Annotated in this window: 54 protein-coding genes (1 of these 54 running past the window's edge); 2 read left to right on the top strand and 52 right to left on the bottom strand. The window is 39.2% G+C overall.

Annotated features, from left to right (window positions below; all coding sequences use genetic code 11):
- Window positions 1–32 precede the first annotated feature (32 nt).
- The 34 genes from dnaJ to FC65_RS00170 form a co-directional block, all read right to left on the bottom strand.
- A complete protein-coding gene (gene dnaJ, locus FC65_RS00005) occupies window positions 33–1,157 on the bottom strand; it encodes a molecular chaperone DnaJ (protein WP_056971030.1) in 1,125 nt (374 codons plus the stop codon).
- A 113-nt stretch (window positions 1,158–1,270) separates the two neighbouring features.
- Window positions 1,271–3,130, bottom strand: a complete 1,860-nt coding sequence (gene dnaK / locus FC65_RS00010) for a molecular chaperone DnaK (protein ID WP_056971031.1) — start codon at window positions 3,128–3,130, stop codon at window positions 1,271–1,273.
- 52 nt (window positions 3,131–3,182) lie between these two features.
- Window positions 3,183–3,776 (bottom strand): nucleotide exchange factor GrpE, encoded by a 594-nt coding sequence (gene grpE / locus FC65_RS00015; protein WP_010496164.1) that lies wholly within the window; start codon window positions 3,774–3,776, stop codon window positions 3,183–3,185.
- 17 nt (window positions 3,777–3,793) lie between these two features.
- Entirely contained in the window at window positions 3,794–4,828 is a 1,035-nt protein-coding gene (hrcA, locus tag FC65_RS00020) for a heat-inducible transcriptional repressor HrcA (protein WP_056971032.1), read from the bottom strand.
- 109 nt (window positions 4,829–4,937) lie between these two features.
- Window positions 4,938–5,918 carry a riboflavin biosynthesis protein RibF gene (ribF, locus tag FC65_RS00025; RefSeq protein ID WP_056971033.1) on the bottom strand — a complete coding sequence of 327 codons (981 nt, stop codon included), beginning with the start codon at window positions 5,916–5,918 and terminating at the stop codon, window positions 4,938–4,940.
- 13 nt (window positions 5,919–5,931) lie between these two features.
- A complete protein-coding gene (truB, locus tag FC65_RS00030; RefSeq protein ID WP_010496170.1) occupies window positions 5,932–6,852 on the bottom strand; it encodes a tRNA pseudouridine(55) synthase TruB in 921 nt (306 codons plus the stop codon).
- Window positions 6,853–7,041: 189 nt separating this feature from the next.
- Window positions 7,042–7,398, bottom strand: a complete 357-nt coding sequence (gene rbfA, locus FC65_RS00035; protein ID WP_056971034.1) for a 30S ribosome-binding factor RbfA — start codon at window positions 7,396–7,398, stop codon at window positions 7,042–7,044.
- Window positions 7,399–7,451: 53 nt separating this feature from the next.
- A complete protein-coding gene (gene infB / locus FC65_RS00040; protein WP_056971035.1) occupies window positions 7,452–9,773 on the bottom strand; it encodes a translation initiation factor IF-2 in 2,322 nt (773 codons plus the stop codon).
- 76 nt (window positions 9,774–9,849) lie between these two features.
- The gene (locus tag FC65_RS00045) at window positions 9,850–10,155 is read right to left on the bottom strand and encodes a YlxQ-related RNA-binding protein (RefSeq protein WP_056971036.1); all 306 of its coding nucleotides are present in this window, start codon (window positions 10,153–10,155) and stop codon (window positions 9,850–9,852) included.
- Window positions 10,145–10,441: an RNase P modulator RnpM gene (gene rnpM, locus FC65_RS00050; RefSeq protein WP_010496177.1), complete on the bottom strand. Its 297-nt coding sequence runs from the start codon at window positions 10,439–10,441 to the stop codon at window positions 10,145–10,147. The genes FC65_RS00045 and rnpM overlap by 11 nt, the downstream gene beginning before the upstream one ends.
- An 18-nt stretch (window positions 10,442–10,459) precedes the next feature.
- A complete protein-coding gene (gene nusA, locus FC65_RS00055; protein ID WP_056971037.1) occupies window positions 10,460–11,653 on the bottom strand; it encodes a transcription termination factor NusA in 1,194 nt (397 codons plus the stop codon).
- 28 nt (window positions 11,654–11,681) lie between these two features.
- Window positions 11,682–12,161 (bottom strand): ribosome maturation factor RimP, encoded by a 480-nt coding sequence (gene rimP / locus FC65_RS00060; RefSeq protein WP_056971038.1) that lies wholly within the window; start codon window positions 12,159–12,161, stop codon window positions 11,682–11,684.
- Window positions 12,162–12,351: 190 nt separating this feature from the next.
- A complete protein-coding gene (locus FC65_RS00065) occupies window positions 12,352–16,683 on the bottom strand; it encodes a PolC-type DNA polymerase III (protein WP_382405772.1) in 4,332 nt (1,443 codons plus the stop codon).
- Window positions 16,684–16,815: 132 nt separating this feature from the next.
- On the bottom strand, window positions 16,816–18,528 hold the full coding sequence (locus tag FC65_RS00070; protein ID WP_010496181.1) for a proline--tRNA ligase: 1,713 nt from the start codon (window positions 18,526–18,528) through the stop codon (window positions 16,816–16,818).
- Window positions 18,529–18,567: 39 nt separating this feature from the next.
- Window positions 18,568–19,839 (bottom strand): RIP metalloprotease RseP, encoded by a 1,272-nt coding sequence (gene rseP / locus FC65_RS00075; RefSeq protein WP_010496182.1) that lies wholly within the window; start codon window positions 19,837–19,839, stop codon window positions 18,568–18,570.
- 36 nt (window positions 19,840–19,875) lie between these two features.
- Entirely contained in the window at window positions 19,876–20,667 is a 792-nt protein-coding gene (locus tag FC65_RS00080) for a phosphatidate cytidylyltransferase (protein ID WP_056971040.1), read from the bottom strand.
- Window positions 20,664–21,464 (bottom strand): isoprenyl transferase, encoded by an 801-nt coding sequence (locus FC65_RS00085; protein WP_056971041.1) that lies wholly within the window; start codon window positions 21,462–21,464, stop codon window positions 20,664–20,666. The genes FC65_RS00080 and FC65_RS00085 overlap by 4 nt, the downstream gene beginning before the upstream one ends.
- A 136-nt stretch (window positions 21,465–21,600) precedes the next feature.
- On the bottom strand, window positions 21,601–22,164 hold the full coding sequence (frr, locus tag FC65_RS00090) for a ribosome recycling factor (RefSeq protein ID WP_010496191.1): 564 nt from the start codon (window positions 22,162–22,164) through the stop codon (window positions 21,601–21,603).
- Window positions 22,165–22,167: 3 nt separating this feature from the next.
- Window positions 22,168–22,887 carry a UMP kinase gene (gene pyrH, locus FC65_RS00095; protein WP_056971042.1) on the bottom strand — a complete coding sequence of 240 codons (720 nt, stop codon included), beginning with the start codon at window positions 22,885–22,887 and terminating at the stop codon, window positions 22,168–22,170.
- A gap of 208 nt (window positions 22,888–23,095) precedes the next feature.
- Window positions 23,096–23,452 carry a 50S ribosomal protein L19 gene (rplS, locus tag FC65_RS00100; RefSeq protein ID WP_010496195.1) on the bottom strand — a complete coding sequence of 119 codons (357 nt, stop codon included), beginning with the start codon at window positions 23,450–23,452 and terminating at the stop codon, window positions 23,096–23,098.
- Between the two features lie 148 nt (window positions 23,453–23,600).
- Window positions 23,601–24,335 (bottom strand): tRNA (guanosine(37)-N1)-methyltransferase TrmD, encoded by a 735-nt coding sequence (trmD, locus tag FC65_RS00105; protein WP_056971043.1) that lies wholly within the window; start codon window positions 24,333–24,335, stop codon window positions 23,601–23,603.
- On the bottom strand, window positions 24,332–24,847 hold the full coding sequence (gene rimM, locus FC65_RS00110; protein ID WP_010496199.1) for a ribosome maturation factor RimM: 516 nt from the start codon (window positions 24,845–24,847) through the stop codon (window positions 24,332–24,334). Before rimM ends, trmD begins: the two co-directional genes overlap by 4 nt.
- Window positions 24,848–24,922: 75 nt before the next feature.
- Window positions 24,923–25,171, bottom strand: a complete 249-nt coding sequence (locus FC65_RS00115) for a KH domain-containing protein (protein WP_010496201.1) — start codon at window positions 25,169–25,171, stop codon at window positions 24,923–24,925.
- 10 nt (window positions 25,172–25,181) lie between these two features.
- Window positions 25,182–25,457, bottom strand: coding sequence for a 30S ribosomal protein S16 (gene rpsP, locus FC65_RS00120; RefSeq protein WP_010496203.1), 276 nt, complete (start codon window positions 25,455–25,457; stop codon window positions 25,182–25,184).
- A gap of 132 nt (window positions 25,458–25,589) precedes the next feature.
- Entirely contained in the window at window positions 25,590–27,023 is a 1,434-nt protein-coding gene (gene ffh, locus FC65_RS00125) for a signal recognition particle protein (protein WP_056971044.1), read from the bottom strand.
- Window positions 27,024–27,037: 14 nt separating this feature from the next.
- Window positions 27,038–27,382, bottom strand: coding sequence for a putative DNA-binding protein (locus tag FC65_RS00130; RefSeq protein WP_010496206.1), 345 nt, complete (start codon window positions 27,380–27,382; stop codon window positions 27,038–27,040).
- Between the two features lie 10 nt (window positions 27,383–27,392).
- Window positions 27,393–28,679, bottom strand: a complete 1,287-nt coding sequence (gene ftsY / locus FC65_RS00135; protein ID WP_056971045.1) for a signal recognition particle-docking protein FtsY — start codon at window positions 28,677–28,679, stop codon at window positions 27,393–27,395.
- A 50-nt stretch (window positions 28,680–28,729) separates the two neighbouring features.
- Entirely contained in the window at window positions 28,730–32,275 is a 3,546-nt protein-coding gene (smc, locus tag FC65_RS00140; RefSeq protein ID WP_056971046.1) for a chromosome segregation protein SMC, read from the bottom strand.
- An 18-nt stretch (window positions 32,276–32,293) separates the two neighbouring features.
- A complete protein-coding gene (rnc, locus tag FC65_RS00145) occupies window positions 32,294–32,998 on the bottom strand; it encodes a ribonuclease III (protein ID WP_010496210.1) in 705 nt (234 codons plus the stop codon).
- A gap of 204 nt (window positions 32,999–33,202) precedes the next feature.
- The gene (gene acpP, locus FC65_RS00150; RefSeq protein WP_056971047.1) at window positions 33,203–33,448 is read right to left on the bottom strand and encodes an acyl carrier protein; all 246 of its coding nucleotides are present in this window, start codon (window positions 33,446–33,448) and stop codon (window positions 33,203–33,205) included.
- A 126-nt stretch (window positions 33,449–33,574) separates the two neighbouring features.
- Complete coding sequence (gene plsX, locus FC65_RS00155) at window positions 33,575–34,612, bottom strand: phosphate acyltransferase PlsX (protein WP_056971049.1); 1,038 nt, start codon at window positions 34,610–34,612, stop codon at window positions 33,575–33,577.
- 93 nt (window positions 34,613–34,705) lie between these two features.
- Window positions 34,706–36,751 (bottom strand): ATP-dependent DNA helicase RecG, encoded by a 2,046-nt coding sequence (gene recG / locus FC65_RS00160; protein WP_056971050.1) that lies wholly within the window; start codon window positions 36,749–36,751, stop codon window positions 34,706–34,708.
- Window positions 36,752–36,898: 147 nt separating this feature from the next.
- A complete protein-coding gene (locus tag FC65_RS00165; protein WP_056971051.1) occupies window positions 36,899–38,593 on the bottom strand; it encodes a DAK2 domain-containing protein in 1,695 nt (564 codons plus the stop codon).
- A 24-nt stretch (window positions 38,594–38,617) separates the two neighbouring features.
- The gene (locus FC65_RS00170; protein ID WP_056971053.1) at window positions 38,618–38,980 is read right to left on the bottom strand and encodes an Asp23/Gls24 family envelope stress response protein; all 363 of its coding nucleotides are present in this window, start codon (window positions 38,978–38,980) and stop codon (window positions 38,618–38,620) included.
- A gap of 358 nt (window positions 38,981–39,338) precedes the next feature.
- Here FC65_RS00170 and rpmB point away from each other — a divergent pair, with 358 nt between their 5' ends.
- Window positions 39,339–39,524: a 50S ribosomal protein L28 gene (rpmB, locus tag FC65_RS00175; protein WP_010496223.1), complete on the top strand. Its 186-nt coding sequence runs from the start codon at window positions 39,339–39,341 to the stop codon at window positions 39,522–39,524.
- Window positions 39,525–39,673: 149 nt separating this feature from the next.
- On the opposite strand, the gene FC65_RS00180 is transcribed toward rpmB, so the two are convergent.
- The 11 genes from FC65_RS00180 to gmk all read right to left on the bottom strand — a co-directional run bounded on the left by FC65_RS00180 (window position 39,674) and on the right by gmk (window position 51,678).
- On the bottom strand, window positions 39,674–40,330 hold the full coding sequence (locus FC65_RS00180; protein WP_056971054.1) for a thiamine diphosphokinase: 657 nt from the start codon (window positions 40,328–40,330) through the stop codon (window positions 39,674–39,676).
- Window positions 40,327–40,986, bottom strand: a complete 660-nt coding sequence (rpe, locus tag FC65_RS00185; RefSeq protein WP_010496227.1) for a ribulose-phosphate 3-epimerase — start codon at window positions 40,984–40,986, stop codon at window positions 40,327–40,329. The genes FC65_RS00180 and rpe overlap by 4 nt, the downstream gene beginning before the upstream one ends.
- Before the next feature lie 77 nt (window positions 40,987–41,063).
- Complete coding sequence (gene rsgA, locus FC65_RS00190; protein ID WP_056971056.1) at window positions 41,064–41,948, bottom strand: ribosome small subunit-dependent GTPase A; 885 nt, start codon at window positions 41,946–41,948, stop codon at window positions 41,064–41,066.
- Between the two features lie 82 nt (window positions 41,949–42,030).
- Window positions 42,031–44,013, bottom strand: coding sequence for a Stk1 family PASTA domain-containing Ser/Thr kinase (gene pknB / locus FC65_RS00195; protein ID WP_056971058.1), 1,983 nt, complete (start codon window positions 44,011–44,013; stop codon window positions 42,031–42,033).
- Window positions 44,013–44,756, bottom strand: coding sequence for a Stp1/IreP family PP2C-type Ser/Thr phosphatase (locus FC65_RS00200; RefSeq protein WP_056971060.1), 744 nt, complete (start codon window positions 44,754–44,756; stop codon window positions 44,013–44,015). Before FC65_RS00200 ends, pknB begins: the two co-directional genes overlap by 1 nt.
- A gap of 10 nt (window positions 44,757–44,766) precedes the next feature.
- Complete coding sequence (rsmB, locus tag FC65_RS00205; RefSeq protein ID WP_056971061.1) at window positions 44,767–46,113, bottom strand: 16S rRNA (cytosine(967)-C(5))-methyltransferase RsmB; 1,347 nt, start codon at window positions 46,111–46,113, stop codon at window positions 44,767–44,769.
- Window positions 46,103–47,059, bottom strand: coding sequence for a methionyl-tRNA formyltransferase (gene fmt / locus FC65_RS00210; protein WP_010496246.1), 957 nt, complete (start codon window positions 47,057–47,059; stop codon window positions 46,103–46,105). The genes rsmB and fmt overlap by 11 nt, the downstream gene beginning before the upstream one ends.
- Window positions 47,060–47,096: 37 nt before the next feature.
- A complete protein-coding gene (gene priA, locus FC65_RS00215; protein ID WP_268872463.1) occupies window positions 47,097–49,514 on the bottom strand; it encodes a primosomal protein N' in 2,418 nt (805 codons plus the stop codon).
- 20 nt (window positions 49,515–49,534) lie between these two features.
- Window positions 49,535–50,719 (bottom strand): bifunctional phosphopantothenoylcysteine decarboxylase/phosphopantothenate--cysteine ligase CoaBC, encoded by a 1,185-nt coding sequence (gene coaBC / locus FC65_RS00220; RefSeq protein ID WP_056971063.1) that lies wholly within the window; start codon window positions 50,717–50,719, stop codon window positions 49,535–49,537.
- Window positions 50,720–50,854: 135 nt separating this feature from the next.
- On the bottom strand, window positions 50,855–51,061 hold the full coding sequence (gene rpoZ, locus FC65_RS00225) for a DNA-directed RNA polymerase subunit omega (RefSeq protein ID WP_010496254.1): 207 nt from the start codon (window positions 51,059–51,061) through the stop codon (window positions 50,855–50,857).
- Complete coding sequence (gene gmk / locus FC65_RS00230; protein ID WP_056971066.1) at window positions 51,058–51,678, bottom strand: guanylate kinase; 621 nt, start codon at window positions 51,676–51,678, stop codon at window positions 51,058–51,060. The genes rpoZ and gmk overlap by 4 nt, the downstream gene beginning before the upstream one ends.
- A 327-nt stretch (window positions 51,679–52,005) precedes the next feature.
- Here gmk and FC65_RS11730 point away from each other — a divergent pair, with 327 nt between their 5' ends.
- A complete protein-coding gene (locus FC65_RS11730; protein WP_156408548.1) occupies window positions 52,006–52,170 on the top strand; it encodes a hypothetical protein in 165 nt (54 codons plus the stop codon).
- A gap of 170 nt (window positions 52,171–52,340) precedes the next feature.
- Here the strand turns inward: FC65_RS11730 and glnA are convergent, their stop codons facing one another.
- The 7 genes from glnA to FC65_RS00265 form a co-directional block, all read right to left on the bottom strand.
- The gene (gene glnA, locus FC65_RS00235; RefSeq protein ID WP_056971068.1) at window positions 52,341–53,684 is read right to left on the bottom strand and encodes a type I glutamate--ammonia ligase; all 1,344 of its coding nucleotides are present in this window, start codon (window positions 53,682–53,684) and stop codon (window positions 52,341–52,343) included.
- A 23-nt stretch (window positions 53,685–53,707) separates the two neighbouring features.
- Window positions 53,708–54,097 carry a MerR family transcriptional regulator gene (locus FC65_RS00240; RefSeq protein ID WP_056971070.1) on the bottom strand — a complete coding sequence of 130 codons (390 nt, stop codon included), beginning with the start codon at window positions 54,095–54,097 and terminating at the stop codon, window positions 53,708–53,710.
- 209 nt (window positions 54,098–54,306) lie between these two features.
- On the bottom strand, window positions 54,307–55,230 hold the full coding sequence (miaA, locus tag FC65_RS00245; RefSeq protein ID WP_010496266.1) for a tRNA (adenosine(37)-N6)-dimethylallyltransferase MiaA: 924 nt from the start codon (window positions 55,228–55,230) through the stop codon (window positions 54,307–54,309).
- 111 nt (window positions 55,231–55,341) lie between these two features.
- The gene (locus tag FC65_RS00250) at window positions 55,342–55,728 is read right to left on the bottom strand and encodes a rhodanese-like domain-containing protein (RefSeq protein ID WP_035631068.1); all 387 of its coding nucleotides are present in this window, start codon (window positions 55,726–55,728) and stop codon (window positions 55,342–55,344) included.
- Window positions 55,729–55,794: 66 nt separating this feature from the next.
- Window positions 55,795–56,754, bottom strand: coding sequence for an ROK family glucokinase (locus FC65_RS00255; protein ID WP_010496268.1), 960 nt, complete (start codon window positions 56,752–56,754; stop codon window positions 55,795–55,797).
- A 16-nt stretch (window positions 56,755–56,770) separates the two neighbouring features.
- Window positions 56,771–56,989, bottom strand: coding sequence for a YqgQ family protein (locus FC65_RS00260; protein ID WP_010496269.1), 219 nt, complete (start codon window positions 56,987–56,989; stop codon window positions 56,771–56,773).
- A gap of 30 nt (window positions 56,990–57,019) precedes the next feature.
- Window positions 57,020–57,671, bottom strand: the 3' portion of a protein-coding gene (locus tag FC65_RS00265) for a rhomboid family intramembrane serine protease (protein ID WP_010496270.1). Its footprint extends 2 nt past the window's final position; the window shows 652 of its 654 coding nt (coding positions 3–654); only part of the start codon is in view: it crosses the right edge, with 1 base visible at window position 57,671; the stop codon is at window positions 57,020–57,022.

The following is a 57,671-nucleotide window of genomic DNA, read 5'->3' on the forward strand; positions in this document are numbered from 1 at the left end:
ATCAACACTATTTGACAAAGTCCCAGAAAAAATTATTTTTTAAACCTATCGAAAAATGATCCATCGCCCGATGGTTTTTCTCCTGAAGCAGCTGCAAGATCATGCAATGCTTCCTTTTGCTTTTTATTAAGTCTTTGTGGAGTAACGACCTTCACAGTGACACGTTCATCACCATTGCCCTTACCTCTTAAACGAGGAGCTCCCTTACCACGCAAACGGAAAGTAGTATTAGTTTGTGTTCCGGCAGGTATCGTTAGTTTGACCTTGCCATGCACAGTTTTGACTTCAATTTCATCACCAAGTGCTGCTTGTACAAAAGAAATATCCTGATCTAAATAGATCTCTGCTCCATCACGTTTATAGATCTTGCTTGGCGCAACGGTAAAGATAATATATAGATCCCCATATGGTCCGCCATTTTGACCAGCTTCACCTTGGCCTTGCAAACGCATTTGATTGCCATCTTCAACCCCTGCAGGAACCGTGACTTCGACTGCATGATTTTCTTGCACTCTACCGGTGCCATGACAAGTATCACATTTTTCCTTGATTTCTTTACCAGTACCGTTACACTTATCACATTGTTGCTGTGTCATTACACGTCCGAGTGGTGTTTGACGCTGAACCTGAATAAACCCACGGCCACCACATTTAGAACAAGTCTCCGGCGATGTGCCCGGTTTAGCACCGTTCCCGCCGCAAGTCTTACACTGTGCCTCACGCGTATAATCAACAGTCGTTTTCTTACCAAAAATAGCTTCCTCAAAAGTGAGATGCATCTCATATTGCAAGTCGCGTCCCTGACGAGGACCATTTTGATTTCGTTCACGGCCGCCGCCACCAAAGAATGAACCAAAAATATCGTCAAATCCACCAAAATCACCAAAACCGCCTTGGTCAAAGCCGCCGAAGCCGCCACCACCAAAACCGCCTTGTTGGTCAGTTGAGCCAAATTGATCATATTGAGCTTTCTTTTTCTCATCACCCAAAATATCATAGGCTTCGTTAACTTCTTTAAATTTTTCCTCTGCGCCCGGTTCATGATTTAGATCCGGGTGATACTTCTTAGATAATTTCCGGTATGCTTTCTTTATTTCATCAGCAGAAGCATCCTTGGAAACTCCAAGAACTTCATATGGATCTTTTTGCTCAGCCATATCCGTCCTCCAAATTAATTCATCTTACGTCCCTTTAGCTTATCACATCTATATCCAAATAAAAAGCCAAAGTCCACTAACGGACTTCGACCTTTTAAATTACAGCTAACTAATTAGTTCTTGTCGTCCGGATCGACTTCTTTAAAATCACCGTTTACGGTACCGTCATCATTGGAACCATTGTTATCTGATGACGAATTATCAGCAGCACCGTCTTGAGCTTTTTGGGCATCCTGAGCTTGTTGATAAAGTTTAACTGACATATCCTGGACTAATTTAGTTAAGTCATCTTTCTTAGTCTTCATGTCGTCAACATTATTTGCTTCTTGAGCCTTCTTCAACTCATCACGAGCATCTTTGATCTTTTGAACTTCGTCTTCACCGACAGCTTTGTTGTCTTTGACTTCATCCAAAGTCTTATCCGTCTGGAAGATCAGTTGATCGACTTCATTTTTCAAGTCAACTTCTTCTTTACGCTTCTTGTCGTTCTCTTCGTTTTCTTTAGCTTCATTGACCATACGATCAATTTCTTCATCAGAAAGGCCGGAAGAACTCTTGATAGTGATCTTTTGTTCTTTATTTGTGCCAAGGTCCTTAGCAGAAACATTAACAATACCGTTCTTATCAATATCAAATGAAACCTGGATCTGTGGAACACCACGAGGAGCAGCAGGAATATCTGTCAATTGGAAACGACCTAATGTCTTATTATCTGCAGCCATTGGACGTTCACCTTGTAAAACATGAATATCTACAGCTGGTTGGTTATCTGCAGCCGTTGAAAATGTCTGTGACTTCGATGTTGGGATCGTAGTATTACGATCGATCAACTTAGTGAAGACACCGCCCATTGTTTCAATACCTAATGAAAGTGGTGTAACATCAAGTAAAACAACATCCTTAACATCACCAGTGATCACACCGGCTTGAATAGCAGCACCTAAAGCGACAGCTTCGTCAGGGTTAACCGATTCGTTTGGTTGATGACCAGTTTCTTTTTCAACTAATTCCTTAACAGCAGGGATACGTGTTGAACCGCCGACCAAAATAACTTCATCAATATCACCAGTCGACAAATCAGCATCAGATAGGGCATTTCGAACAGGAATACGTGTTCTTTCAACCAAATCAGCTGTTAATTCATTAAACTTAGCACGTGTCAATGTTGTTTCCAAATGCAAAGGCCCTGCTTGTCCAGCAGTAATAAATGGCAAAGAAATTTGGGCTGAAGAAATACCAGAAAGGTCTTTTTTAGCTTTTTCAGCAGCATCCTTTAAACGTTGCATTGCCATCTTGTCCTTAGAAAGGTCGATCCCATTTTCTTGTTTAAAGTTATCAACTAACCAGTTGATGATCTTATTATCGAAATCATCACCACCAAGGTGTGTATCACCATTAGTAGAAAGTACTTGGAATACCCCATCACCTAATTCAAGGATAGAAACATCAAATGTACCACCACCAAGGTCATAAACCATGATCTTTTCGTCTTTGCCAGTTTTATCTAAACCATAAGCTAAAGCCGCAGCAGTAGGTTCGTTAACAATTCTTTCAACTTTCAGACCAGCAATTTTACCAGCGTCTTTAGTTGCTTGACGTTGTGAATCATTAAAGTATGCAGGAACAGTAATAACTGCTTGAGAAACTGATTCACCCAAATATGATTCTGCATAATTTTTAATGTGTTGTAAAATCATAGCAGAAATTTCTTGTGGAGTATATTCCTTGCCGTTGACCGAAACTTTATAATTTTCTTCTCCCATGTGACTCTTGATCGAAGAAACTGTATCTGGGTTAGTGATGGCCTGGCGTTTAGCAACTTCACCAACTTGTGTTTCACCATCTTTAAAGGACACTACAGAAGGAGTTGTCCGATTTCCTTCAGGATTAGTGATGATCTTTGCATCTTTACCTTCAAGAACAGCAACTGCAGAGTTTGTGGTCCCTAAATCAATACCAATAACTTTTGACATACAATTCTACCTCTCTTAAAAATTAATTTTTCAATATTTTTAATAACATTATTTATTGTGCAACAACTACCATTGCAGGCCTTAAGACACGGTCTTTAAGCATATATCCTTCTTGATAAACTTCAACAACTGTGTCTGCTTTTTGCCCTTTTTGCACTGGCACTGTTTTAACAGCCTGATGGAAGTTAGGGTCAAACTTTTCATTCAAAGAATTCATTTTAACGACGTGATTGTTTGAAAGTGCGTTTTGAATATCGTTGGCAACCATTTCTACGCCCTTTTTCAACTGCTTAGAGCTTTTATCATCAACTTCAATTTCTAAAGCACGTTTCAAATTATCAACAGCCGGCAAAATTGCCTTTGCAATCTCTTGACCTTGATATCTTAACAAGCGTTCCTGCTCTTTTTTATAGCGGTTTTGCATATTAACTATCTCGGCTTCTGCACGTAAATACTTATCTTCTGTCTCATCCAGCTTTTGGGATAGTTCATCTATTTTAGCTTGTTTTGTATCAATCTTTTTTGTTTGAGCTTCTTCATTATTAACTGCTTTGTTGCCATCTTCTGGTTGTTTCACTGCAGCATCTGAAGCAGAGTCTTTCTTTACTTTCTCAGGTTTTTCGCTCAAATTTTTTTCATCGGCCAAATTAACACCCCTTTTCTTTAATCATTAAAGTCACGATAATAATTGCTGAGCCGCTGTGATAGTTCAGACCGCAACGCATCAATTAAACCCAAGGCCTTAGAATATTGCATGTTTGTTGGTCCTAGAATGGCAATTAAACCTTCGCCATTATTACCATCGTGATATTTAGCAGAAATCAGACTATAATCGGTCAACACATTATCATCCGCTAATTCATCACCGATCATCACAGCAAAATCACGTTTAGTATTCAAGAGTTCGCCTAAACTAGAGCTGTGATCGACAAAACTATAAATCGATTTGACCTGCTCAATATTATCGCTGGTCAAATAATTCAACAAGTTTTTCTTGCCGTCGACAAAGACTTGCTGATGAAAAGCCCGACTCAATACATTATCAAAGACATCTAGCAAACTGATCGATCCACGTAAATAATTACGTAGCTTAGGCGCATTCGATTGCAGCCTAGCACTCACTTCTTCGATCGGTAAGCCAACAACTTCTTCATTGATCAAACGAACGACCGCTTCTAATTGATCACCATGGATACCCAAGGGTACATTGTAGACTTGGCTGTCCACAGTGCCATCATTAGTTACCATGATCAACATTACCTGGGAACTGCCCAAAGGCACCAAACGAAATCCTTCAAGCTTGACATCTTTCGAACCAGGTTTTAAAGAAATTGCCGTATAATCTGTCATTTCAGACAAAAGCCTTGCAGACATAGCAATGATTTCGTCGACCTTCGAAAAATTGTTAGCCAGTGCACTATGAATAACTTCCAGGGCGCTTTGATCGATTTTAGTTGGCTTGACCAAATTATCGATATAGTAGCGATAACCGCTTAACGATGGAACTCTTCCAGAACTTAAATGTTCTTTCATAATATACCCAGCTTGCTCTAAAACAGCCATCTCATTCCTGATCGTCGCAGAACTGACATGTACAGGTAATTGCTCTTGCAATTTTTTTGAGCCGATCGGCTGACCGACATTAGCATAGTCCTGAATGATCGTCTCCAAAATCAGTAATTGTCTTTCTGTTAACATCACAATCACCTCTTTTTTAGCACTTAACACTCTTGAGTGCTAAGTCAATTATTAATATACACGACATTAATTGAAACGTCAAGAAAAGTCAATGTTTTTTGCGAACTTTTCATTTAGCCTTACAAGCTTGTGTTAAAGCTTCTACTGGGGACTTATCCTGCAAAAATTCACGAGATTTTTTTTCATCTTTTTTCATTTGGTTAATCAATTCCTCGACACCTGAAAACTTGACTGAGGAGCGTAAGTACTTGAACCATTGAACTCTCACATTTTTATCATAGAAATCACACTTAACATCGAACAAATTAATTTCAACAGTCAAATCATTGCTGAGCCCAAAAGTTTCGTTGTGACTAACAGAAGCCATTCCATCGAACCATTCATTATCTATATTCACTTTAACTGCATAGACACCGATCGCCGGAAGTTTTTGCCGCAAGGCACTATCAACATTGATCGTGGGAAACCCTAACTTTCGCCCACGTGCTTTACCATGAACAACAGTACCCGAAATTTCAAAAGGATAACCTAACAATTCATTGACTTTCATCATTTTTCCTTGATCTAAAGCATGCTTGATTTGTGTCGAGCCCACTTTTTCAGAACCGTCTTGCAACTCTGGCACTTCACATACCCTAAATCTACCAGCTGCATAATCAACTAAAGTTTTCATGTTCGCCACACTGGCTTTGCCATAAGTAAAATCAAACCCCGCCACTGCTTCAACTACATTCAAACCAACTATATATTTATTTACAAAATCTTTTGGACTCATTGGTACTAAATTTTGATTAAATTCAACTACGTAAGTTAGGTCAACACCAATTTTTGAAAATAATTCTAGTTTACGATTCAAGAGCGTCAAATAGCGTACCTTTGCTGGATCAAGATCTTGATAGGCAATTTTTGGATAACGATCAAAGGTCATGACTGCTAACTTAATGTTTTTTTCTTGGGCTATTTTTTTAGCAGTCTTAATAACCCTTTGATGTCCACGGTGGACGCCGTCAAAAAAACCTAATGCTAGAACAATTGGTTCAGAAGGTATTAGGTCTTTATCGTATGGCTCTGATAAATTAATAACTTGCATTTTCATTCCTCTTTCAGACTAAATCTATCATTTGCTCAGGTTGATATCTTTTTTTAGGCCTGTTGTAAAAATAAACACACCGTGCACGCCCCTCATAAAACAAAACAAGTTTGTTTTGCAGTTCACCTTTAAGTTGGTTTTGCACACTTTCGGGACTTAAAAAGCCGCCATTTTGAATGATCTTCCATTCATCAACAGATAATTCGTACTGCGGATATTTTTTCAAGGCGTGACTGACGGGCTTTAAAATTTGTTCCAGCTGTTGTTCATCCATTTCACTTAACTTTTTTAAGCTAATCGATTCCTCAATTGAAAAACCACCACTTTTTAGTCTAGTTAAGTCAGACATCACTGCAGGTACACCTAATTTTTTCCCTAAATCAACCGCTAGTGTCCGTACATATGTCCCCTTTTGACAACCAACTTCAAAAAAGATTTTTTGTTGTTTTTTTTCCTGATCGTAAACTGTTGGACTGGTTTGTTTGAAATAGTCTACGGTCACTTGACGCTCAGGCCGTTTGACCGGTTCATTGTGCCGAGCGTAATCGTATAGACGGCGGCCGTTAACTTTAATAGCTGAGTACATCGGTGGGATCTGAATCTGCGTACCCGTCAACTCTCTCATCTTTTCGTCTATTTGGTCGGCAGATATTCGTTTTTCAATTTCTTCTTTAGTAATAATTTTTCCTTCAAGATCTTCAGTTTCGGTCGCAAATCCTAATGTGATCTCTCCTTGATATATTTTACCAGAATCCATTAAATAGTTAACGACCTTGGTTGCTTTTCCAATACATATTGGTAAAACGCCATCAACATTAGGATCTAGTGTTCCTGAATGACCAACTTTACCTGTTTTGAAGATTTTCCTGCACTTGAAAACTGCGTCATTACTTGTCATTCCTCTTTCTTTATATAAAGGCAAAATACCTTCCATCAAAATCCCCTCATTTTTGGTCACTAATTTTTTCTGTTCTAAAATTGGTTTACTTTAAAAGCAACCGCGTCTTTTTTTAAAAGAAAACCGCTACAAAACAATGTTTTGCAGCGGCCTGTCGTCAAAGATGTTTTAGGTATGGGACAACTTGATTTTTCTAGTTATCCATCAAAACACCTTCAGTAATATCTATTGTTCCTCCTGATGCAGCTTACGCAACAATTCATCAATATGCTCACCATATCGTTCTGATTTATCCTGTTTGAATTCAATTTCTGGAGTAACATAAATGCTTAATCTATGTCCCAGTTCTCCTCTGATCAAACCTGTAGCCTTTTTTAAGCCTTTGGCTGTTTTCTCCTGATCAGAAGCCAAATCAGACAAAATACTGTAATATATTGTCGCCTGTTGCAGATCACCAGTGACATCAACGCCTGTGATCGTCACACCTTGAATACGTGGATCACGGACACGTTTTTGCAATATATCATTGACTTCACGCTGAATTTCTTGCGCTAATCTGCCAACACGTATCTGTTGTGCCATCATTATCCTCCTTTAAATTCTTTGCAAGGTTAATAATAGCCGTCAGTCAGCTATTATCGAACTGGTACTTCTTCCATAATATATGACTCGATTTGATCTCCAACCTTGATATCATTATATTTTTCGATCATCAAGCCGCATTCATAACCTTGTTTAACTTGTTTAACATCATCTTTAAAGCGTTTCAAACTAGCCAAATTACCCTCATAAATCACAATACCATCACGGATCACACGGACACCACTATCACGTTGGATATAACCGTTAGTGACAAAACCGCCACCGATTGTACCAAGCTTAGAAACTTTATAAGTCTCACGGATCTCAACTTGACCTGTGATTTTTTCTTCATACTCGGGTTCAAGCATCCCTTTCATAGCAGTCTCTATCTCATCGATTGCTTTATAAATAACATTATGCAAACGAATATCAACTTTATCAGACTCAGCTTGAGCACGAGGTGTAGGACGGACATTAAAGCCGACAATAATTGCGTTAGAAGCCTCTGCTAAAGTAACATCACTTTCATTAATAGCACCAACAGCTTCATGAATAATATTGACCCGGACACCTTCAACATCGATTTTCTTGAAACTTTGTGCTAAAGCTTCTACAGAGCCTTGAACGTCCGCCTTAATGATCACGCTAACTTCTTTCATTTCCCCTTCTTTTAAGGCATCAAACAAATTGTCCAAAGTTACATGGTTAGTCTTTTGACGTTCACGTAAAACTGCTTGTTCAGCACGTTTTTCACCGGCCGCACGTGCAGTTTTTTCATCATCAAAGGCCACAAATCTGTCCCCTGAATCAGGGACGTCACTGAGTCCAGTAATTTCAACAGGAGTTGCCGGAGTTGCTTCCTTGATTCGTTTGCCACGAGCATTTGTCATCGTCCGAACGCGACCAAAGGTATCTCCAACAACGATTGGATCACCAGTATGCAACGTACCTTGCTGTACAAGCAGTGAAGCAACTGGGCCCTTGCCTTTATCCAAACGTGCTTCGATCACAGAGCCAGCCCCATGTTGTTCTGGGTTAGCCTTTAATTCGAGCATTTCAGATTCTAGTAAGATCATATCCAATAATTCATCAATGTTTTTACCAAATTTGGCAGAAATTTCAACGAAAATCGTATCGCCGCCCCAACTTTCAGGGATCAACTCATATTCAGCCAGCTGTTCCATAACATGATTAGGGTTAGCTCCCGGCTTATCGATCTTATTCACAGCTACGATGATCGGTACATCAGCAGCTTTAGCATGGTTGATAGCCTCGATCGTCTGCGGCATAACACCATCATCTGCAGCAACTACCAGAATAGTAATATCAGTGATATCCGCACCACGAGCACGCATATTAGTAAAGGCAGCATGACCTGGAGTATCCAAGAATGTGATCGTCTTATCATCATGATGCAATTGATAAGCACCGATATGCTGCGTGATACCTCCAGCTTCTCCCTCAGTAATATGAGAATTACGCAACCTATCAAGCAAGGTTGTTTTACCATGGTCAACATGTCCCATGATCGTAACAACTGGTGGTCTTGATACTAAATGCTCTTGGTTTTTCTGTTCATCTTCAAAGAACTTGTCGATATTAGAAACATCAACTTGAACTTTTTCTTCAGCTTCGATCCCATAATCTGCAGCCAAGATCTCGATCGTATCCTTATCAAGAGATTGGTTTTGGTTGACCATCACGCCCATCATAAAGAGTTTCTTGATGATCTCAGCAGGTTCACGGTGAATCTTTTTTGCAATATCAGCTACATTCATTCCGACTGTATAGATCAATTTGTCTGGCAATGGTTTATTCTTACGTTGTGAAACAGGATTATGCTTGATCTTCACATTGCGATTATTCTTGCGGTTATTATTGCGCCGATTCTTCTTTTTAAAATTCTTGTTACGATTGTTATTGTTGTTATTTGAATTGTTAAAACGATTATTTGAACGCGGGTTTCCTGAGCGTACATTACGCGTTCCATTATTTTTGGAGCTATTTTCATTCTTAGAATGATTATTTTGATTATTTACCGGACGGTTATTTGAACCATTATGTTCAGGTTTGCCTGAATTATGGTTTTGACTATGCTGTTTTGAGCCGTTATTTCTGGCATTTCTATTTCCATTCTGTTGATTTTTTGGAGCAACGGCCTTTTTAGCATGCTCATTTTTCTTATTGTTATTTGTTTTTTGCGCAGGAGCTTTTTTCTTAGGTTGATAAAATTCCCGAATCTGCCGCTCTTCGTTTTCACCTAAAACCGACATATGATTTCCAACACTAAAACCCTTATCTTCTGCAACTTTAATAATATCTTTGCTGTTTACATTTAATTCTTTCGCTAACTCATAAATTCGTTTTTTGCTCATACCATCAACCTCCGATTAGATTCTGCGGAGCATCTGTCCGACCGCAACGAATCAAACGATACTCCGTTTGATCCGCCTAAGTCGACAGTAACTCAAGCATTTTACGACCGAAGCCCCTATCAGTCACAGCGATCACACTTCTTTTTTGTCCGATCGCATTACTAAGCTCAAGCTCGTTAAAAGCTTGAGATAAACTAACATTATAGCTACGGCACTTGTCATTAAATCTTTTACGTGTATTTTCGGCACAGTCACTTGCTACAAAAACTACAGTGACCTTTTGTGCGCGCACTTGTTTTAGAACCTTGTCTGTTCCCGTGGTAATTTTTCTAGCTCGTTGTGCGAGACCCAGCAGATTCAAAACTTTTTGTTTATTTTCCATCGCCAAATAATTCCATCCGTGCAACCTGATGATCAACGTAGGCAATTAATTCTTCATAAAATGAAGGATCGATTTTAATGCCAAAGGTCTTATCAAAAGTTTTGTCTTCACGTGCTTTTTTCGCAATAGCTACATCTAAACGAATATACGCACCACGGCCCTGTTTTTTTCCAGTCGGGTCGATACTAACTTCATTTTCTTTGTTCTTAACGACTCGGACTAATTCTTTTTTAGGAAACATTTCGCCAGACACAATATCCTTACGCATTGGAATTTTTTTTGCCATTGTAGGCCACCTCCTAAACTAATTATCAGAATCCGGATTGGCATCGTTTGTTTCAGCAGAAGCTTCTATTGAAATTTCCTTGCCATCGTCTTCAACTTGTGTTTGTGTATCACTTTCTTGTTCTGGTGTATCATCTTGTACAGCAAACTCAGCGGATACTTTCTGCTCATCAAGTTCTTGCATATCAGATTCAGATTTAATATCGATCTTATAGCCGGTTAATCTTGCAGCCAAACGAACATTTTGTCCACGTTTGCCGATTGCCAAAGAAAGTTGATCATTTGGCACAACAACAGTACATACGTGCTCATTTTCAGGGTCAAAGCGGACTTCCAAAACATCTGCGGGATTCAAAGCATTAGAAATAAAGTCTGCCGGTTCCTCTTCCCACTGGACGATGTCCATATTCTCGCCTTTAAGTTCATTAACGATCGTTTGGATCCGTTCCCCCCGCGGGCCAACACAAGTTCCGACTGGATCAACGTTTTCATTGTTGGAACGCACGGCTACTTTAGCTCGGTCACCTGCTTCTCGCGCAATTGAAACAATTTCAACAGTTCCATCATAAATCTCAGGGATCTCCTGCTCAAATAATCGCTTCAAAAGATCCGGATGTGAACGGCTAACAAACACTTGTGGTCCCTTGGAAGAATTTTCAACTTTGTAAATGTAAACCTTGATTCGATCATGGGAATTGTACTCTTCACCTTCGATTTGATCTTGACGCGATAACAAAGCTTCGACCTTACCCAAGTTAACATAAATATAACGATTATCCCGCCGTTCAACTTCACCAGTTACAATTTCATTTTCATATTGAATGTACTGATTATAGATAATGTTATGTTCTTCTTCACGTACTCTTTGCATGATCACTTGCTTAGCAGTTTGAGCTGCGATCCGTCCAAAATCTTTAGGTGTAACTTCAAAACGGATAGTGTCGCCAACTTCATAAGCTTTATTCAAATCAAGAGCATCTTTTAAACTAACTTCCAAACGAGAATCAAAGACTTCATTTACGACTTCCTTGACTGCATAGACATGGATGTTGCCCTTAGCTTTATCAAATTCAACTTCTACATTCTGAGCCTGCCCATAATTACGTTTATAAGCAGAAACCAATGCATTTTCTAACGCTTCGATCACAATTTCTTTTTTGACGCCCTTTTCAGTTTCTAAAGAATCTAAGGCTTCAAGTAATTCCTTGCTCATTTTATTTTACTCCTTGTTTTAAACTTTACTAAAATTCGATTGCTAAGCGCGCTTTGGCAACTTTTTTGCGTGGAATAACAACTTCCTTTGTCCGAGTTTTATCACGATATTCTATCGTTAACTCGTCAGCTGTCAAGTTGACCAAATGCCCTTCATATTGCTTATTGCCAGCGACCTTTTCATACAAAGTTACGAAAATATTCGCTTGCTTTTCAGCAGCTTTTTCAAAATCTTTGTCTTTTTTTAAAGGACGCTCTGCCCCAGGAGAAGAAACCTCCAAGTAGTAAGCTTGTTGAATCGGATCTGGGTCGCAAGCATCCAACTTTTCACCAAGTTCATCACTGACCAATGCACATTCATCGATCGTGATACCACCTTCTTTATCAATAAAGACCCGTAAATACCAATTCTGACCTTCCTTAACAAATTCAACATCAACTAATTCAAAATGATATTTTCCCAAGATAGGTGTTACTAAATCTGATACCGTTTCAACGACACTGCTCACGCCTTGTCCTCCTTGTCAATAAAATTTTATGATAAAATAATCTTTCTCTGATCGTTTCCAATAAAAAGAGTGAGCATTTCTGCCCACTCATTACGAGTTATCAAGTTACTGTTTAAATCTTAGCATAGTCCCCTAAAAAAAGCAAGTCAATCAGCTTTATGACACCATTACAGCCGCTGATCTCTCAGTTTTAAAATAAATTATCAAACAAACTAAGCTGATTTTCGTCAGGGAGATCATCTAAAACATGATTTTCAGTCATATATTCAATCAAAGTATTAGAAACTTTACCTCTTTTTGACAAATCTTCTTTAGATAGAAATTCTTGTTCTTCACGTGCAGCAACGATTTGTTTAGCAGCATTCAAGCCTAAACCTGGAATGGCTGAGAATGGTGCTAATAAAGTATCTCCGTCAATAATTAACCAGTCAGCTGCGTCGGAACGCTTGAGATCGACCATCTTAAACTTGAAGCCGCGTTCAAGCATTTCATTGGCTAATTCTAAGACTGTCAGCAAATTCTTTTCCTTAGTCGAAGCATCATTACCCTTGGAATTGATTTCGGACATCGCTGCTTTAACAGATTCTTTACCATGTACCATTGAGACCAGGTCAAAGTCATCCGCACGAACAGAAAAATATGCTGCATAATAAACCAATGGGAAATAAACTTTAAAGTAGGCGATCCGCAACGCCATCAAAACGTAGGCAGCCGCATGGGCTTTCGGGAACATGTACTTGATTTTTAAACAAGCCCCAATATACCATTCAGGAACTTCAGCTTCACGCATTTTAGCTTGCCATTCGTCAGGGATCCCACGCCCTTTTCTAACATGTTCCATGATCTTAAACGCCAGATCAGATTCAACACCCATGTGGATCAGATCCATCATAATATCATCACGACAACCAATAACTTCTGGCATGGTGACGGTTTTATTTTTGATCAATTCTTCAGCATTTCCTAACCAAACATCAGTCCCGTGTGAAAGACCCGATATTTTTAATAGTTCGGCAAAAGTTTTTGGGTGTGTTTGATCCAACATACCCCGAACAAAACGTGTTCCAAATTCAGGGATCCCTAAAGTACCAGTTTTAGACTGGATCTGGTCTTCAGTTACTCCTAAAATATCTGTACCTGAAAACAAGGCCATGACTCCAGGATCATCCGTCGGTATCGATTTTGGTTCGATCCCAGAAAGATCTTGCAGCATTCTGATCATTGTCGGATCATCATGACCTAAAATATCCAGTTTCAAAATATTATCGTGAATCGAATGGAAATCAAAGTGAGTTGTTTTCCATGTAGCACTGGTATCGTCAGCTGGATATTGAATCGGGGTAAAATCGTAAATATCCATGTAATCAGGCACAACCAAGATACCAGCCGGATGTTGTCCGGTCGTTCGTTTAACACCGGTAGCCCCTTTAGCTAAACGATCGACTTCTGCGCTACGAATGTTTTGTTCAGTATCACGTTCATATGCTTTAACGTAACCATAAGCCGTTTTATCCGCAACCGTACCAATAGTCCCGGCACGATAAACATTCTTTTCACCAAACAAGACCTTTGTATAGTTATGCGCGATCGACTGATAGTCGCCAGAAAAGTTCAGATCAATATCAGGGACCTTATTTCCCTTAAAACCTAAGAATGTCTCAAAGGGGATGTCTTGGCCGTCTTTGACCAAGTGGGTTTTGCACTCAGGACAATCTTTGTCAGGTAAATCAAACCCTGACCCATATTCACCGTTTGTAAAAAACTGATTCCATTGGCAGTTAGGACAGCGATAATGCGGCGGTAAAGGATTAACCTCGGTGATTCCTGACATCGTAGCAACTAGGCTGGAACCAACAGATCCCCGAGAACCAACCAAATAACCATCTTTATTAGATTTATAAACTAATTTTTGAGAAATCAAGTAAATCACAGAAAAACCATTACCAATAATCGATTTTAATTCCTTAGCCAAACGATCTTCGACGACCTCTGGTAATTTATTTCCATACAACTCATGAGCCTTATTCATAGTCAAATTTTTTATATCATCTTCAGCGCCTGGCATTTTAGGTGTGTACAGCTTGTCTTTCACAGGTGAGATCTCATCACACATCTCTGCGATCTGTGTGGGAGAATCCACGACAACTTCCTCGGCTGTTTCTTCACCTAAAAAGGCAAATTCATCCAGCATTTCATCAGTAGTACGAAAATGGGCATCAGGGAGCTGACGTAATCTGTTCAGCGGATTAGCACCACTTTGTGAGTGGATCAAGATCTTACGGTAAATCGCATCTTCTTTATTCATATAGTGGACGTCACCAGTTGCTGCTACAGGGATTTTTAATTCATGAGCTAGCTGGATCATATTTTTAATAATTTCTTCCAAATTAGCTGTATCTTTGACTAGTTCCTGTTCGAGTAAAGGGGCGTATAGCGGTTTAGGCTGAATTTCAAGGTAATCATAGTAGCGTGCTTTTTCCTTAGCAGTTTCATAACCCTTTTGCATCATAGCAGTGAAAACTTCTCCATTTGCACATGCTGATCCGACCAACAACCCTTCCCGATACTTATTTAAAATTGACCGAGGTATTCTGGGAACTCGATAGAAATAATCTGTCATTCCCGCAGATACAGCTTTAAACAGATTCTTTAAGCCGTCCTGAGTTTGAGCCAATATGACTGCATGAAAGGGATGTTCATGCTTATAGGCATCATTTTCACCAGCATGATCATTCAGTTGATCATGATACTCAACTCCAAACTTCTCAACTGCGTCTTTAAGCATCGCAAAGTAAATAAATCCTGTCGCTTGTGCATCATAAATCGCACGGTGGTGATGTTCAAGGTTAACATTCAATTTTTTGGCCAGATTGTTTAGCTGAAATCTCTTCATTTCCGGGTACAAAACCCTCGCAAATGGCAAAGTGTCGATCCAAGGCTCCGAAATTTCTGCCAAATTATGACGTGCATACCCAGTATTCATGAAATCTACATCAAAAGTTGCGTTATGTCCGACAATAATGGTGCCTTTACAAAATTCTTGGAACATTTTGAAAACTTCTTCTTCGCTCTTTGAGCCTTTAACCATGTCATCGGTAATACTAGTTAAATTGATCGTAGTCTGCGACAAAGGATGACCAGGATCGATAAATTGCTCAAAAGTATCGATCACATTACCATCTTTCATTTTAACAGCCGCCAACTCAATAACTTTATCATAGCGAGCTGATAAACCTGTAGTTTCAGTATCAAAGACAACATATGTGGCATCTTTAAGTAAAACATGCTGGTCGTTATAAGCGATGGGTGTCCCGTCATCGACCACGTTAGCTTCAACACCATATAAAATCTTGACCCCATTTTGTTCGCCGGCACTATGAGCTTCAGGGAAGGCCTGCAGTGTTCCATGGTCGGTCACCGCGATTGCTTTTTGTCCCCAGTCGGCAGCTTGTTTGACATAACTAGAAATGCTATTAGTGGCATCCATCGCACTCATATTTGTATGCAGATGTAATTCGACTCTTTTTTTATCAGTTGGCGCCAGATCTTGACGTTTGGGGTGAGAAACAGAGTTTAAGTCATAAGCATTCACGACCAGATCGTGCATATAAGTATCTTCCTGTACACTGCCACGAACTTTGATCCAGCTGCCTTCTTCGATCGCAGCAAACATCGCTTCATCATTTTCATCACGCGAAAACTTCTTTACAACAAACGAAGAACTATAATCTGTGATTTTTAAGATCAATAATTGTCTTTCAGACCGTAAGACACGTACCTCCTTATCGAAGACATAGCCTTGAATTACAACTGAACGCTCTTCTTCCGTGATGTCGACCATTTGGCGCGGTTCAATATCACTTGAGATTTTCTTACCCAGTTGAATTGGACCATCGATCTGAGGAAGTTCTTTTTTATTCTTACGAGCCTCTTTTTGTTGATTTTGTTTCTGGATCGCTTGAATAGCCTTTTGTGCAAGTTCTGCATCACTTTTAGCCTTTTTTTCCTTGTGTTCGTCTATTTTATCCTGGGAGGCAGATTCATCCACTAAAGTCGTAATATTTTGCGGCGGAAAACCAACCTTACGATAGGTATCTTCTATCGGACCTAAAGCCTGATTAACTAAAAAATCCTTGATTATTTCATTATCTGCAAGTAACATGACACGTCCATCCTGCAAATAAGGCACTTTTCCCTCACATAGACTTTGTGTCAAGTTAGACCGCAAACCGCTATTAGCGATAACCCACTGCCAATAATCGCCTAACTTTCGATTCGTTACTTCAGGAGCCGTCGCATTAATTGCGATCGTTGTTTGTGCTATTCCTTGAAAAGCAGAACTTAAATGTTGTTGCAACTGAATAAATAATTGAAATGGCAAAATATCAGTTAAATTTATTATAAAATCCCAGCGCTTAGACACTTGATGAACTTCAACACGAGAAATACTGCCATTTTCAAAATAGCCTGTGTCTTCTGGCTGCAACTGCAGATCGATCTGCTGCAATAACTTAGTCAGCATCTCTTTTTTACTTAATTCCAAATTTGCTCCCCTCTCTCCTAGATTTTGTTCCATTACTTATTTACGGATACTGTTTCATCTTCTATAGATAAAGACAGCCGAAACATTAAACGCGTTTCGGCCTGTCAATTTCTATTGTTCTTGATCTGCATTAAGCAAAATACTAAGTGAACTCAAAAGTTCTCCTGTCTGAACTTCCAATGTTTCACCAGTTTTACGTAATTTGATTTCAACGATCTGCTCGGCAGCCTTCTTCCCCACCGTGATCCGTACTGGCAAACCGATCAAGTCTGCATCAGCAAACTTAACGCCCGCACGTTCTTTTCGATCATCCAGTAAAACTTTGTAACCGGCCTGTTCCAGCATTTCTGTAACGTGCTCCGCTAAATCAGCTTGTTCGGCCTTTTTACTGTTAACTGGGACCACGTGAACATCAAATGGAGCTAAAGAACGTGGCCAGATAATACCATTATCATCACAATGCTGCTCAACAATGGCTGATAAAAGGCGTGAAACACCAATTCCATAGCAGCCCATCTTGACTGGGACCTGACGTCCATTTTCATCCAAGACAGTAGCACCCATATCTTTTGAATAACGTTCTCCAAGCTTAAAGATATGCCCGATCTCGATCCCGTGTTGAAATTTCAAAACTCCTTCGCCATCCGGAGAAATATCTCCCTCTTGAACTAGACGCAGGTCAGTGTATTCGGCTACCTCAAAATCTCGACCAATATTAGCATTCAAATAATGGAAGCCGTCTTCATTAGCACCAACGCCAACGTTAACCATACCTTCTACATCCAAATCGGCAATTACCTTGAGATCAGTAATACCAATTGGCCCTAGAGATCCAAAACCGGCACCAAAATATTCTTGAGCTTCCTCGTTAGTTCCTGGACGAACATCCAAAGCTGAAAAGTAGTTTTTCAATTTTGTTTCATTGACCTGATCATCACCGCGCATCAAAACAACAACAGCTTCACCATCGATCACATATAATAATGTTTTAACTTCGCTGCTTGTTTCGATCTGTAAATATTGTGCGACTTCATCGATCGTTTTGGCACCAGGTGTTGCAACTTTTTCAAGTTTTTGTGGTGTTTCATGTGACTTTTTAGCAACTCGAAGATTTTTAGCCATTTCTAGATTAGCCGCATAATCACTTGCGTCAGAGTAAACAACGACATCTTCACCGATCGGAGCCATCGCCATAAATTCCTTAGAATCTTTTCCTCCCATTTGACCAGAATCAGCTAAGATCCCACGAAAGTTTAAACCAGTCCGTTCAAAGATCCTAGTATAAGCCTGATTCATATTTTGGAAAGTTTGATTTAAGCTTTCATCATCAACATGAAAAGAATAAGCATCCTTCATCAAAAACTCACGCCCGCGTAATAAGCCAAACCGTGGTCTTCTTTCATCGCGGTATTTCATTTGAATCTGATATAAAGTTAACGGTAATTTTTTATATGATTTGATAGTATCGCGAATAATAGAAGTAAATGTTTCCTCATGAGTTGGGCCTAAAATCAATTCACGCTCATGACGATCCTTTAATTTATAAAGATCTGGGCCATATGCCTCGTACCGTCCGGTTTCTTTCCAAAGTTCCGCCGGCAAAACAGCTGGGACTAACATTTCAACTGCATTGATCTTATCCATTTCTTCGCGAATAATTTTTTCAATATTTTGCAGGACCATATTCGCTAATGGCAAATATGCATACATTCCCGCTGTGATCTGCTTAATATATCCAGCCCGCAGCATTAACTGATGACTTTTAGCCTCAGCATCGCTAGGCACTTCTTTTAAAGTTGGGATCAACAATTGCGATTGTTTCATGTACTAACTTTCTCCTCTCAGTTCTCAAACAAATAATACCTAGAAAAAATATCGTTGAATATCATTCCAAGTGACTAATATCATTAAAAGCATCATAAACCCAAAACCAATCAATGTGATCAAGGTTTCTTTACTTGGATCAAGTGGTTTACCGCGAATTGCTTCAATAATATTCAGTAATAGTTTACCACCATCTAACGCTGGGATCGGCAATAAATTTACGATCCCTAAATTGATCGATAAAAAGGCCAGCAGATTGATAACACTGATAAGCCCATATTTAGTTGCTTGTTGAGTGAACGAATACATTGCGACTGGCCCACCCAAATCATTCAGACTAAAACCGTGGAACATATTGACCAGCGCATCCCAAACGGCTTTCATCACAGAGTATGTCTGAGTGAAACCGTAAGTAATGATCCCCCCGAATGAATGATCAACTTTTTGACCGGCTTGGATCCCGATCATTCCTACTTTTTGACCACCAGAATTTTGTGATTTAGGCGTCAAAGTAACTTGCTGTTTCTTATTATCACGATTTATGGTCAATTCTGTTTTCTTACCTGCTCTACTTCCAATAGCAGTAGACAAAGAATCCCAAGAAGCCGTTTTTTTACCTTCAACGGCAACGATCTTATCACCCTTTTTTAGGCCTGCTTTTTGAGCCACAGAGTTTTCTTGCACAGCCCCAACTGTATTGATCGTTGTCACAGAACCACCTTGAATGCCAGCAATCAAAATAAAGGCCAAAATCGCTAAAAGAAAGTTATTCACTGGACCAGCAATATTTGTTAGGATCCTCCTGATCAAACTTGCTGATTGATACTGAACATTACGTGGAGCAATTTGTACTTCCGTGCCATCTGTTTCAATAATCATAGCGTTAGGCTTAACATTGAAGCGACGCAGCTTTTCTTCATCACCATTTTCGTATCCTTCGATATATAAATCATCGATCAGGTCCCATTCAGTCACTTCAATCGGCAAACCGTTCAATAAACTGACTTTATGGCTAGTATTAATTTTTTCAACCTCTTCATCTTGATCTAAAATCAAATTAACAGGCATCCCTTTTTGCAAGGTATCCTCATCATCTTCTAGACCGGCCATGCGGACATAACCACCCAAAGGCAAGATCCTGATCGTATAGGTCGTTCCATTTTTATGAGTAGCAAATAACTTGGGACCCATGCCAATAGAAAATTCACGGACTAAAATACCAGATTTTTTTGCAACTATAAAATGTCCAAATTCATGGGAAGTCACAATGATCCCAAAAACAATTATAAAAGCGATGATCGTAATGAACATCTGCCACCATCCTTCCCACTGGGAAAATTTTATAAATTACAGTAAACCGCAAAAATGCATCAATGGCAAAACAAACAAAATTGAGTCGAATCGATCCAAGATCCCGCCATGTCCAGGCAAAATTTTTCCTGAATCTTTAACATCAAAATAACGTTTATAGGCCGACTCTGCCAAATCACCAAATTGACCGGCAACAGACAGGATCAGTACCAATAACAACATGAGCGGTAAACTGTATGTAAAATGTGCTTGTAAAAAGAAAACATAAAGTCCAACAACAATAACTGTGGCGATAGTACCACCGATAGAACCTTCCCAGGTCTTGTTAGGACTAATATTTGGCGCCAATTTATGCTTGCCTATCTTACGACCGATCATATATGCTCCACTATCTGTGATCCATACAATAAACAAAGCAAAGAAAATCATCCAAATACTGCTCTGTCTAGCACTCATCATATAGTGAAAACCCAGACCAATGTAAATCGAACCGATCGTTAATGCACCTGCATCATCAAACGAAAATCTGTTTCGCGTAAAAACACTATTAAGCAGCAAAAATAAAATCAAAAAGTATGCTAAATCAAAGTGTGTTACTTTTTCTGGGAGAAAACTCAGCCAAGCGTTAGGTACCAAGAATACGGCCGTTAAAAGATAAGAAATGATGGCTTCAAAAGAAACCAACAGTTTCTTCCTCATCATCAGTAATTCCGAAGTTCCCACTAAACCCATAGCCACAACTAAAATATTAAACGCTGTTCCTCCCACAAAAATAAGCGGGATAAAAATAGCCAAAGCAATTACGGCTGTTATAACTCTTTGTTTCATTTACTCTCATTTTCTCCTTTTTGTGTTTTGATTCCGCCAAAGCGTCTGTCACGCTGCTGAAATACCACGATATCATGGTACAAATTTTCCGGTAGGTAATCTGGCCAATAAGTATCTGTAAACTCAAGTTCGCTATATGCGATCTGCCACAACAAGAAATTGGAGATCCTTTGTTCTCCGCTGGTCCGAATCAACAGATCCGGATCATTATAGGGTGTCAACTGACCAGTCAATAGGTATTTAGCGAACAAGTCCTCATCGATCTGTTCAGTTGTAACTTTATCATTTTTAACATCTGTGGCAATATTCTTGACTGCAGCAATAATTTCAGTCCGAGAACCATAGTTTAAAGCAAAATTTAATATCATCCCATCACAATCTTTAGTTTGCTCAATCGCATTATTAACTGCTTCTTGTGTCTTTTTTGGTAATTGTTCTTCATCCCCCATAACATTCACTCGAACATTATGTTTGATCAGTTCAGGAACAAAGCGATCAAAGAATTTAACAGGCAGATCCATCAGAAAGTTCACTTCATCTAAAGGACGTTTCCAATTTTCTGTTGAAAATGCATATAAAGTAAGAACTTTTACTCCTATTTTACTAGCCGCTTTAGTGATCGTTTCAACAACTTCCATACCTTGTTTATGCCCTGCAACTCGTGGCAAATGTCGCTGTTGCGCCCACCGTCCGTTGCCATCCATTATGATTGCAATATGTTTAGGGATCCTTTGAAGGTCCACTGCACTTTTTTCGCTCCGTTCCTGTGAATCTTTCTTTTTCTTATTACTGAACAAAGGGTACACCTCCTGAGTATCAACAAATATTGTATCAAAAAAAACACAAGAGAGGCAAAAACTTTCAAGAAAATTAGGAAAATACTAATTATTCTAAAAATTTCTGCCTCTCTTTTATGTTAGTTTATTTGAAGATCTACCCTTCAAGTACTTCTTTTTCTTTGTCGTCAGCTAATGCTTCAAGGTTTTTGATCGATTCGTCGGTAACTTTTTGTGCCTGTTCTTCAAGAGCATGAAGCTCGTCCTCGTTTAAGTCACCATCTTTTTCAGACTTTTTGAGCTGTTCCATCATATCTCGCCGAATATTACGTACAGCAACTTTACCGTCTTCAGCCTTTGCCTTAACTTGTTTAGCTAACTCTTTACGACGTTCTTCAGTCAATTGAGGAATAACTAATCTAATCGCAGAACCGTCATTGGCTGGGGAAATTCCTAAATCTGACGCAAGAATAGCCCGTTCAACTTCTTTTAAAGAAGATTTATCATAAGGCGTCACAAGCAAAACACGGGCCTCTGGAACGGTGATTTGTGCCATCTGATTTAACGGTGTATCAACTCCATAATATTCGACGTTGATCCGATTAAGCAGACTTGCATTAGCACGCCCTGCACGAATATTTCCTAACTCGCGCTGTAATGCATCTTCAGATTTTGACATTTTAGCTTGAGCTTCTTTGATGATCGGATTACTAATTTTCATAATCTATTTTCCCTCCACTGTAGTTCCAATGTTTTCGCCGAGAACAACCTTTTTGATGTTCCCATGTTCATTCATGTTGAACACAACCAACGGAATATCATTATCCATTGATAGAGAAGAAGCTGTCGTATCCATAACATGTAAACCTTTATTAATGATATCTAAATGAGTCAGTGTTTCAAATTTTTGAGCCTCTGGATCAAGTTTTGGATCGGCAGAATAAATGCCATCTACACCATTTTTGGCCATCAAGATAACATCAGCGTTGATCTCAGAAGCACGCAATGCAGCTGTGGTATCGGTAGAGAAGTACGGTGAACCTGTTCCACCAGCGAAAATAACAACACGATGTTTTTCCAAATGACGAATGGCTTTTCTCCGAATATAAGGCTCCGCGATCTGACGCATTTCAATCGAAGTCTGAACCCGAGTAGGAACACCAATTGTTTCAAGGTTGTCTTGCAATGCAAGAGCATTCATGATCGTTCCTAACATACCAATATAATCTGCTTGGGCACGTTCCATCCCCATTTGAGCCCCTGCTTCGCCACGCCACATATTTCCACCGCCGACAACGATAGCAATCTCAACGCCCAGATCGTAAACATCTTTCAATTCCTCTGCGACCTTACGAATTTCTGGGGGATTAATTCCATATCCTTCCCTTCCGGCCAATGCTTCACCGCTAAGTTTGATAATTACACGTTTGTACTTGACTGACATGCTGCTCCTCCTAGTATCCATCCATATATTATGAATTCACGTTCACTGGACATTTTAGCACAATTTACCGCTTTATTGAACTAGTGCAAAATAAAAAACTATTTTACCGAATAACGATCAGTTCAAATAAAAACAATAATTGACTAAAGTATTTCTAATTACAATTATGCACAAAAAAAGTCCTTGAATCAACAAGGACCTAAAATTACTATTTACGACGGCGTTCTGGGATACGAGCTGCCTTACCTTGCAATGCACGCAAGTAGTACAACTTAGCACGACGAACACGACCGTTACGAATAACTTCAATTTTATCAACACGTGGTGAGTGAACTGGGAAAGTACGTTCAACCCCTACACCGCTACTGATTTTACGAACAGTGTATGTTGCAGAAATACCTTCGCCACGGCGTTTGATAACAACACCTTCAAACATCTGAATACGTTCACGCTTACCTTCAACGATACGTGCATGTACACGAACTGTATCGCCTGGGCGGAAATCTGGAATATCATCACGCAGTTGAGACTGTGTGAGCTTTTCAATTAATGGATCAACTGACATTACTTTTCTTCCTTTCACCGACATTCATGTCCAGTCGCAGCGGAATATCGTTAATATGGCCTAACAGCCAGATATTAGTTTAGCATAACAATTAGTCTGTGTAAATAAGTTTTTCAGACTTTTCAAGCTAAAAAGCTGTCAACTTTTGTTAAGAACGCTTTTGCTTGAACAAACTTATCCAGTGCTTTTCTTTTTCTGATAGTTGGCGCTCTTCCAACAAATCAGGACGTCGCTGATATGTTTTATAAAGAGCTTCTTTTTGTCTCCATTCCGCGATCTTTTGATGATTGCCAGATAGCAGAACGTCTGGAACTTTCAGGCCGCGAAAATCAGCTGGTCTGGTATACTGTGGATATTCTAATAATCCGGAAGAAAATGAATCATCTGGTGCTGAAGCACTATTGCCTAAGACTTCCGGTAAAAGTCTGACAGTTGCATCGATCATGACCATTGCTCCTAATTCTCCACCCGTTAAAACGAAATCACCAATAGAAAACTCATCAGTCACTAACCGTTTTATTCTTTCATCATAACCTTCATAATGCCCACAAATAAAAGTCAACTGCGGTTCTTTAGCAAGCTCTTCGGCCGCTTTTTGATCAAATTTGCGGCCTGCAGGATCTAATAAGATCACTCGACCTAAACTTCCACGTTTTTCATTAACATCTGCAAGAGCGTCATAAATAGGCTGTGCTTGCAATAACATTCCTGCACCGCCGCCATACGGATAATCATCCACGTGGTTTTGTCGATCCGTAGTAAAATCGCGGAAATTTGTTAGGCTAACATCTAAAATATTTTTTTCAACTGCTTTCCCGATAATAGAAGAAGAAAGTATTCCACCAAACATCTCGGGAAACAGACTTAAAATATCTATTTTCATTGTTCATCCAATCCTTCAAGCCAATCAACTATCACACACTGTTGCTCAAGGTCTACCTTTTTAATAACATCTTTGATAGCGGGCAATAATACTTCCTTGCCATTTGGCCGTTTCACTACCCACACATCATTAGCTCCTGTCTCCATTACCTCAGAGATAGTACCTAGAAGCTCATCTTCTAAAGAATAAACCTCTAGGCCAATTATTTCCCGGTAATAATAGGCGCCTTCTTCAAGCGGAGATTGCTGTTCGCTAGTGATCTGCAGTTGAGCACCCTTGTACTTTTCCACCTCGTTAATATCATTAATTTCTTCAAAAGCTAATATTTCAAATTGCTTTTGTGACCAGTGGCGCTTGACTGTTAATTTGACGGGAGAACTATTTTTTTGTGACACGTATAATACTTGCCCAGGTACAAAACGTTCTTCCGTGAAATCTGTAGTTGCTAAAACCTTGACCTCACCGCGAATTCCATGAGTATTTACAATTTCTCCAACATTAAAATAAGTCATAAACACACTCCTAAAAAAGAAAGCCCCTGTCCAAAACTTATGTGTCTGAACAAGAGGCTCTAAACTATTTGATTATTATTGGTCCACGATGTTTAACCGCACTCTTGCAGAACCATTTAAGTGGACACTGTAAACGATCGTTCGAATAGCTTGCGCAACACGACCATGCTTGCCAATAACACGACCAACATCAGCCGGTGCTACGGATAAATTAAAATTTAAAAAGTGTGCATCCCGTTGTGTTTCGATAGAAACAGCGTCTGGGTCTGCAACAAGAGGTTTAACAATCGAAATAATTAATTGCTTCACATCTGCTTCATTCATTTAATTTACCTTATTTCTTAGCTAACTTACTTTCGTGGAACTGCTTCATGATACCTTCCTTAGAAAGGATATTACGTACTGTATCTGAAGGTTGTGCTCCATTACCTAACCATTCCAAAATACGGTCTTCTTTCAAAACAACTTCTTCTGGTTTAGTCAAAGGATTATATGTGCCGACCGTTTCGATTTGGCGACCATCACGTGGTGCACGTGAATCAGCGACGACGATACGGTAAAATGGACGCTTCTTGGAACCCATCCGCTTCATACGAATTTTAACTGCCATACTCTAACACCTCCTACATATTTTCTCAACGTTTATAAATATAACAGTTATTCTCTTGCCTGTAAAGGAAAATTTCTTGACACATGAATTATTTTTGTCTTGTCAACTAAAAAATGATGGGTTTAAGCAAAATTATCTGCGTTTGCGCGCTTTTTTCAGCTTCTTCAACTTTTTCTTTTTATTTTTACGAGCCATTTTATTCATCGACATTTTAGCCATTTTTCCTTGCATGCCGCTACCAAATAAGTTTTCCATCCCTGAAAAATTTCCATTGGAAACTTTGGCCATCATATCGCGCATCTGTTTAAACTGTTTGATCAGCCGATTAACTTCTTGGACAGAACGACCAGAGCCAGCAGCAATCCTCCTTCTACGACTCGGCTTTAAAATATCAGGATCTTCACGTTCTTGCGGCGTCATCGAATAAACGATTGCTTTAGTATGGTCCATGTCTTTGGGGTCGATCGAAGCATTCTTTAAAGCAGAATTATTTGCCATACCAGGGATCATTTTCATAATATCTTCCATAGAGCCCATATTTTGTACTTGATCTAATTGCTCAAGAAAGTCATTAAAGTCAAAAGTATTGGCCCTCATCTTTTCTTGCAGATCTTGGGCTTTCTTTTCATCATAATCCCTTTGAGCTTTTTCGATCAGCGTCATCATGTCGCCCATACCCAAAATTCTGGAAGCCATCCGATCTGGATAAAAGACGTCTAAATCAGCCATCTTTTCACCCTGACCGATAAATTTGATTGGTTTGCCAGTCACAGCACGGATCGAGAGGGCCGCACCACCCCTGGTATCACCATCAAGCTTAGTCAAGATAACACCAGTGATATTTAATTGCTCATTAAAACCTTCGGCAACTTCCGTAGCATTCTGCCCTGTCATCGAGTCAACCGTCAATAAGACTTCATCTGGACTTGCGAGTTTTTGAATGTCGGCAAGTTCTTGCATCAGTTTTTCATCGATCTGCAAACGTCCGGCTGTATCAATAAACACATAGTCGTTTTTATTTTCTTCGGCGACTTTTAAGCCTTCTTCAACGATCTTGACAGGAGAAACATCAGTCCCCATATCAAAAACAGGCAAATCATTTTCAGCGCCCAGAGTTTTCAACTGATCGATAGCAGCTGGACGATAAACATCGGCTGCGATCATCAGAGGTCGAGCATTTTGTTCATTTTTTAATTTCAATGCCAGTTTGCTGGCCGTAGTAGTTTTACCAGCCCCTTGCAAACCAACCATCATAATAACAGTCGGGATCTTAGGCGACTTATTTAAGGGTACTGCTTGCTCCCCCATCACCTTGACCAGTTCTTCGTTAACGATTTTTACTATCTGTTGTGCCGGAGTTAAACTTTCAAGGACCTCGGCCCCAACAGCGCGACCACGCACAGTCTTAACGAAATCCTTGACCACACCAAAATTAACATCGGCTTCTAAAAGAGCTAAACGTATCTCACGCATTACTTCTTTTACATCTGACTCACTGATCTTACCTTTGCGGCGTAACTTGCCGATCGCATTTTGTAATCTTTCAGTCAATCCTTCAAATGCCATTATTTACCTCGCTTTCATCCCTGATCTTCTGTATCTTCTATCAACGAGATCAACTTTAATAAACGTTGGTCATTTTGATAGTATTGATTAACGTATTCTACCAGAGAATCTATTCTTTTATTTCGTTCTAAAAAATCACGGTATAAATGTAATTTATTTTCATATTTTTCTAAAGTCTGTTCGGTCCTCTTTATATTATCATAAACAGCTTGGCGTGAAACATCAAAATTTTCAGCAATTTCACCTAATGAATAGTCTTCACGATAATATGAACCAATGTATTGCATCTGTTTATTTGTCAAAAGTTCCTCGTAAAAATCAAACAATGCATTGATACGATTAGTTTTTTCTAATTCCATCACTTTTCACCTATTCTGCTGGTTGTGCAACTAGATCTTTAAACAAACCGTAAACAAATTTTTCTGCGTCAAATTCGCGCAAATCATCCATCTGTTCACCCAATCCGACCAATTTAACAGGTAAATGGAGCTCGTTTCTGATCGCCAAAACGATCCCGCCTCTAGCAGTACCATCTAATTTGGTTAAAACGATCCCGCTAACTTCAGTCACATCTTTAAACTGCTTGGCCTGTGTCAACGCATTTTGTCCAGTCGTAGCGTCCAAAGCAAGTAAAACTTCCTGTGGACTTTCTGGTAATTCTCTTTGGATCACACGTTTGATTTTAGCCAACTCATTCATCAAGTTTACTTTATTCTGCAACCGACCAGCAGTATCGACCAATAAAACATCATAATCATCATTTTGTGCTTTTTTGACCGCATCAAAAACCACAGCTGCCGGATCACTTTGTGCTTGCTTTTTAACAATATCAACATTGACCCTTTGTGCCCATTCGTCTAACTGTTCGATCGCACCCGCTCTAAATGTATCACAGGCCGCTAATAGAACTTTCTTGCCTTCTTTTTGATACTTATGAGCTAATTTACCGATCGTAGTGGTCTTACCAACACCATTGACGCCGACAAATAAAAAGACTGTCGGACCGCTCTTAGCAAAATGCAAGGAATTGTCTTCTTCTTGGCCTTCTTTTTCGTATAGGTCAACTAACTTCTCCACGATAGCATCCGACACATCAGCTTTAGACTTAGCATTACGTAACTTAACCTCATCTTGCAGCTCATCGCTGATCTTAACGGCGGTTTCAAAGCCAACATCAGATTCTATTAAAGTTTCCTCCAAATCATCAAAGAAATCTTCATCAACATGACGAAAATTAGCCAATAATGCGTTGATTTTTGCGCCGAATCCCTGACGTGACTTTTTCAAACCTTCATCGTAACGCTTCTCTTCATTTTCGTCTGTTTCGCTTTCATCTTTGTGATCAGAAGCGGCTTTTTGGTCCTTTGTTTCACTTTCTAAACTAGCTTTTACGTCTACTTGTTTACTTTCTATGTCTGAAGGCTCATTTGAAGGCTCATTTTCACTTTTAGTTTCATCCTGAATTTTCTGAGTGTCATTTTCTGAGGACGTAGGATCTTCAGCTTTTTTTTCATCAGCAACGGCATTTTTTGTCTCACTGTCGCTTGTCTCTTGCTGGTCTTGTTTTTCCGTTTTTTCTTCTTGTTGCTTTTGTTCCTCGTCCTCAGACTGTTCAGGACCAGAAAAAGCACGTTTTAGTTTATCAAAAAGTCCCATGTTTATTCTCCTCCCGTGTTGGTACAGTGTCTATTTTAACAAAGTGACCATTAAATTACATCTTCTAATGAAACAGATACCATGCGAGAAACACCAGAATCCTGCATAGTGACCCCATATAAAACATCGGCTTGGACCATAGTCCCTTTACGATGTGTAATAATAATAAATTGTGTCTCGTGATCAAGACGCCGTAAATATTGCGAATAACGAGCAACATTGGCATCATCAAGAGCAGCCTCGGCTTCATCCAAAACTGCAAAAGGTACCGGACTAACTTGTAAAATCGCAAACAGCAAGGCAATAGCTGTCAAAGTTCTTTCTCCACCGGATAACAGACTTAACTGTTGCGACTTCTTGCCTGGCGGCTGAGCCGTGATCTCGATGCCGGTTTGTAATAAGTCGCTGGGATCAGTTAAAGTTAAATAAGCATTTCCGCCCTCGAATATTTGCGGAAAAACCTGGGCAAAAGCAGCAGCAACCTTTTCAAAAGTTTCCTTAAAACGTGTCTTGACCTCATTATCCATCTCTGCCATACTGCTTTCTAACTGTGCTTTAGCAGTCAATAGATCAGTTTGTTGCTGTTGCAAAAATTCATACCGTTCACTGATCCTTTCAAATTCCTTGATCGAGCCCAAGTTAACATCACCCAAATCATCCAAGCCCAATTTCAAAAGTTTTAATTGATGTTTAACTTGCTTAGCGTCTCGCTCTATCTCTTGTTGAGAAGCGTACTCGTAACTCATTCCATACTGCTCTGACAAATCACTTAAATTACGGTCAAGTAAGGTGTTAACTCGACTTAAAAGGATCTGCTTTTGTTGTTGTTCATCTCTAGTTGCTTCCTGTAATTGACTGACCCTTTGTAATTTCGCACTTTCTCGACTTAGTTTTTCTTTTAGCTCTGCTTTATTAGCAGCTAGTTCATTTTGTAAAGAACTAGTCTCCTCGATCCTCTTGGAAATATCGGTCAGCTTAGTCTTTAAATCTTGCTCACTTGTATCATTTAACCGGTTTTTCTCAACTAAATCATGACTGATAGTCGTTTGCTTTTCGATGAGTTCTTTTAGACGTTCTTTTTGATTCTCAACTTCTTTTAGCTGAATCTTGAGTGTATCTAAACGTTCATTTTCGACAGCGACTTTTTGTTTGATCTCAACGATTTGTGCTTCATATTTTTTTTGAAAATCAGAAGCAGCTGTAGTTGCCGTTTGCTTTTCTTGTAGCAATGATTGTAATTGGTTGATTTTTGATCCTGTTTGAGCCTGTTGCTCTTTTGTTTCACTGACTTGTTGCGCAATTTTATTCTCTTGCTCGTCTCTTTTTGCAAGAGCTTGTCGCAAATTATCATAGTCTGTTTGCTTATGCTTGACGATATAAGATAACTCCGCATACTTTTTTGCGAAAGCTTCATATTCATCCTTGGCTTTGACCGTCTGACTTTCTAACTGGTCAACTTTGTCACGCAGTTGTCTTCGTTGATCCGCAGCCTTTTTTCCAGCAACTTCGAGCTCTGCCAATTTTTGCTGCATTATTTGTACGTCGGAACGTAAATGGCTATACTGCTGTTTTTGCTCCAAAAGTGCAAGGTGTTTTTGTCTGCCAGTACCACCGGACATCGAACCCCCAGCATTGATGACTTCACCCTTTAATGTAACTATACGCACAGCATGATTACTAACTTTTGCTGCCTGTAATGCTACCTCAAGGTTAGAGACGATCACAGTTGTCCCTAAAAGATAATTTAATACGTTCTGGTCATCTGAGCCCATTTTGACCAACTGACTAGCGACACCGAAGACTCCCACGATGTTAGCAAGTTTATCAGCTGCACTAGTTGCTATATGGCGCGGCTTAACTGTATTACGCGGTAGAAAAGTAGCACGCCCCAGACGTTTTTTATTTAAATATTCAATGCCTCGTTTAGCAGCATTTTCATCAACTGTCACAATATTTTGCAGCTGACCACCCAGAGCTGTTTCGATCGCAGTACTGAATTTGGGAGATAATTCTAAAAGTTCCGCAACTGAACCGATCACACCAGACAATTGCTTTTTAGCTTGTAAAACATTCTTAGCGCCTTGATAATAGCCGCTATAGTTGGCTGAGACTCTGTCCAAAGTTTCTAACTGTGTTTGTGCCTTATGCATGATATCACTAGCAGAATACCACTGCTCTTTTTTTTGCTGATACACTTTTTCACTGTCAGACAACTCATTTTGGACACTTGTTGCTTGATCTTCTATTTGAGTATACTTACGCTTACTTTGTTCCATCTCAATGGCCAGTGAATCTTGTTGGCCGATCAACTGCTCAAGTTCCGCTTTTTGTGAACGCAGCTGATCATCTTGTACTTTGCTGACTTTTAAATTTTCCTCTTGTTCTTGCTGTAAATACTCTAACTTACTAGTCAAAGAGGAACGATTTTGCACTAACTTTAAAATTTGTTGCCTAATATCGTCAATTTCACTAGCTAATTGTGCCGGATCAGTATTTTGTCTATTTCTTAGATCCCTTAACTGCCGTTGCAATTGAGATAAGCTATTTTCCTTATCATTAACTTGATTTTTCAAGTCATTAAAGCGCAGTTCACTTTCTTGCAGGTCGCTTTTATTGTCTGCCAGCTGTTCTTTAAGTTCTGCTAACCTCTCTTTTTGAAAAGTACGTTCTTGCTGTGACATCTCTTGCTTACCAGACATTCGCTCTTTTTGCCTGGCCAATTCCAAAAGCTGCTTGGAAGTCAGAGTTGCTTTTTGTTCCAACTCTTCATTTTCTTTTGTTAATCTATTAGTAGTTTCTTTTTGCTGCTTATTTTGGAGATCATATTTTGCAAACAAATGATTTGTTTTTCTCAACTCACCATTAGCAGTATCGACCTGCTCTTTAAGCTCTTCAATTTCTAAAACAAGATCGCTCAATTTAAAATGGTCATACTGCTTTTTTTGTTTCAGATAATCCTTGGCAGCACTAGCTTGCTTTTCAAGGGGTTCTCTTTGTTTGTCCAATTCAATGATCACATCGGCAACACGATCCAAATGGTCTGTTGTTTCCATCAGTTCGGAGCGGGCTTTTAGCTTCTCTTTTTTATACTTAGAGATCCCTGCAGCTTCCTCGATCAAATATCTGCGATCCTCCGGCTTACTGTTAAAGACTGATTCGACTTTTCCCTGAGAAATTATGGAAAAAGAATTACGCGAAACACCTGTGTCCATAAACAGTTCGCTAATATCACGCAGTCTGACATTTTTATTATTGATCAAAAATTCACTTTCACCGCTGCGATATAAGCGCCGGCAAATTACAACCGATTCTGGTAACCTCTTCAAAGTTTGATCTGTATTATCAAATTCAATGCTCACTTCTGCGCGGTTTAACGATGCCCTTGATTCTGAGCCGCCAAAAATAATATCGGCCATTTTATCTCCACGCAAACTCTTAGCTGACTGCTCACCTAATACCCACCGTAAAGCGTCAATAATGTTACTTTTACCGCTGCCATTCGGACCAACAATACCTGTCAAACCGTCGGTGAACTCGATCTTGGTCTTATCTGCGAAGGATTTGAAGCCATTCAGCGTTAACGCCTTTAGTTTCAATGAACACTCCTCCTTACATTACTTCGTGGCTGTTTTGCCAAATTTTTTCAATGCCTGAGCGGCCGCAGCTTGTTCACCAGCTTTTTTGGAATAACCAGTGCCTTCGCCTAATTGTTCGCCATTTGCATAAACAGCCATTCGGTATAGCCGCTCATTATCAGGGCCTTCTTGATTGACTAATTTATATTCTATCGAACATTCACCATCTTTTTGCAAATATTCTTGTAATTCTGTTTTATGGTCAAAGAAATGGTCGAACCAGCCCATATCAAGTTTAGGAAAGACGACTTGTGAAATAAAATCTACTACGACCGACTTTCCTTGATCCAAATACAACGCACCAATAAAAGCTTCAAAGATATCACATAACAGTGACGGACGCTTTCTGGCATCTGCTTTTTCCTCACCTTTTCCTAAACGAATGTATTCATCAAAGTGACATTCCTTAGCAAACTTACTAAAGCTATCCTCGCAGACCATTGCCGCACGGAGTCGAGAAAGTTTTCCTTCCGGCATAGTATCATAACGTTTGAATAAATATTCTGAAACACAAAGCTGCATTACTGCATCTCCTAAAAACTCAATGCGTTCATAAAATTTCAAATTTTCTTTTGGATGTTCATTGACATACGAGGCGTGTGTAAATGCCTCATCTAATAAATTTTGATTTTTAAAATCAATTCCGAAATCATCTTTTAAATGCTTTGTTAAACCAATTATCAATACGATTACCCCTTTTTTAAATTTTTGTCCGAACAACAGTGCAAATAATGAACTAAGCCTGGCTTTATCTGATTTAGGAGAAACATCCACCATGTTACCTAGTAATATTTCTCCTAAGTCCAATATGGACCCGGGCCAATTTCAAACGCTTTTCTATAAAAAAAACTGGCACATCCGGCCAGTTCATCAAAATAATTATCAAGCTTAGTCTTTTTGGTGAGCAGAGATATACGAAACTGCTTGACCGACCGTAGCCAATTTCTCAGCATCATCATCTGAGATCTCGGCACCAAATGTGTCTTCTAACTCTAAAACAAATTCAACAATATCGATTGAATCTGCATCCAAGTCGTCTTGAAAACTTAAATCGTTGGTAACTTTCTCTGCAGGATAATTAAAACGATCTTCAATAATATTTGCAATCTTAGCAAAAACTTCTTTTTCCGTCATACTATTTACCTCACTCATATGTCAGTATTATAATTTTATCTTTTTCTAGATAAATTGTCCAGTACATCAGAAATATCAAACTTCAGAAAAGATAAGTCTAATATTTTTCTTGCATCTCATCTGATGCTATTTTTCAGCATTTTCCGAGTCGCTTGCCTGTGCTTGTTTTTGTTGGGCTGAGAAATACTCCGTAAAGTTTGGCAGCATTTGCCCATCGATCATGCTTTTGATCTGCTTGATGGTATAATAGACAGTTTTACCATCACTTGCGCCATGCGCTTTAACAACTGGCGCCTTAACTCCTAGCAAAACTGCTCCACCATATTGAGATTGATCCATTTTACTCTTGATTTGTCCCAAGCTGGACTTCAATAACAAAGCACCTAGTTTACCTGAAACTCCTGCATTCATGATCGTATTTTTTAACAAGTGCATCACAGAAGATGCCGTGCCTTCAATTGCTTTTAAAACGGCATTGCCCGTAAAACCATCTGCGACAACAACATCACAAACACCGTCTAAAAGATCCCGTGACTCAACATTCCCAACAAAATTGATCGACTTGTCAGCTGCTATCAATTTATGGGCTTCCAAGTTCAACTTGCTGCCCTTATGTGGTTCGGTACCATTATTTAACAAACCGATCCGCGGCTCCTTGATCCCACGAACACTGGTAGCATAATATTTGCCCAAAAGAGCATATTGATACAGCTGTTCTGCCTTACTATCAGCATTAGCCCCACTGTCTAATAAATTGAATGATTCGTTATCAGAACTGACCACAGGTAAAGTTGAAACCAAGCCAGGACGACTTATCCCCTTGATACGACCGACCAATAATAAACCTGCTGCCAATAAAGCACCGGTGTTCCCACATGAAAACAACGCGTCTGCCTCACCATTTTTAACTGCAGTGGCAGCCATGACCATTGATGAATTCTTTTTCCGTCGAATAGCACGAACAGGTTCATCATTCATATCTATTTGTTCATCCGCCTGTACAAGCGTGATCCTTTCAGTATTATGGATCAAAGGATCGATCTGAGCCCGATCACCATATAACACGAATTCGACATCTAAAAACTCATCTCGTGCTGTTTCAACACCTTCAACGATGGTTTGTGGCGCATTATCTCCGCCCATTGCATCTACAGCTATTTTCAATATTTATCATCCTTTCAGGAATTATGCATAAGATTGCTGATCAGTTAATCATAGCAAATTTTTTATGCTTGTGCTCATTTTACATCTAAAAATTCAATCGAATCCCGCTGGCTGGACTATTCTTCTGCGCAAATAATTGATCAATTCAGCATTTTCCGTCTTTCTCTCAAAATCCGGAGCATTGATGATTGCATGCGCTTCTTGCTGCGCGATTTGTAAAATATTAAGATTTTCAACTGGATCGCCAACTTTAAACTCAGGTAGACCCGCTTGTTTCGATCCTAAGACTTCACCCGGCCCTCGCAATTCTAAATCTTTTTGTGCGATCAAAAAACCGTCATTAGTTTGCACCATCGTTTCCATCCGCGCTTTGCCATAATCATTTTTTGGATCTGCAATCAATATACAATATGACTGAGAACTACCGCGCCCGACCCTGCCGCGCAATTGATGAAGCTGTGCCAAACCAAAACGATCAGCATCTAAAATTAACATTACAGTCGCATTAGGAATATCGATCCCAACTTCAACTACTGTCGTAGATACTAAAATAGAATACTTCTTATCTTTGAAATCTTGCATGACCTGATCTTTTTCTTGACTCTTTAGTTGACCATGAAGTAACCCTACTTTAAATTTAGGCTCAAACAATGAACTCATTTTTTGATAAACTTCTTGAGCATTTTGCAATTCGACCATTTCAGACTCCCCAATTAATGGAGAGACCACAAATGCTTGAGCTCCAACCGCGACTTGTTGAGCTAAAAAATTGATAGCCTCATTAACTTGCTTTTTAGAGAACCAATCAGTTTTGATTGGTTTACGATTTTTGGGCAGCTCATCAATAATAGAAACATCCATTTCGCCATAACTCGTAATAGCCAAGGTCCGCGGGATCGGAGTCGCTGTCATCGCAAGTACATCAGGATCATTTCCCTTTAATCGCAAAATTTTACGTTGTTCCACTCCAAAACGATGTTGTTCATCGATCACCACAAAACCTAAGTTATGAAAAATAACATCCTTTTGAATCAAGGCCTGCGTCCCGACCACAATTTGAATCTCTCCGTCTGCTAAATGACTCAATAGTTCTTTTTTTTGTGCGGTTCTGCTAGTAGAAGAACTGGTCAATAAAGCAACGTTTACCCGTAACGGTGCAAATAATTCTGCTAATTTCTCAGCATGCTGCTCGGCTAAGATCTCAGTTGGAGCCATCAAAGCACATTGAAAACCTGCCGTTACTGCTGCGTACATGGCAATTGCAGCAACTACAGTCTTCCCTGAACCAACATCGCCTTGTAACAACCGATTCATATGCAAAGAGTGATGCATATCACTGCATATTTCATTGACCACTTTCTTTTGAGCCTTAGTCAATTCAAACGGTAATTTAGCGATGAACTCTTTTAATAAATCATTATCGTAAGCAATAACTTCACCATTAGCGTGTTTATTTTTACTTTTCATGAATTGCAGTCCAGCTTGATAACGGAAAAATTCTTCAAAGATCGCGGATCTTCGTGCGAGATCAGCGGCGTGTTTGCTGGCAGGAAAGTGCATATCATGGATCATTTGTTGCCGAGACTCCAAACGATACTTTTTACGTAATGAGTCTGGAACAATATCAGCTATTAATTCGCCATATTGCTCGTAAGCTAATTTGACTAGGTTTTTGATCGTATTAGGTCTTATTTCTTTAGACGACCGATAAACTCCAGTAAAGTCATCATTAGCGTCAGCTGTAAAAAGTTTCATGCCCGTCACTCTTTGTCTTTTGACATCATACTTGCCATAAACACCGACCTCTTGCCCAGTTTCAAGACGTGAAACAAGATATGGCTGGTTAAAAAAAGTGACCATTAGCACATCTTGTCCGACAAGAAAACGGAAATTCAACCGACTCTTTTTTCTGCCGAATCTAGCCAAGACCGGTTGAGAAGCTACCGTTCCTTTGATCGTAGCTTTTTCCTGATCTGCGATCTCATCTAATTCCTTAGTACTTAGGTCATCGTAGCGAAAAGGGTAAAAGGTTAATAGGTCTTCGATCGTGCTGATCCCCAATTTGTTTAGAGCAGTGATCCTTTTAGGCCCTGCACCATTCAACACTGAAACAGGAATCAAAAGACTACGCTCATCCACATTACTCACCCTTTCCGTTATGCAAAAATTATCGTTTTTAAAACAGCGAACAGTATGACCGGTCACTGTTATATTCTACAAAAGTAAACGTCCTCTTTATTAATCACTAAAAGCTGATCGACTCGTTTTGAATCAATCAGCTAAATACTATTCAACAGAGATCAAATATGGATATAGTGGTTGATCGCCTTCATGAATTTCAATTTCAAGTTCATCATTATCAGCTAAAACAGCCTCTTTGACCTTTTGAGCTTCTGCTTGGTCACCATCCTCACCAATAATAATTGTGATTATCTCACTATCATCTTCAAGCATGGTTTTGACCATTGACAGAGTTGTTTGATAAAGATCTTTACCAGTAACGCTGATATCTCCATCAACTATTCCCATATAATCATCTTTATTGATTTGTTGACCATCAAGCGTCGTATCCCTGATTGCTTGGGTCACTTCACCAGAAATGACCGTGTCAAGATCTTCAGTCATCATCTCAACATTATCAGTAAGATCTGAACTTGCATCAAATGATAACATTGCTGTCAATCCTTGAGAGATCGACCTAGTCTTCACAACACCAACAGAAGCATCACTGACTTCAGCAGCTTGCTGGGCTGCCATAAAGATATTCTTGTTATTAGGTAAAACAAGAACTTTTTCTTTGTGAGTCTTTTTGATTGCCGCAACAATGTCTTCTGTACTAGGATTCATTGTCTGACCACCATCGAGGATCTCAGTAACACCCAAGCTCTTAAACATTTTAGCTAAACCAGCTCCAGAGCTGATCGAAATTATCCCATAATCACCGGTATCGACTTCAGGAATTTCCTCTTCTGCTTGTTCCTGTTGTTGATCATCTTTTTCCAAAATAGTTTCGTGTTGAAGACGCATATTATCTAATTTAACTTTGACAAGTGAACCAAACTTTTGACCAAAAGACAAGACATCTCCTGGATGTTCAGTATGCACGTGAACTTTTACTACTTCGTCATCGGCAATGACCAGTAGTGAATCGCCAATTTCTGCTAAATGTTCACGAAACTTGTCATAATCAAATTTAGAGTCAACCAAGCGTCCATCACCTAAACGCACCATAATTTCTGTACAGTATCCATATTTGATATCTGCAGTATTCAGCTTACTTTGAACACTCTTGTGATGTTCGGCATTGACCATTTCATCCATTTCTTGAACTGAAGGTTGATATTTATCTGCTTCTACACTTTCATTACCGCTCAAAGCATCAAAAAATGCTTCATAAACGAAAGTTAAGCCCTGTCCGCCTGAATCCACTACCCCAACTTCTTTTAAAACCGGCAACTGTTCAGGTGTTTGAGCTAAGGCTTTCTTTGCAGCTTCATACGTATCAGAAAGCACTTGAATGCAATCATCAGAATTTTTAACGCGTGCACGTGCAGCTTCAGCGGCTTTACGTGCAACAGTTAAAATCGTTCCTTCAGTAGGTTTCATCACTGCCTTATAGGCCGTTTCAACACCACTAGAGATCGCATCAGCTAAGTCTTGGGCTGACAAAGTCTGTTTTTTAGCAGTGCTTTTTGAAAAACCCCGGAAAACTTGAGAAAGTATCACACCCGAGTTTCCTCGAGCTCCCATCAATAGCCCTTTTGCTAAAGCCGATGACAATTCACCGATTTTTGTTGAAGTGGATTCTTTGACATACTGAGCTCCACTTGCAAATGACAAACTCATATTTGTCCCGGTATCTCCATCCGGAACAGGAAAAACATTTAAAGAATTTATAAATTCGGCATTATTATTTAAACGGTTAGAAGCAGCCATTATCATTTTCCGAAATTCTTTATCAGTAATCGTTACAACTTTCAAATCTTACTTCCTCCTTGGCCGCGTTTAGTCTTCAATGACTTTAACGCCTTGAACGAAAACATTAACGGATCTAGCCTTCAATCCAAGCATTGATTGTAAATTATATTTAACTTTATCTTGGACATTGCGACAAACTTCTGAGATTTTTGTCCCATACCCCGCAATAATATAGACATCGATCGCAATACCGTCATCTTCTTGGCGGACTACTACACCCTTTGAATAATTATCACGCTTTAATATCTCGTTTAAATTGTCACGGATCTGGTTTTTACTTGCCATTCCGAAAATTCCAAAAATTTCCGTCGCCGCTCCACCAACAACAGTTGCGATCACATCATTACTAATGTCAATATTGCCTAATTGGTTCTGAATTTTTACAGCCATAAAAACAGCCTCCTTGCTATTGATAGACAATCACTTATTATTTTATCATACGAATTTGTCAAATCCAAACTAAGCTCGGATTTACTTGCTCGACAAAACAGGCTTTATAATAAGGCAAGCTCCCTGTGTAGTAAATAACTTTACTTTGAACATCTGCTTGATCAGTCGCTTACACTAAATATCACAGAAGTCAAACTACTTAATTTTAGCGAGACAAAGTCTATCTTGCAAATTAATTGACTGCCAAGTGATTTTACTTTACAGAAAAATCTTGCAATTACCCTCTTATTATGATAATTTAGTTTAGTGAGTAAAGCAACTTAGTTCGCTGTAAAGAGATTAAGGAGGAACATTGATAATGGCAAAAGATTATATTACTGGCCGTAAAACTACTTTTGGCAAAAAGCGTTCACATGCTTTAAACCAAACAAATCGTAGCTGGAAGCCAAACTTGCAAAAAGTTCGTATCATGGTTGACGGCAAGCCTAAGAGAGTTTGGGTTTCTGCTCGTGCCCTAAAATCCGGTAAAGTTAAACGTGTTTAACTCTTAAAAATGGACTCCCTCATCGGTGTCCTTTTTTTATACCCAAATGTTAGCGAACCACAAAAAGAAACGGCTCTTGAGACGTTTGCTCTAATATAAGGAGCAGAAGGTCTCAAGAACCGTCTTTTTGTTAACGCAACATTTTGATATTAATCATGACACTGGATCGTACAAACAACGCCGCTTTGAAAAGAAAAACTGGTTGTATTACCGACAAATTCATTACTTGATAATGAGATCGGCTCAGCAAAGTCAACTCCATCCAATTGATATTTAGCATCATACAAATGTAAGTCAGCCACTGCATTCAAACAGACAAAAGCCAAATAATGAGTTGTCGATAATTTAGCCAGTCGATGAGTTCCCGGCAAATGAAATTTAACCGTATTCCACTTATCGACTAATTCGATCTGTTCACAGTAAGGTTTAAATTCGGGCATTAAAACAAAGAATAAATTACTCAATAATTGATCTAGCCGTGCACCAGTAGCTCCATAGATCACAATTTTATCGAATTGCAGCTCCTGGATGATATAGCGCAAGGCTAACATCGTATCAGTAACATCCTCTTTTTTTGGTCGTATCACACTTTTAGTCGCTTTTTCCTTAACTAACTGAATCTCTTCAGCCATCGATGAATCAAAATCACCCACTGCTAGGACCGGCTTAACTCCGCATTTAACGAGCCTGACTGCTCCATAGTCGGCTCCGACCCAAACCTCATCGTCTGCAGCTTGCCTTAAATGATCTGCAAGGTCATCTGGCCAATCGGAAACTGGTCCTCCGACCAATAGGTTTACGATCATATGTGAGTTTCGCTGCCTTTCCGGAGCGCAGTAATACTATCAGCAGGAACATCAGCACCAAAAATATACGACCCTGCAACTATAACATTCGCTCCGGCAGCCAGAGCTTGTTTAACTGTTTGATCATTCAAGCCGCCATCAACCTCAATATCATAGTTTAAATTATTTTTCTTTTTGGCATCAGCTAATTGTTTGACCTTAGTCATTGTTTCGGCTAAAAATTTCTGGCCTCCCATTCCAGGATCGACCGTCATTACGAGGACCTGGTCAACCATTGGCAAAACTTCACTGATCATACTGACTGGTGTGCCTGGGTTGATCACAACCTCAGCTTTCATTCCAGCGCTTTTAATCAATGACAATACAGAGTGAAGATGCGGCGTAGCTTCAGCGTGGACACCCATGATGTCAGCCCCTGCTTGAGCAAAATCAGCGACATATTTCTCTGGGTCTTCAACCATCATGTGACAATCGAAGACTAAATTTGAATGTGATCGCAATGCTTTGACTACATTAGCACCAAAAGTCAAGTTAGAAACAAAGTGGCCGTCCATTATATCAATATGCAAGTATTCAACACCTGCATTTTCAACTACTTCAACATCGTGTGCCAAATTAGCAAAATCTGCACTCAAAATCGATGGAGCAATTTTCATACTATCACCTCATTAAAATAATTAACCAAAATATTATAGTATATCTTTCAACAAGCTCAAAGAAAACTGACCCACTTTTAATTATATTTTGGTTTTCTTTTTGCAATATCACTTTGAAATTGCACATAGTTCTCGTACCTGCTTGCTAAAATCGTTCCATCTTCGTAGGCTGCTTTAACAGCACACTGGGGTTCTTTGAGATGTAAACAGCCGCGAAATTTGCAATTATCTTGCAAAGCAACAAAATCCGGATACAACAGTGGTAATTCTTCTTTGCTAACATCCAGTATTTCAAATGAAGAAAAACCGGGCGTGTCCGCAATCAAGTTGTTTTGAATTTGTCGTAAAGTAACACGCCTGGTAGTATGTTTTCCCCTGCTTAAAGCCTTGGAAACTTCTGCTGTTTTTAAATTTAATCCAGGAGCGATCAGATTTAAAAACGTAGACTTTCCAGCTCCAGTCTGTCCCATAACTACGATCACTTCCGAACTGACTTGTCCCAAAAAATCATCTTTTATCTCTTTTGGATCCTCCTTAGAAAAAATAAAACATGGAAAATACTGCTGATAATAATCAACCAACTTAACTAATTTTTCCCTCTCATCTTGGCTAAGAAGATCTGCTTTAGAAAAATAAAGCATAGGCGCAATATTATTATTGCGCAGAGATGCTAACTGCCGATCTAACAAGTTAGTCGATAATTTTGGTTCCACACAAGCAGTGACTACGATTGCCCTGTCAACATTTGCGACCGGCGGCCTGACTAAACTATTTTTTCGTTCTAAAATTTTCAACAGATAGCCCTCACGTTCATTATCGGCTTTAAATTCTACCCAATCTCCAACATAAGGAACTTCTTTTTTATTACGAAAATTTCCCCGAGCGCGAGTTCGGTATATCCGTTCATCAGCCAGTACATCAAAATATCCACTTAATGACTGGATTATCTGTCCTTTAACCAAATTGCTTCCTGCCTTTCTTAGTCACCTCAAACAAATCAACTACGAATTTGGCTGAGCGCGCCCGCCAATAGAGTCGCCAATATTATTCTTGGGTTACATCGTCTTTTTCTTCGATCACTTGACCATCACGTACTATTTTGTAAGCACCTTTTTTCCCATCTTCTAATTCAAAAGGGATTTGAACCTCACGATCACCAGTAATATCTAAAGTTTGATAAATATTTTTTATTTGATGACTTTTATCTGAAATATAGATCTGAACCTTGTTGCTTTTTCCCTGATTGGTTTCCTCAAACGGGAGCTTAACAGACACAGCAAACTTAGAGGTGCTATCCGCTAAAGAAGAGGATGATGAGGAAGATGACGAACTTTCTGCCGAAGATTCTTCTTTCGCACCGTCAGAGATCGTAACACTAATAGTATCTCCCTGATTAAGCACAGTTCCTGCTGCAGGTTCTTGTTGCATAACGATACCTTCGTCATATTTATCAGAATTTTCCCGGGTCACATTCAAAGTCAACCCTTTTTCGTCAGCATAGTCCTGCGCGCTTTTTAGCGTATAATTCAACAAATCACGTAATTCAAAACTCTTTGCTCCTTGGGAAACCTGGAAAGTAACAGCGGTTTCACCCATTACTACTTTCTTTTTAGCAGAGATACTTTGAGATTTGATCTCACCTTTCGGTATCTTTTGAGAAAAGACTTTTTCAGATTGAACGGTGACTCCCCTTTTTTTCAATTCTTTCTTAACTTGAGAGTATTTTTGCCCTGTATAATCACCAAATTTTTCTTTTTTAGGACCTTTGGAGATCTCTACATCTACTAAAGTTCCCTCCTTGATTTCTGTTTTGGCTTTAGGCCGCGTTCTGATAACTTGACCAAAATAATAAGTATTGTTGTACTTTTTGGTGACCTTTCCGAGTTTTAAATTAGCATCTTTTAGACTTTCAGTAGCCTCAGAAGTCGTCATTCCCTTCAATTGCGGCACAGAAGTATCTTTGGGGATCATAGCATAAGAAAGTCCAGTCCCTACTAAAAGAACCAGCAAAAAACTCAAAACAAAGAGCCACCTCTTCTTTTTACTCCACTTTTTCTTTGTTTTTTTGCTAATTTGATCTTGGTCAAAGCCTTCATCTGCAAGAGACTGATCCTTGTCAGACAACTCACTATCTGAGGGAGGTAACAACACTTTAGTCTCATCATCATTTTCAAATGAAGGCAGCCATTTACTTTCATTTGCCCTGCCTGGAGACAAACAAGTCCGTAGATCCCCGGCCATTTGTTCAACCGTTGTGTAACGATCTCTTAGGTCTTTAGCAGTCGCATGAAATACTACATTCTCCAATGCTTGAGGAACATTGGGTTCTTCTTGCCTAACTGAAGACATTGCTTCCTTATAATGTTTCATAATGATCGAAACAGCATTTTCGCCACGATAAGGCACATGCCCAGTCAACATTTCAAACAAAATGATACCCAAAGAATAAATGTCAGCTTGCTTGGTAACAATGCTGCCCCGCGCTTGTTCAGGAGAAATATAATGCACGGAACCCATAACAGTATTTGTTTTAGTCAATGTAGAGGAAGAAACCGCAAGTGCAATCCCAAAGTCAGTTATTTTTACATTTCCTTCTTGGTCGATCAAAATATTTTGCGGTTTAAGATCCCGGTGGATAATGCCATGCTGATGAGCGTCACCAACGGCTTGTAGTATCTGCTGCATGATTTCTAAAACTCTAGTTAATGAAAAGGGATATTCTTGTTTGATATACTGCTTTAAATCCATCCCTTTCACATATTCCATTACAAGATACTGGTTACCATCTTCTTCACCAATATCATAGATCATAACGATATGAGGATCGGTCAATTCTGTTAAAGACATGGCCTCGCCTTGAAATCTTCGCACAGCAGTAGGATCATCACGCATATCTAAGCGTAACAATTTAACCGCAACAGAACGCTTAAGTATCAGATCATAGGCAACATAAACATTAGCCATGCCTCCTTCGCCCAAGACATTGACTATCTTATAGCGACCATTCAAAACATAACCTGTTTCCATTAACTGACCTCCTTATTTTCAAAGGAAATCAATAAAGCAGTGATGTTGTCAGCACCGCCTGCTTGATTAGCAGCTTTGATCAGTTGCTGGCATTTTTCTTTCAAACTCAACTTTTTTTGTCCTAGGATCGCAGCGATCTGCTCGTCTTCGACCATATTCGTCAAACCGTCAGTACATAAAAGCAGCTCCCCCGGAACTATTTCGCACAATTTCTGATCTAAGCGCGCATCTTTCGAAACTCCTAAAGTTCTGGTAATGATATTTTTTTGCGGGTGGATACGTGCCTGTTCTTTGCTGATCTGTCCATTTTTAACCATCTCGTTGACTAACGAGTGATCTTCTGTCAGCTGAGTTAGACGTCCTTCGTTGAAAAGGTAGCACCGGCTATCGCCAATGTTTGAAATCAATAATCTTTTTTTAAGAATAACCACGCAAACTAATGTGGTGCCCATTCCCATTAAAGAATCATTTTGATCGGCAGAATGTAAGATCTTCTTATTTTCCGACACTGCTTGTTTTTGTAACCAAGAATAAGCATCATTAGGCATCTCAAAACTAGTCTGTTCGAATTCGTAGCCAATATTAGAAACAGCCATTTCAGATGCAACTTCTCCTCCTTGATGCCCTCCCAAGCCATCAGCAACGATTGCTAAAGAAACTCCAACTTGATTTGTAAAAAAACCAACGAAGTCTTCATTTTTCTGTCTGGAGCGTCCAACGTCACTTAAATAGGAATATTTCACTTCTCACACCTCATTTTTGTTTAAAAAGAGTAGCAATAAAAAAGCCATCCGAATCATAGTCGTCCGGGTAAATCGTCAAGGATAAAGACTGACGTTCGTCTTTTAAATGATACTTCGTTGTTGTTTTGACTTGTACAAAATCTGGATTTGCAGTCAAAAACTTATCAACTACTGCTTGATTTTCAGTGCTTATAATAGTGCAAGTACTATAAGTCAACTGACCACCCTTGGCAACTAATGGAGCAGCAGCTTGTAAGATCGATAATTGGACCTGAGCCAACTTGGTCGTATCTGCCAAACTTTTTTCATATTTGATCTCAGGTTTGCGTCGTAATAAACCCAGGCCAGAACAGGGAGCATCAACCAATACCTTGTCAAAAGTCTCTCTAGAATATTTTTCAGGACTTTTTCGAGCATCTAATGCTCTTGTTGTTACACTCTCGCTGAGATGCATCCGGTCTACATTTCTTTGGATCAAACGTAATTTATTTTTATGGATATCAAGTGCTTCAACATGTCCGTTATCATTTAAATGTTCCGCAATTTGTGTTGTTTTTCCTCCTGGTGCAGCACACATATCCAAGACTTGATCATCTGGCTGAATATTCATAGATTCAACACTCAAGCTCGCACTTTCATCTTGAACAGTAACTTGGCCGGCTTTGTATGCTCTACTTTGCGGGATAAAGCCGCCCTGCACTAATAAAACAGCTGGCGAAACCCGACTCGGTGAAACATCAAACCCCTCGCTTTTTAAGATTTGTTGGACTTCTTTTGGGTCGCTGATCTTGTTGTTAACACGAACGCTTTGGGCAGGTGTTTTTAAAGTTGACTGAAGCAAAGAGCTAACTTTTTTAGGATCTAATTCAATTAGCAGCCTATCAACCAACCAGCGAGGTGTACTCGTCTGCACGCTTAACTTTTCAACTGGATCTTTGATCTCAGAAATTTTTGGTAATCCCTGACGCGAAACAGCATGTAAAACTCCAGTCACAAATCTTCTCGTTCCTTCATGACCCATTTGTTTAGCGATCTCAATCGCCTCATTAAAAATTGCATGTTCAGGTATACGGTCCAGATACCCAAGCTGGTACACAGATATCCTTAATAACTCTTTGACCCACAGATCAAGTTTCTTAGGCTTTTTTAAAAAAGGCTTCAGAAAAAAATCCAAAGTTAGCTTATTTTGAATCGTTCCATACACCAAATTAGTATATAAATTTATATCACGGCCCACAAGCTTACCAGCAGCTACAGTTTGGTCAACAACCTTATTCGAATAGGAATTTTCTTTTTCGATCCGAGTTAAGTCATTTACTGCGAGATAGCGCGCACTATTTTTTATTTTACTTGTCATCTGAGATCAAAACCTGCCCCTTTTCTAGCTTCTGGTTCAATCCATTTAAATAGTCGGTCACAGTTAAACGTTGTTTGCCTGCAGGTTGTAATTCATTGATCTGGTAGACCGTACCTTTAGCCGCAGCAACCGTTAATTGATGTTTGGTAACTTCAATGATCGTCCCTGCTGCTTGTTCGGTTCTTTTTTCAAGAGGATCAACATTCCACAATTTTGTCCGTTTACCAGCAAAGTTCTCAAAAAATGCACCCGGCGCTGGACGTAGTGCCCGGACCTTCCAGTCTATCTGTTCAGCAGTCAGTGAAAGTAAGAGTTGTTCTTCTTCAGGTTTGATCGTTGGTGCAAAAACAACTTCATCTTCATTTTGTGGAGTTGAGTTTAAGTTACCCGCGATCAATGCAGGTAATTTTGCTAGCAGCAGATCACGGCCTAAAAAGCTTAATTTTTCAAATAAGCTTCCAGTATCATCACTCATTGTGATCGGTAATTCTGCTTGACCAAGCATTTCTCCCGCATCCATTTTTTTGATCATATAAATCAAGGTGACACCAGTCTTATCATCACCATTCACTAGCGAATATTGTACCGGAGCACCGCCACGATACTTAGGCAATAAAGAGCCATGAACGTTGATTGCTGCAATTTTTGCGCTATTCAATAACTTGCTGGGTAAAAATTGCCCATAAGCAGCGGTCACGATCAAGTCAGGCGCAAGGTCAATAACACGCTTCATTTCTTCACTGCCACTGATTTTTTCCGGCTGCAGTACTTCGATATTATTTTTCACAGCAACTTCTTTAACAGGAGAAGCAGTTAAACGGTGTTTTCTTCCTACGGGGCGATCGGGCTGCGTAACGACTGCTTTAACATCATAAGCTTGTTTTAATAACCCCTCTAATACTGGAACTGCAAATTGCGGCGTTCCCATAAAAACGATTGAAGTCATACATCCACATCCTTAATTTCTATAAAATATAATTACTTTAGATAAAATCGATCGGATCTCGATCAATTTTTAGTTTGAGTTTTTGTCTAGCCTCTTTTTGACTATTCAACAGTAAATCTTCCAAAAATGCATCCAGCTCCGGTTCTTTTTTATACTTGATGACTAATTGATAATAAAACTGATTATTAATTCTCATGATAGGTTTTGGCGTTGGCCCGAGAATAACAGCTTGTGAGGATAATACTTGTTTTAATTGTCCGTCGATCTCAAACATCTTCTTGGCTACATCTGCTTCGTTAGGTCCGCTTGTTACTATCTGGGTAGTAAAGAAATACGGAGGATAACCGCCACGATGGCGCATATTCATTTCGATCCCAAAAAACTTCTCGTAATTCTGTTTTTTCGCTAACTGAATGGCATAATGTTTTGGATTGAATGTTTGAATGACGACCTGACCTAGTTTATCAGCTCGACCTGCACGACCACTGACCTGTGTTAAAAGTTGAAAAGTTCGTTCAGCCGAACGAAAATTAGGTAAGCTCAGAGATGTATCTGCATTTAGTACTCCGACTAATGTTACATCCGGAAAATCTAATCCCTTGGCGATCATCTGTGTTCCTAATAAAATATCAGCTTCTTTGTTTCCAAATTGACGTAATAGTTTGGCATGAGCACCCTTACGTCTTGTGGTATCAACATCCATTCGCAAGATCTTTGTTTCAGGCAGCAATTGTTGCAATTCTTGTTCCACTTTTTCTGTCCCAGTCCCATAATAGCGGATTTTCTTGCTTTGACAACTAGGACAAGTTCGAGGGATCGGTTCTTCATGTCCACAATAATGACACTTCATAGAGTGCGAATCCATATGAAGTGTCAATGATATGTCACAGTTAGGGCATTTTAGGACAAAACCGCATTCCCGACACATAATAAAGGAAGAATATCCGCGCCGATTCAGCATTAGCACAACTTGTTCTTTTTGTTCAAGGCGCTGTTTGATCGCATCTAACAGTGGTGTTGAAATATCAACGGCTGGTGCTCTTTTTAATTCTTGTCTCATATCGATCAACTGAACTTCAGGCAATGGCTGTCCGTTGATTCGTTCATCCAAACGGAGCCATTCATAAACTCCCTTCTGTGCTCTTGCACGCGATTCTAACGAAGGAGTCGCACTTCCTAAAACAACTGGGCAATGATGCCATGATCCCCGTTTGATGGCGACATCACGGGCATTATATTCTGGCATATCTTCTTGCTTATAACTGGTTTCATGTTCCTCATCCATGATGATAATGCCAATATTTTCTAATGGCGCAAACACAGCCGAACGAGCGCCAACCACCACGGTAGCATCATTTCTTTCGATCCTGCGCCATTCGTCATATTTTTCTCCTTCAGACAGACCACTGTGCAACACAGCAACATTTGAACCAAAACGAGACTTGACCCTGCGCACCATTTGCGGAGTCAAAGAAATTTCAGGCACTAACATCAAAGCTGTTTGCTTATTTTTTAAGGCGCATGCGATCGTATAAAGATAAACTTCTGTTTTGCCGCTGCCCGTTACCCCCTGAAGTAAAAAAACTTTATCTTGCTGCTGAACTATTGAGTGATCTATCCGCTCAACCGCCTTTTGTTGAGCAGCTTTCAATTGCTTAGGCTTAGTTCTTTTAATTTCAGCATCGCGATAAGGATCACGATATTTCTCGACTTTTTCTTTTTTTAACCAGCCTTTTTTTTCACCCTGTGTGAAGACAGCCGCTGACAAACCCGTTTTTTTTATGGCATCTTTTTGTGTCAAAATTTGTGAACCTATTTTTCCTAAAAAATCTAATAAGAGCCGTAACTTATCTGCGTTCACCCGTAACAATTCTTTTTGTTTCTGGACCTCTTGAGTATTTAACAGACTTTTGATCACTGTAACTTTTTTTGTGCGTGCACGGTCATGAACTTGATAAATAACTTCTGCTTTTTTTTCGCGACTGAGCTTTGAAAGTTTTTTAAAAACATCCGCTGATAATTCTTTACTGTCAAATTTTACTTCATTTTGTTCATCGAACAACTGCTTGACCTCTTCTGAAACGTCTGTACTAGTCAGTTTGATCGTTTTATTGTAGCTAGCACGCATAGCTGCTGGAAGCATGACCTGTAAACATGAAATTTTAAATGAAAATGTCCACTTAGCCAACCAACTCGCCATTTCTAACATTTCGGTGTTTAAAACTGGAGTTAGGTCTAAGACTTCCTCGATTTCTTTGATTTTAAAAGAAACACCTGGTCGTTTAGAAAGGATCTTGGTGGTAAATCCCAAAATTTTTCTTTTTCCAAAAGGCACAATGACACGCATTCCGGGAAATACTTGACCTATCCATTCTGTCGGTATGGCATAAGTATATGGTTGATTGGTTTGCATTGAAGGCACATCAACTATTACCTCGGCAAATTGTTCACTCACGTCTTTCCCCTCTTTACATCTTATAAACTAGTCAGTTCGTCCAAGATCTCATCTGCAATTTTGTCTTTACTGGTCTTTGCGATCAACTTAGGTTCCTTTTTTGGTCTTAACAACCGAACTTCATTGTCGGCTGCATTAAAGCCAATATCTTTGCGAGAGACATCATTCAAAACTAACATATCCAAATTTTTTTTAACTAATTTTTTATTACCATTTTCTATTAAATTTTGCGTTTCGGCTGCGAATCCTACTAACTTTTGATGCGTTTTAATGTGCCCTAAATCAGCTAAAATATCAGGATTGGCAACCAGATCCAAATGCATGCTCTGACCATTTTTCTTGATTTTTTGCTTTGCGATCTGTTTCACATGGAAATCCGAGACCGCAGCCGCCATAATAACCACATCGTTTTGCTCAAATTTTTCCTTAACTTTTTGCTGTAATTCTTTGGCAGATATAATGTCTATTACTGCAACACCACTTGGTTTAGACAACTGAGTCGGCCCACTGACTAAGGTCACATTTGCTCCGCGATCAGCTGCTTTTTGAGCTAAAGCATATCCCATCTTACCGCTTGAATGATTTGTCAAATATCTGACTGGGTCGATTTCTTCAACCGTCGGACCAGCCGAAATTAAAAGATTAACGCCAGCAAGATCTTGCTTAACAGTGATTTTTTCGCTGATCCAATGAAAAATTTCTTCCGGTTCTGGCATTCTGCCTCGACCACTATAGCCTTCGGCAAGAAACCCAGTTGCTGGAAACATGACACTCACACCATCGTCTTTTAATGTATGAACATTTCTTTGAGTTGAAACTTGTTGCCACATATTTTCATTCATAGCAGGTATCACAAATTTAGGAGCGCGTGTGGCTAATATCGCCGTAGATACAAAGTCATCTGCAAGACCGTTCGCCATTTTCGCTAAGATATTAGCTGTGGCTGGTACAACTACAGCAATATCCGTCCAATCTGCGAGCGCGATATGCGGTACAAATTCTTGATCCTCTGTTGGCACATGGTCGGTATAAACATGATGAGTCGATAATACTTCAAAAGTTTGCGCAGTTACAAACTTTTGGGCGGCACTTGTCATTGCAACTTTGACCTCAAACCCCGCTTTGATGAAGGATCGCACCACCTGTGCTGCCTTGTAAACCGCGATCCCACCAGTAATATACACAGCAATATGTTTCTTACTCACGTTCTTCGTTCCTTTCACTGATCGATATTACCCTTTATTGTATCAATTTTACCTGTAATAAAAAAGTGTTCATTACTTTAATGGGGACAACAACCTGAACCCAAACAAAAGTAATGAACACTGGATAAAAAGAATCTATTGTTTTTTAGTATCAGAAATCTTTAAATCGCCAGCTTCGACCTCTTCTAAAGCACGTCCAACATTTTTCTCAGAAGTATATTCACCTAATAAAGGCATTGCTCCATCATCAAGTTCATGTGCACGTTTAGCAGCCAGCATCACCAATGAGTAACGAGAATCTACTTGATCTAATAGCTTGTCTACTGAAGGATATAAAATCATTTTAAAGCATCTCCTAATTGTTTTTTATAGTCTGGTAAGAAACGTTTTACACGCCAACGTTCAGCTCGGATAATAGTTTTGATCTTTTCAGCCGCAGTTGGGACCTGATCATTAACAACAGCATAATCATAATTCTGCATCATTTCTATTTCACCCACAGCTTGGTGCATTCGCTTATCGATGGTTTCTAAGTCATCAGTACCGCGATGAACGATCCTTTGCCGCAATTCCATTAAATCAGGCGGGGTCAAGAAAATAAATAAACCGTCCGGGACTTTCTCTCGAACTTGCATTGCACCTTTGACTTCAATTTCTAAAAAGACATCCTTACCGGCATCTAACATCTCATTCACATATTTTAAAGGTGTTCCATAATAGTTGTCAACGTACTGTGCATATTCAAGCATTCCGCCAGTTTTGATCTCATTTTCAAATTCTTTTTTTGAGACAAAATAATAGTCCTTACCATTGACCTCTCCTGGACGCATCTTTCTGGTAGTCATTGAAATTGAATAATCAAAATTATTTCCTGGTTGTGAAAAGATCTCTTTTCTAACGGTTCCCTTCCCCACTCCAGATGGGCCCGAAAGCACGATCAACATTCCTCTTTTAGACATGCACTAAAACTCCTCAAATAAATATTTACCTTCTATCATGCACTTTTTACTTATTTTTTTCAAGTACGACAAGCAAGAAATGGCAAGAAAATTTTATTTTTCTCATGATTTTTTCAAAAACTAGTCTATAACATCTCTCGGAAAATAATATGTTTAAATGATGAGCGAATGTACATTTTTAGAACAACAAGAAATATTTGCGAAAAACAAAACTTTGAACTTGCGTTCGGGAACTTTTGTTCTATAATGGTAAATGTAAGCAAACAAATGTTCAACCGATCGCTTTATTATTTTTAGAAATGTTTTTAAAAATCAGGAGGTAAAAACATGAAATATCATTTCATTGCACTCTTACGAGCAAAGGCCTTTTTCTATTTTCAACTTTTACTAACAAAATGGAATACATTTTTCGATCCAGCACAAGTCTTAGAACAAGAACAAATTCCTTCAATGCCTGAATTTCAGATCGATTCATTCATTAGAAAATCGTAAATTGATCCGCATTATTTTCAAAAAACAAATCACTGCGATCTCCATCAGTGGTAGTTTTAAATCAACGATCAGAACAGCAAGTTCAAGCGATTATCCTTTCAAATTAAAAAAAACATCCTAAAAAAAAGCAACTCATTTAAATGAGTTGCTTTTTTTACGACATTTTATAATTAATATTGTTCGAAATATTGTTTTCTTTCCCATTGTGAAACATCCTGGCGATATGCTTCCCATTCGATTCGCTTACCTTCAAGAAAACTTGCAGCTAAGTGTTCACCAAGAGAATTCAAAATAACATCATCCTTTTTCAATGCTTTTAATGCATTATGCAATGTAGAAGGAAGGTCTACAATATTATTCGCATGTCGCTCTTCTTCCGTCATAACATAGATGTTCCGGTCGATTGGTTTAGGGGGTTCGATTTTATTACGTACACCATCTAGTCCGGCTTCCAGAATAGTTGCAACGGCTAAGTATGGATTAGCAGTTGAATCAACACTGCGTAATTCCAAACGAGTTGAACCTCCACGTGCGGCTGGTACACGAATCAAAGGAGAACGATTATGTCCTGACCAAGCCACATAAACAGGTGCTTCATAGCCTGGTACTAACCGCTTATATGAATTAACGATCGGATTAGTAATGGCCGTAAAATTACGAGCATGCTTTAATAATCCGCCTAAAAAGTACATCGCGTCTTCTGAAAGTCCAGATTCAGCAGATGCATCGTAAAAGACGTTTCCACTGTCATTGAATAATGACATATTAACATGCATTCCAGAACCATTAATACTGGTTAATGGCTTTGGCATAAAGGTTGCATGTAAGCCATGTTTGCGTGCTACTGTTTTCACTACAAGCTTGAATAATTGAATGTTATCAGCAGCATGTAAAGCATCAGCATACTTAAAATCTACTTCATGCTGGCCAGGAGCAACCTCATGGTGAGAGGCCTCAACATCAAAACCTAAACGTTCAAGTTCAAGAACGATCTCGCGCCGACAATTTTCGCCTAAGTCAACGGGAGCTAGGTCGAAATAGCTTCCCTGATCATTCAATTTAGTAGTCGGATCATTCGTAGTTGGATCCAGCTTAAATAAGAAAAATTCAGGTTCAGTCCCGATGTTAAAATCAGTATAGCCCAGATCTTTCATTTCACGCAAAACTCTGATCAAATTGTTTCGTGGATCGCCCATAAAAGGTGTCCGGTCAGAATTATATACCTCGCAAATCACCCCAGCTATTTTACCGTACTCACTACCCCATGGTAAGATAGTCCAAGTTGACAGATCTGGGTACAACCACATGTCACTTTCTTCAATTCTTACAAAACCATCTATAGAAGAACCGTCAAACATAATTTTGTTATCCAACAACTTGTCTAACTGGCTAACTGGAACTTCAACATTTTTGATCGTGCCATACAGATCTGTAAACATTAACCGTAAAAACTGAACATTCTCATCCTTAACAATTCGGCGAACATCATCTTTAGTGTACGTTGGTTTAGCCATTTGCATACTCCTTTGTTTTTGACCTACAGTTTCTTTTTATGGACAGAAAGTTTATCAGCTCGGTCAGCCAATCCACCAACAGCTTTGATTTCTTCACGTAAAATACGCCGAACATCCGTGTCAGTCAATGACTTTTGCATCTGTTCTTGTTTTGCGTGTTCACGTTCTTTTTGCTGTTCATAAATGTGTCTGATTCCAGCCATATTTATCCCTTCGCTTAAATAATCTTTGATCTCAAGTAATTGATCCACATTATTAAGTGAATACATTCTCCGATTACCTTCATTACGCTCAGGGATCACTAAGCCTTGCTGCTCGTAATATCTAATTTGTCGCGCAGACAAATCAGTCAATTTCATTACCGTTCCGATCGGTAAGACTGAAAGTGAGCGCCTTAACTCTTTTTCTTTCATAAAATTCCTCCCGAAACTACTCATCCATAATATCAAGTAGTCCAAAGCTTGTCAATATTTTATGTCATATTTTATAACACGAAAATAATTCCTGATTTATAAGAGCTAAACTCATATTTTTAATACTTTTAACTTTTTTTATTTCTATTTTTTCAACTATACCAAAGTTAAACTTTACTTTTTTGGATAGACTTTTGATACACATAGTTTTATTTTATCCATTCAGTAACTATCTGCTCTATCTTTGCTATTTCTTGCGGATTTTGTACTAAATCAAACCACGAAACATTCATTCGATTTCTAAACCAGGTTAGCTGCCGTTTTGCATAATGGCGTGAATTTTTTTTGATCAGTTCAACACATTGCTCAAGTTCTGCTTCTCCTGCAAAAAAAGGAAAAAGTTCCTTATAACCGATACCCTTTCCTGCTGGCAGCTCACCACCGCCATCTTGATAAAGCTGACGTGCCTCTGGTAATAATCCATCATCCATCATGTGCTCGACTCTCGAATTGATCCGCTCGTATAATAATTTTCGGTCTGTATTTAGTCCGATTATTAATGGATCTAATTTTCTTGATCCGACATCATTTTGTTTTGAAAATAATTCTCCTGTTTGCAAATAAACTTCTAAAGCTCTAACCACACGGCGCACATTGTTGACTGGTATTTTTTGGGCAGCTTTAGGGTCAACTTTTTCCAAGCGGTCCCACAGAGCTTTGTTGCCATGCGACACAGCGAATTTTTCTAATTCTTTTCTGATATCCTGGCCTACAGGGGTATCCGGGCTTCCTAAATTAAAACCATCTAGCAAAGCTTGTATATACAAACCTGTTCCACCTACAATTATCGGCAAATGCTGCTTTGTGGCAATCTTTTTGATTTCTTTTTCACTGTTATCCACAAAATCAGCTACTGAAAAAGGCTGGTCTGGTTTTAAAATATTCAAAAGATGATGATCGATCCCATCCATTTCACGCTCTGTCACCTTGGCTGTCCCAACATCTAAACCTTGATACACTTGCATCGAGTCGCCTGAAATAACCTCACCATTAAATAAATGTGCTAATTTGATTGAAAGGTCCGTTTTTCCAACAGCCGTTGGCCCCACGATCACTAACACTTTTTGCGCCAAATTTTTTCACTCCCTGAGCTAACTTTTTTGCTATTATTCCTGATATCTTTTTAAGCAAAAAGGAAATGAGCTTTTATTGCTAAACTCATTTCCTCGACTTGCATTCAACTATTAACCTTTACTTTTAGTTTTTCCGTCCCACTTATCAAAGCCGGATTTCAAAATATAAAGGTCAGAATAACCATTTTTGTGTAATTTAGATGCCATACGTGGTGCAACTGTCTTAGTATCATCGTACAAATACACTGGCATATCTTTACGTAAGCTATCTTTAAATAATTTATACTGTGAAAACGGCATATTTCTAGCACCTAAAATGTGCCCCTTCTTAAAATCTTTTGGTTCACGAACATCAATTATTTGTGCTCGGTGCATACCTTTTTTAAAATCCTCATTAGTTAATATAGTTGCATGACGTTTCCCGATAAAATAAGTATAAAACTGTCCGCCAAACAGCCAAACTAAAATTAAGATCAATACTATATTGATCCAAGCCATAACTGACAAATCACCTAAAACAAACACTGATAAAACTCCCTTCACCCTTATTGCCTCTAATTATTTTTATTTAAACTTTAAAGCCAATGATGCAGCACCGATCAAACCAGCATCGTTACCTAATTCAGCCAATTTTAAATGAGTTGAATCTCTGACTGTTGGAAAAGCAAATTCTTCAAAGTTTTTGATAACTCTGGTCAACAAGAAATCGCCTGCAGCAGATACACCGCCACCGATCACAATGTACTCTGGATTAGTTAAGGCTGCAATATTAGCACATGCAAAGCCCAAGTAGTAACATACTTCATCAACAACGCGCAAAGCTAAAGAATCATTTTGTTTAGCGAGATCAAAAACATCCTTAGAGGTAATATCTGCACCATTATCTAAGGAACGTTTCAATTCTGAATCACCAGCAAATTCTTCTGCTTGATCTCGCGCAATATGCACAACACCAGTAGCTGACGTATATGTTTCCAAGCATCCATGACCCCCACAAGTACAGAGATAACCACCAGGATGGACATTTATATGACCGATCTCTCCTGCGGCACCTTGACCGTGAAGCAATTGACCATTGCTGATAATGCCACCGCCAACTCCAGTACCCAGTGTAACAAAAACCACTTCGTCAGAATTATTTCCGGCACCCTTCCAACGTTCACCTAAAGCGGCAACGTTAGCATCATTATCTACAGCAAAACTGATCCCTGTACCGCGTTCGATCTCTTCTTTAATGTTTTGAGTAGTCTTCCAATTTAAGTTGTATGCACCAACAACCGTTCCTGCTTCTAAATCAACAGTTCCGGGGGTACCCATACCGATACCCAAAAACTGATCCTTATCCATATTGTATAATGCAAGATGATGATTGATCGATTCAATAATATCTGGAACAATATGTGCTCCATCATCCAAAATATTAGTTTCAACACTCCATTTTTGCTGAATCTCACCCTCAGTAGTTAAGATCCCAAATTTGATCGTAGTGCCTCCCAAATCAATTCCAAGCAACTTTTTGTCCATCAGCTTGTTCCTCCTGCTAACTTTTATTTTTTTCTTGCTCGCGTTGTTCTTCAATTCTATGTTCACGTTCGATAACTAATTTAGCTTTGATAAAAGTTTCTTTATCGATCACGTCAGATTCTCGTAAATGATCTAATTCCAAGGCCATTAGTTCAATATCCCACAAACGTTTACCAACATAGACAAAGACCCCAAAACGTTTTAACAATTGTTGTACATCATACAGAGTCTTCAAAAAGAATCACCCTTTCTATTATAGCGGAAATTAGTACTGTTTGAAACCGGCTACAGCAAGTATTCCATATATAATTACTAAGGCTGCTCCAGCCAAGATTTTTTTGTTAGTTGGAATTTTTTCCAGGTTAGGAGTACCTAGAACATAAGCCGTTAAAAAGCCGGCTAACAACCCACCTATATGACCGGCAATGTCGATCCCAGTAAATCCTAGACCCAAGTTTAAAATTACTAGGATCAAAAATTGTTTGGCTGTGGCTCTAATATACGGATTTTGACGGTAAGATTCACCCAACATCAAAAAAGCACCAAACAAACCAAAAATAGATGTTGATGCTCCAGCAGAAATGCTCGGACTGAAAACAAAACTGGCAATGTTTCCACCTAAACCACTGATCAAATAAAGGATCACAAAACGCCATTTACCAAAAACTGCCTCGATCTGTATGCCAATAAAATAAAGTGTCACCATATTCAAAACGATGTGTTGCAATCCAATGTGAATGAACATTGGGGTAAACAAACGCCACCATTCTCCTTGCCCGATCAATTGGTTGACCTTTGCACCAAAAAACACTAGAACATTAGTATTCTCACTTCCACCTGCCACGGTCATTAGCAAATAAACAATAATATTAATAATGATCAAAAAATAAGTAGCAGATGGTCGTTGTTTACGTGTC

Origin of the sequence: Ligilactobacillus acidipiscis DSM 15836 (assembly GCF_001435755.1) — a bacterium.
Lineage (GTDB): Bacteria > Bacillota > Bacilli > Lactobacillales > Lactobacillaceae > Ligilactobacillus > Ligilactobacillus acidipiscis.

What these genes read in the sequence shown, in the direction of transcription:
- dnaJ (WP_056971030.1), bottom strand. Translation starts at nt 1,157, where the DNA reads ATGGCTGAGCAAAAAGATCCATATGAAGTTCTTGGAGTTTCCAAGGAT.
- dnaK (WP_056971031.1), bottom strand. Translation starts at nt 3,130, where the DNA reads ATGTCAAAAGTTATTGGTATTGATTTAGGGACCACAAACTCTGCAGTT.
- hrcA (WP_056971032.1), bottom strand. Translation starts at nt 4,828, where the DNA reads ATGTTAACAGAAAGACAATTACTGATTTTGGAGACGATCATTCAGGAC.
- ribF (WP_056971033.1), bottom strand. Translation starts at nt 5,918, where the DNA reads ATGCAAGTTATTAATTTATCAGAGCCATACGATAAAGACCTAATACCT.
- truB (WP_010496170.1), bottom strand. Translation starts at nt 6,852, where the DNA reads ATGGAAGGTATTTTGCCTTTATATAAAGAAAGAGGAATGACAAGTAAT.
- rbfA (WP_056971034.1), bottom strand. Translation starts at nt 7,398, where the DNA reads ATGGCACAACAGATACGTGTTGGCAGATTAGCGCAAGAAATTCAGCGT.
- infB (WP_056971035.1), bottom strand. Translation starts at nt 9,773, where the DNA reads ATGAGCAAAAAACGAATTTATGAGTTAGCGAAAGAATTAAATGTAAAC.
- FC65_RS00045 (WP_056971036.1), bottom strand. Translation starts at nt 10,155, where the DNA reads ATGGAAAATAAACAAAAAGTTTTGAATCTGCTGGGTCTCGCACAACGA.
- rnpM (WP_010496177.1), bottom strand. Translation starts at nt 10,441, where the DNA reads ATGGCAAAAAAAATTCCAATGCGTAAGGATATTGTGTCTGGCGAAATG.
- nusA (WP_056971037.1), bottom strand. Translation starts at nt 11,653, where the DNA reads ATGAGCAAGGAATTACTTGAAGCCTTAGATTCTTTAGAAACTGAAAAG.
- FC65_RS00065 (WP_382405772.1), bottom strand. Translation starts at nt 16,683, where the DNA reads ATGCTGACTAAGTTATTGCAGCAGATCGATCTGCAGTTGCAGCCAGAA.
- FC65_RS00070 (WP_010496181.1), bottom strand. Translation starts at nt 18,528, where the DNA reads ATGAAACAATCGCAATTGTTGATCCCAACTTTAAAAGAAGTGCCTAGC.
- rseP (WP_010496182.1), bottom strand. Translation starts at nt 19,839, where the DNA reads ATGTTCATTACGATCATCGCTTTTATAATTGTTTTTGGGATCATTGTG.
- FC65_RS00080 (WP_056971040.1), bottom strand. Translation starts at nt 20,667, where the DNA reads ATGAAACAAAGAGTTATAACAGCCGTAATTGCTTTGGCTATTTTTATC.
- frr (WP_010496191.1), bottom strand. Translation starts at nt 22,164, where the DNA reads ATGAAAATTAGTAATCCGATCATCAAAGAAGCTCAAGCTAAAATGTCA.
- pyrH (WP_056971042.1), bottom strand. Translation starts at nt 22,887, where the DNA reads ATGTCAGTCAAGTACAAACGTGTAATTATCAAACTTAGCGGTGAAGCA.
- rplS (WP_010496195.1), bottom strand. Translation starts at nt 23,452, where the DNA reads ATGTCAGTTGATCCATTAATTGAAAAGCTCACACAGTCTCAACTGCGT.
- trmD (WP_056971043.1), bottom strand. Translation starts at nt 24,335, where the DNA reads ATGAAAATAGATATTTTAAGTCTGTTTCCCGAGATGTTTGGTGGAATA.
- rimM (WP_010496199.1), bottom strand. Translation starts at nt 24,847, where the DNA reads ATGACTTATTTTAATGTTGGAGAAATTGTAAATACTCATGGAATTCGC.
- FC65_RS00115 (WP_010496201.1), bottom strand. Translation starts at nt 25,171, where the DNA reads ATGAATGAAGCAGATGTGAAGCAATTAATTATTTCGATTGTTAAACCT.
- rpsP (WP_010496203.1), bottom strand. Translation starts at nt 25,457, where the DNA reads ATGGCAGTTAAAATTCGTATGAAGCGGATGGGTTCCAAGAAGCGTCCA.
- ffh (WP_056971044.1), bottom strand. Translation starts at nt 27,023, where the DNA reads ATGGCATTTGAAGGATTGACTGAAAGATTACAAAATGCGATCGGCAAG.
- FC65_RS00130 (WP_010496206.1), bottom strand. Translation starts at nt 27,382, where the DNA reads ATGGAATTAGAAAAAACTAATCGTATCAATGCATTGTTTGATTTTTAC.
- ftsY (WP_056971045.1), bottom strand. Translation starts at nt 28,679, where the DNA reads ATGGGACTTTTTGATAAACTAAAACGTGCTTTTTCTGGTCCTGAACAG.
- acpP (WP_056971047.1), bottom strand. Translation starts at nt 33,448, where the DNA reads ATGACGGAAAAAGAAGTTTTTGCTAAGATTGCAAATATTATTGAAGAT.
- FC65_RS00170 (WP_056971053.1), bottom strand. Translation starts at nt 38,980, where the DNA reads ATGGCTGTAAAAATTCAGAACCAATTAGGCAATATTGACATTAGTAAT.
- rpmB (WP_010496223.1), top strand. Translation starts at nt 39,339, where the DNA reads ATGGCAAAAGATTATATTACTGGCCGTAAAACTACTTTTGGCAAAAAG.
- FC65_RS00180 (WP_056971054.1), bottom strand. Translation starts at nt 40,330, where the DNA reads ATGATCGTAAACCTATTGGTCGGAGGACCAGTTTCCGATTGGCCAGAT.
- rpe (WP_010496227.1), bottom strand. Translation starts at nt 40,986, where the DNA reads ATGAAAATTGCTCCATCGATTTTGAGTGCAGATTTTGCTAATTTGGCA.
- pknB (WP_056971058.1), bottom strand. Translation starts at nt 44,013, where the DNA reads ATGGAAACAGGTTATGTTTTGAATGGTCGCTATAAGATAGTCAATGTC.
- rsmB (WP_056971061.1), bottom strand. Translation starts at nt 46,113, where the DNA reads ATGACAAGTAAAATAAAAAATAGTGCGCGCTATCTCGCAGTAAATGAC.
- fmt (WP_010496246.1), bottom strand. Translation starts at nt 47,059, where the DNA reads ATGACTTCAATCGTTTTTATGGGAACGCCGCAATTTGCAGTTCCAGTA.
- rpoZ (WP_010496254.1), bottom strand. Translation starts at nt 51,061, where the DNA reads ATGATTTTATATCCTTCAGTAGACAAGCTATTAGATCAAGTAGATTCT.
- gmk (WP_056971066.1), bottom strand. Translation starts at nt 51,678, where the DNA reads ATGTCTAAAAGAGGAATGTTGATCGTGCTTTCGGGCCCATCTGGAGTG.
- FC65_RS11730 (WP_156408548.1), top strand. Translation starts at nt 52,006, where the DNA reads ATGAAATATCATTTCATTGCACTCTTACGAGCAAAGGCCTTTTTCTAT.
- glnA (WP_056971068.1), bottom strand. Translation starts at nt 53,684, where the DNA reads ATGGCTAAACCAACGTACACTAAAGATGATGTTCGCCGAATTGTTAAG.
- FC65_RS00240 (WP_056971070.1), bottom strand. Translation starts at nt 54,097, where the DNA reads ATGAAAGAAAAAGAGTTAAGGCGCTCACTTTCAGTCTTACCGATCGGA.
- FC65_RS00250 (WP_035631068.1), bottom strand. Translation starts at nt 55,728, where the DNA reads ATGGCTTGGATCAATATAGTATTGATCTTAATTTTAGTTTGGCTGTTT.
- FC65_RS00255 (WP_010496268.1), bottom strand. Translation starts at nt 56,754, where the DNA reads ATGGACAAAAAGTTGCTTGGAATTGATTTGGGAGGCACTACGATCAAA.